Origin of the sequence: Bacteroides rodentium JCM 16496 (genome assembly GCF_000614125.1) — a bacterium.
Classification (GTDB): Bacteria; Bacteroidota; Bacteroidia; order Bacteroidales; family Bacteroidaceae; genus Bacteroides; species Bacteroides rodentium.
Genome location: NZ_BAKJ01000009.1, coordinates 57,672 through 115,342, shown reverse-complemented (window position 1 = coordinate 115,342; position 57,671 = coordinate 57,672). Strand labels below are relative to the sequence as shown.

Sequence of the window (57,671 nt, the reverse complement as noted above, 5' to 3'; positions counted from 1 at the left end):
TCTTCCTTACACAGTTCTCACACTTCATCTGTGCCACCTTAAACACGGCTGTACGGATGTCTTTTGCCATTGCGGCAGATGCACAGAAAAGTACGACTGCCAAAGTCATTAAAAATCTTCTTGTTTTCATTGTTTCGTTATTGATTAAGTAGATAATATTATTCCTTCTTCTGTTCGAAATTGAATCTTATGTCATTCATATTCTCGGTAAATTGAAGCGTACGCCTACATACGCCTTTGCTCCATGCATCGGTCCCCACACCATCGTAGCATCAAAGTTGCTTCCCCAGGGATTGGAAGCGTCGATGATGGGGTTCTTCTGCTTGAAGTTCGTCAGATTCTCGCCACCGACGTATATAGACCAACGGCGGAAATAACGTGTCACCTGGCACTCAACTGCTCGAAGCCGCCATAGCGCCTTTCCCACGACCAGTTGCCGTCTGTCAGTTCGTATGGAGCCGGCATGCGCCCGCCACCGTTCAGTTGCAAAGTTACATCAAACTGCCACAATCCCAAGGGTGTCTGATAAGAAGCCGTCAGCAAGCCTTTGTATTTGCTGGTGAGGGGCTTCTCCATCAGCTCTCCGTTGTAGTTGGTCTTGGCATCCGTCCAACGGTAAGCCGCGGTAAAGGTAAAACCCGGGAAGAACGGATAGCTTGCCTCCACCTGCACTACCTGCGAATAGGAACGACCGTGAAGGTTGTAGAACAGAACGGCATGCGGGTCCGTATCCATGTCTACCACCACCTGCTTGCTGAAATCCGTGTAATAGTATTCCGCATTCAGGTTCAAGGTTTTGCCGAACAAGGGAATATAGGCGGAAGTGCTTGCGCCATAGTTCCAGGCCTCATCCTGGTCAAGACGTTTGGCGATGTCTATCCGGCGGCTGCTTGCCAGCAGGTAGTTATTCTCGGCCAGCACATGGTTCGTGCGGTATCCCTTTCCTGCCGAAAGACGGAAATGTACATACTCGTTGGGATTGTACTTCACATGGAAACGCGGGGTGACGAAATAGCCGTACTCGCTGCTATGGTCGCCGCGAATGCCACCCATCAGCACCAGTTTATCGTCCCAGTTGTAGGTGTACTGCACGTAGGCGCCGGGGACGGCTTCTTTGGTGAATTTCTTCGTCAAAGGCTGTGCGGCGTCATTGTCCAGGCGGTAGTGCTGGTCATAGGAGTCATAGTTGAAGCTCAGTCCGGCAGAAAGGCTTTGACGCTTGGTCAGTTCCGTCTCGAACAGCAGGGAGGCATAAGCGTTGTGCTGGTCCACATCGTAGATTTTCCGTCCGTACAAGGCATCCTGCTTGTGCAGGGAGCCGGAAAGAATCAATGCCAGGTTGGTGTTCTTCTCCTTATTGAATATATAGGCGTTCTTGGTGAAGGCTTCGTAGCGGTCGGTACCTATACTTATCTTATAAGGGTCTGTCAGAGGTGTTTTGCCATGGCCGACTTGCCCGCTGTTGCGGTCTTCCGTAAGCACTTTGATGCCTGCCTGGAAGACGTAGCGGTCGCCCATGTATGCCCAGCGGTTCCAGAGGTTGTACTGCTCCACGCGGGGGATGTCGGCAAAGCCGTCATCGTTGCTGTCGTGAGCTTTGGTCTCATTCTCGTAATGCGCCAGCAAAGAGGTGCTCCAGCGTTTGGAGAGTTTCACCGTGGCATCGGCATTGGCTTCATAGCGGTTGGTGCTGCTGGCAAAGAGATTGGCGGAGAACCAGTCGGCTTCGGGCAACTGGGGTTTCTTGAATTCCACATTGATTTGTCCCGTGATGGCCTCATAGCCGTTCTTCACGGACGAACTGCCCTTGCTCACCTGAATGCTCTGCATCCATGGCCCGGGCACATAGCCCAAGCCGTAGGGGGCGGCAGAGCCGCGGTAGTTGGGGATATTCTCCGTCATCATCTGCACATACGTGCCGGACAAGCCCAGAAGCTTGATTTGCTTGGCACCGGTGGCGGCGTCAGAGTAAGTGACGTCCACCGAGGGATTGGTCACAAAACTCTCTCCCAAGTTACAGCAGGCGGCACGGCTCAACTCGGCGCTGCTTATCATATCTTCGTTCATCACACTGTTGCGCAGCTTCATGGTGCCCAACTTACGGCTGACCACATTCACCTCGCTCAGTTCCACCCCTTCGCGCAAGACAATGTCGAGCGTCTCATTGCGGTTACTGACGTGTATCGTATCGTTCTCAAAACCGATAAAGCTGACTACAAGCATATGCCTGTCATTGGGTTTGGACAAGGAGAAGGTACCGTCCGCCGAAGTGGTGGTGCCTTGAGTGGTTCCCTGCCAGAAGAGGTTGGCACCCGCAATCGGGTCGCCCAAATTATCCTTTACCGTCCCCTTTACCTGCGCCTGCAAGGCGGTGAAAGAGAACAGAAGGATGGCTATCAAGTTGTATTTCATTGCTATTTTTAGTTTAGGATGAAAATAATAAATTAGAGTATTAACTCTTTATTAATGGGGTAACATAGATAGTAATTAAGTTGAGTAACTCAAATTCTCCTCCTCCGGGGAGGAGGAGTACCCGCAGGGGGAGGTGGTAGCGTCACAGACAGAGGTGTTGATTATAATCATCATTGCCTTATGCTCTCTACCACCCCGCCCTACGGGCACCCCTCCTCCCAGGAGGAGGGGAATTGGAGTTAGTACTATTTTATGGGGTTAGTCTATGCTACAAATTACAGACATGTATTATACATGCAACGAAAACTAAATGATAAGCGTAGAATAAAGCGCCAGATAATGACGCGAGCCGACGACATATGGCGGCGCCCCGAAATGCACCTTCGGAGTATAAGCCACTTGCGGCAAAGAGTAATCAAAAAGTGGTAATTGCTCACAATACAGCGTAAGGGGCGGCACAAACGAAGCAGACTCGTGTACATGCTTCACGAAATCCACCTTGTAGTAGACGGCTGTACAACCGGTATCCTTGCACGTTTTTTGTGAACCATGATGTGCATGATGGCATTTGGAACAGCCGGAGGTGCAGCAACTTTGTGTCGTCTCGCATCCGGCACAGCAATACTGAACTACAGAAATCCCCACTCCGCTTATAATGATAAGGGAGGAAAAGAGTACAGCCAGTATGTAACGGAGTTCCTTCATAAGCGCTGCAAAGATAGAAAGTTTTAACCGTTTGCCGGAATTAATTTTTCCTTTTTTATGCGTGCAGTTCGTTAATAAGTTCTATATTTGTCGATAAAGTTTTTTGATTGATATGTTGATTTATAAACGAAATTCAATATGAAAAAGCAAACTGTCAGCCTACTTGTCCTTCTGCTTGCGGCAAGCGGCTTTTTCTTTTCCTGCGGTAACACCGTGAACAAAAACGCATACGCGTTGGAGTTCGACAGTATACAAGTAAACGAAACCGTACATCTCTTCGGAGACACAGCCAAGCCGGCCTGCAACCTCATCCTCAACGTTGCCTACGCCAGCCAGTCATCCGACGTGAGGCTGAAAGACAGTCTGAACACCTTCTTCCTCTCTGCCTGCTTCGGCGACAAGTACATGGCGATGACACCCGAAGAAGCTGTCAAGAAATATACGGAGAAATATGTCGGCGACTACCGCAATGACCTGGAGCCGATGTACAAGAAAGACGAGGAGGACAAACAGGACGAGCAGAGCATAGGAGCCTGGTATTCCTATTATAAAGGAATCGAAAGCCATGTGCAGCTGTGCAATACCTTGATACTGACCTACCGCATAGATTACAATGAATATACCGGCGGCGCACACGGCATCTATATGTCCACCTTCCTCAACCTCGACCTAAAGACCCTAAGCCCCATCCGCCTGGACGACCTCTTTGAAGGCGACTATAAGGAAACGCTGACCGACTTGCTTTGGAAACAGCTGATGGCAGACAACAACGCCAGCACCCGCCAAGAGCTGGAAGACATGGGTTACGCCACCACCGGCGACCTGGAGCCTATCGAGAATTTCTATTTGGACCCAACGGGAATCACCTTCTACTATAATGTATATGAAATTGCCCCATATGTAATGGGAGCAACCAAAATCACATTGCCCTATGAGGACATAGCACCTCTGATGAACGGCGGGTTCATTATATTGAGCAGTGCTATAAAGACTGATGCCAAATAGAGACTGCAATCAATTGTCTATCAACATAAAATTCACAATGGATTTAATACTCAAATATTTCCCGGACCTGACGGAAGAGCAGAAGCGGCAGTTTGCCGCACTCTACGACCTCTATACGGACTGGAACTCTAAGATTAATGTCATTTCACGCAAAGATATCGAGAACTTGTACGAGCACCATGTGCTGCATTCTCTGGGCATAGCAAGGTAATCCGCTTCAAGCCGGGAACACAGATTATGGACCTCGGCACGGGAGGAGGCTTTCCGGGAATCCCGCTTGCCATCCTTTTCCCCGAAGTGCAGTTCCATCTGGTGGACAGCATCGGCAAGAAAGTGCACGTAGCCACCGAAGTTGCCGGCAGCATCGGACTGAAAAACGTCACCTTCCGCCATGCCCGCGCAGAGGAGGAAAAAGGGAAGTTCGACTTTGTGGTGAGCCGTGCCGTGATGCCGCTGACAGACCTACTGAAGATTATCCGCAAAAACATCTCCTCCAAACAGCAGAATGCATTGCCCAACGGACTGATTTGCCTCAAGGGGGGCGAATTGGGAAACGAAACCATGCCCGTCAAGAACAAGACCACGCTGTGGGACTTGAAGGAGTTCTTTGAAGAGGAGTTCTTTGAGACAAAGAAGGTAGTATATGTAGGGGGATGAGAGATAGGACACCTAAAGTAGAGGTTGAGCATCGTAAAGTGAAGGTTTACGGCGCTAAAGTTGAGGTTTAGAAATCTAAATACATAATATGAAAATAAAGAGATTCGAATTTAATATGTTCCCGGAGAACTGTTATGTGCTTTGGGACGAAACCAATGAAGCGGTCGTCATTGACCCGGGCTGTTTTTATGAGGAAGAAAAGCAGGCCTTGAAAGACTTCATCATCAAGAATGGGCTGAATGTGAAACATCTGCTGAATACCCATCTGCATCTGGACCATATCTTCGGCAATCCTTTCATGCTGAAAGAGTTCGGTCTGAAGGCCGAAGCCAACCAGGCCGATGAATTCTGGATTGACGAAGCGCCGAAACAAAGCCGCATGTTCGGCTTCCAACTGCAGGAAGCCCCCGTGCCCCTGGGCACTTATCTGCACGATGGAGACATCATCACCTTCGGCAATACGAAACTGGAAGCCATCCATGTGCCGGGACACTCGCCGGGCAGCTTGGTGTACTATTGCGCGGCAGACCACTGCATGTTTTCGGGGGATGTACTGTTTCAAGGCAGCATCGGTCGCGCCGACCTTGCCGGCGGCAACTTCGACGAACTGATAGAGCATATTTGCAGCCGTCTGTTCATCCTGCCCAACGACACGATTGTCTATCCCGGACACGGAGCACCGACTACCATAGGAATAGAGAAAGCGGAGAATCCGTTCTTCCGGTAAATATACAGCAAACTTTTAAATCATTACAGCCATGAAAAACGACCTATTGGCCTACCGCCACATTGGCATCAGCGAAAAAGATGAGGAGAAGATGCTCCAAAAAATCGGGGTGAAAAGCCTGGACGAGCTGATTGATAAAACCATTCCTGCCAACATCCGCCTGAAAGAACCGCTGGCTCTGCCCAAGACGATGACGGAATATGAATTCGGACAGCACATTGCAGGGCTGGCTGCCAAAAACAAACTTTACACAACCTATATCGGTATGGATGGTACAATACCATCACTCCTGCCGTTATCCAACGAAATGTATTCGAGAACCCCGTCTGGTACACTTCCTATACCCCCTACCAGACCGAAGTCTCACAAGGCCGCCTGGAAGCCTGATGAACTTTCAGACTGCCGTATGCGACCTCACCGGCATGCCCCTTGCCAACTGCTCCCTGCTGGACGAAGCGACTGCCGCAGCCGAAGCTGTGACGATGATGTACGCCCTGCGTCCGCGCGACATGCAAAAATCGGGTGCCAACGTGGTGTTTGTAGACGAAGCCGTCTTCCCGCAGACACTGGCAGTAATGACTACCCGCGCCATTCCCCAGGGCATTGAGCTGCGTACGGGCAAATACCATGAAATGGAATTCACACCGGACATCTTTGCCTGCATACTGCAATACCCCAACGCCACCGGCAACGTCGAAGATTATCACGCCTTCGTGGAAAAGGCCCATGCAGCCAACTGCAAAGTAGCCGTTGCCGCCGACATACTGAGCCTCGCCCTGCTCACCCCTCCGGGAGAATGGGGAGCCGACATCGTCTTCGGAACCACACAACGACTGGGCACACCGATGTTCTATGGAGGCCGTCGGCAGCCTACTTTGCCACCCGCGACGAATACAAGCGCAATATGCCGGGACGCATCATCGGCTGGTCAAAAGACAAATACGGCAAGCTGTGCTACCGCATGGCGCTGCAAACCCGCGAGCAACATATCAAGCGTGAAAAGGCGACTTCCAACATCTGTACCGCGCAGGCACTGCTTGCCACGATGGCTGGCTTCTATGCCGTATATCATGGTCCGGAAGGCATCCGCACCATTGCAGAACGCATCCACAGCATTGCCGTATTCCTGGAAAAGAGTATCAACAGACTGGGTTACAAGCAGGTCAATGCACAATATTTCGACACGCTCCGCTTTGCACTGCCCGACACCATTTCGGCACAGCAGATACGTACCATCGCCTTGAGCAAAGAAGTGAACCTGCGCTATTTCAAGAACGGGGACGTAGGTATGAGCATCGACGAGACTACGGACATCACTGCCGTCAACGTACTGCTCTCCATCTTTGCCATTGCCGCCGGAAGGGATTGGGAGAAGACAAGCGACGTACCCATGGCAAGCAGCATCAGCGCGGAGATGAAACGTCAAAGCACCTATCTGACACACGAAGTATTCAACAAATATCATACGGAAACGGAGATGATGCGCTACATCAAGCGTCTCGACCGCAAGGACATCTCGCTGGCACACTCCATGATTTCCCTCGGCTCGTGCACCATGAAGCTGAATGCCGCCGCAGAGATGCTTCCGCTCAGCCGTCCCGAATTTATGGGTATGCACCCGCTGGTGCCCGAGGACCAGGCTGAAGGTTATCGCGAACTGATAAGCAACCTCAGTGAAGAACTGAAAACCATTACCGGCTTTGCCGGTGTCAGCCTGCAACCCAATTCCGGTGCGGCAGGTGAATATGCAGGACTCCGCGTCATCCGCGCCTATCTGGAGAGCATCGGGCAAGGACACCGCAACAAGGTGCTGATACCGGCATCCGCACACGGCACCAACCCGGCATCCGCCATCCAGGCAGGCTTCACCACCGTGACCTGCGCCTGCGATGCACAAGGCAATGTGGACATGGCCGACTTGCGTGCCAAAGCGGAAGAAAACAAGGAGGACCTCGCCGCCCTGATGATTACCTACCCTTCCACACACGGTATTTTTGAAACGGAAATTGTGGAAATCTGCCACATCATACACGCCTGCGGTGCGCAGGTATATATGGACGGCGCCAACATGAACGCCCAAGTAGGCTTGACGAATCCCGGCTTTATCGGTGCGGACGTCTGCCACTTGAATCTGCACAAGACGTTCGCCTCTCCTCACGGCGGCGGCGGACCGGGCGTAGGCCCCATCTGCGTGGCAGAGCATCTGGTTCCGTTCCTTCCGGGACACAAATTGTTCGGCAATGCCGCCAACCAGGTGTCCGGAGCTCCCTTCGGCAGTGCGGGTATCCTGCCCATCACTTACGGCTACATCCGCATGATGGGAACGGAAGGGCTGACGCGTGCCACGAAGATAGCTATCCTCAGCGCCAACTACCTGGCAGCCTGCCTCAAGGATACATACGGCATCGTTTACCGCGGTGCTACCGGCTTCGTGGGACACGAAATGATATTGGAATGCCGCAAGGTGCACGAAGAGACGGGCATCAGCGAAAACGACATCGCCAAACGTCTGATGGACTACGGCTATCATGCTCCTACCCTCTCCTTCCCGGTACACGGCACGCTGATGATTGAACCGACGGAAAGCGAGAGCCTTGCCGAACTGGATAACTTTGTGCAGGTGATGCTGACCATCTGGGACGAGATTCAGGAAGTGAAGAACGGCGAAGCCGACAAGACGGACAACGTGCTGGTGAATGCCCCGCATCCCGAATACGAAGTGGTAGCCGACACGTGGGAGCACAGCTATACCCGCCAAAAGGCAGCCTACCCGATAGAAAGCGTACGCGAAAACAAATTCTGGGTGAACGTGGCACGCGTGATAATACGTTGGGAGACCGTAAACTGTTACCCACGTGCTATGGATGCTTCGACTGATGAAAAGAAAGCGTAACGGACTATTTTATAGTAAAAAAGAAGAAACCATCAATTCCATCTCCCATGGCATCGGCATTGCATGGGAGTAATTGTAGATACACTATTCCTGATAAAATGCTACCAGGCCCAGAACCTTTGGGCAGCATTCGGTGTATGGCTCTATCTGTTCGGCATGGGCGGTTCATATCTTGCCTCCACACTCTACCACTCCCTGAAACACCATAATCCGTGGAAACGCGCTTGCGGCATTGGGACCATGCGGCCATCTATTGGCACATTGCAGGCAGTTACTCCCCCATCACGCTCATTGCATTGAGAGAGGACGGCGGTTGGGGCTGGGGACTGTTCGGCTTCGTCTGGCTATGCGCCATCATCGGCACTGTTGTCAGCTTCCGCAAGATGGAGGAGCACAGTTACGTGGAAACAGTGTGTTACATCCTGATGGGACTGTCCGTACTGGTAGTATTCAAGCAGCTATTCGCCCTCTCCCCCACAGCCTGCTACTGGATTATTGCCGAAGGAGTATGCTACATCACGGGAGCCGCCTTCTACTCCTTGCGCAAGGCACGGTACATGCACTCGGTTTTCCATTTCTTTGTATTGGGCGGTTCAGCCTGCCACATGGTGGCTGTGTGGGATATACTGATGAAAATGCTGTAAACAAACGGCAAGCGTACAACCGCTAAAAGAAGTTAATAAGTATCTCTTCCCCTTGCTTTTCTCCATAACTTACCCTACGTTTGCAGTGTTGTACATCAGTGCAACACCCATAAGGTTATGATAAAGATAGAGAACACAAGCTACGGATACAAGTCCAATCCACTTATTTTCAATAATATATCTTTGGAAATAGGAAACGGTATATATGGACTTCTGGGAGAAAACGGCGTAGGCAAAACGACGCTGATGCATCTCATCTGCGGACTACTCTTTCCCAAAAACGGAAAGTGCAGCATAGACGGAAGAAACACAGCGGAGAGACAGCCCGAAGGGTTGAACCGTTACTTCTTCCTGCCCGAAGAGTTGCAGATGCCTACCGAAAGCATCGCCAACTTCGCTGCACGCCATTCCGTATTCTATCCGCATTTCAAGCAGGAAGAATTCGAGCTGAACCTGGAAGAGCTGAAAATCAACCGGAAACAAAAACTCTCTTCCGTCTCCTACGGACAACAGAAGAAGGCAATGCTGGCATACGCCTTTGCCCTGCATACTCCATACATCCTGCTCGACGAACCGACAAACGGGCTGGACATCACCTCCCGCCAGGCCTTGAAGCGCATCATCAGCCGCAGCATGGACGATGAAAGCACGCTGCTCATCTCCACCCATCAGGCGCACGACTTCGAGAATCTGCTGGACTATCTCGTCATCCTTGGCAAAGGCGAAATATTACTGAACCGTTCGCTGGACGAAATCAGTAACCGGCTTCTCTTTGCCCGTACGGACATTCTACCGGCAGAAAGCATCTACAGCGAACAAGACTTGGCGGGCCATTTCTCCATTCTCCCCAACGAGGACGGAGAAGAGAACACACCGGACATCGAACTGCTGTATAAAGCGGTGCTGCAACAACCGGAAAAGATAAAGAGCATGTTTCAATGAAAATCCATCATACAAACAGAACTATGAACGCAACTTTTAATCTGAAACGCTTCCTGCTACTGGAACAATATAAAAGGAATGAGACCGGCAGGCACCTGCTTTGGTCGGCAGCCGTCGTATCGTTCATCTGCATCCTGTGCATCCTCTACGACATAAACCGCGGTGGAAGTTACTACGACAAACATATCTCCGCCACCGAATTTTCCCGCTACGTACTATGGTTTATCCTCATTGCCCCCTGCCTGCTGGAAACAAATTTCAGCAAACGCAGCTCCACTCTCGACATACTGCTGCCGGCATCGGCATTCGAGAAGTTCCTGCATATCTGGATAAAATACCTGCTGCTGCTTCCCCTATTCTGCAGTCTGCTGATAGCCTGCCTCAAAGGTCTGCTGTCCTTAAGCGGCAACGAGTTCCTGCAGTATTTCGCAACGCACATCACGATGTACCGGATACACAACACCCAGATACTGACCAATGTAATCCTGCATGCTTCCGCCTTCATCGGATACTTCGCCTTCAGACGGCAAGTCCTGCTGAAAAGTTTCACCATCTTTGTAGGCTCCATTGCCGTCTGCATAGGAATTGTAACCTTTGTAGCCTCCCTCATGCCCGAAGCCAGAGCGGACGGATACTGGATAGACAACATTGTCACATGGCCCCACACCAACTATCCGTTGTCGACCGGTGCACAAGCCATCGTGACTTTCTGCAATTATGCGGCTCCTATCAGTGTGCTGCTCGGTTCATGGGTATCGAGCTACTTCCTGCTCAAAGAAAAACAGCTTTAGCCTATGGACTTCAAGACCAACAAACCGATATACCAGCAGATTGTAGACTTCTGTTTCAGCAAAATTCTCACCCGCGAATGGCGGGCAGAAGAGCGAGTGGTATCCGTGAGGGAGCTCTCCACACAACTGGCAGTGAACTCGCGTACCGTGTTGAAGGCCTATGAATACCTGCAGGCAGAAGACATCATCTACCCGGAACGGGGAATGGGGTTCTACCTCTCCAAAGATGCGGTGAAGAAAGTGATGCGAATACAGAAGAAAGAGTTTTTTGAAAACCAGCTTGCCGACATGTTCCGCAGCATGGAGCTGCTCGGCATCAGTATAGAAGAAATAACAGAACGATATAACAAACTTAAAAAAGACGGTTCATGAAGAGATACGCAAAGACTGCATTATGGATTACCTTCGGACTCCTCTTCGGACTTACGATTGTCAAAGTTTCGACACTGATGTACGAGATTTATTCCTTCATGCATTCCTAACTTTCATCGGACAGACGAGGAAAGTATAAACAACTGATATACAAACTTTAGCATCTTCCCTTAGCGGGAAGAGTGACTTTTACATCCCTATCCAACAGTAACAGACTAATACAAAAGATTATGAAAACCAAACTTTTTTTACTATTGCTTGCCCTCTCCGTACTCAGTACGCAGGCACAGAGCCTCTCCATCAAAGGACGCGTCACGGACGCTTCGCAAGAGGCAGTTATAGCCGCCAATGTGTCATTATGGACCATAGACTCTACTTTGGTGACCGGAGTAACCTCGGATGCACAAGGCAAGTTCGCCCTCCATAAAATCAAGGCAGGCGACTACCGCCTTTCCATCTCCTTCATCGGCTTTCAAAGTGAAAACATACTGCTGAAACTGAATAAAAGCCTCGACCTGGGCGATGTACAGTTGCAGGAAGATGCCGTAAGCCTCCGTGAAGTGACGGTATCCGCCAGCAATGTGCTGCAGCGGGTAGACCGGCAAATCATCCTGCCTTCCGAAAGCCAGCTGAAACGCTCGTTCGGTGCCTACGACCTGCTGAACAATCTCGGCATTGCCCGCCTGCAAGTGGACAATCTGAGCAACAGCATGAGCGTCAGCGGTGGCGGGGCCGTACAAACCCGTATCAACGGCATTAAAGTGACAGACAAGGAGATAGCGGCCGTCAGAGCCAAAGACGTACTGCGTGTGGAGTTCATCGAAGACCCCGGCAAGCAATACGGCGACGATGAGCTGGGCGCCGTGGTCAACATTATCCTGCGCCGCCGCGAAACGGGTGGTGTCGTGAACTTCCAGTTCTCCGATTCTCCCCATACCCTATGGGGAGAAAATTTCCTGAGCGCGAAGTTCAATTACAAGAACTCCGAATGGGGCATCGACTACTTCAACAAGAACGGCAAGTATCACAGCCGCCTCGAATCCCACGAAACCTTCTATCTGGGCGACCGCACCATCGACCGCATCAAGGAAGGCATCGAAGACGAGTCTCCCTCCCTGAGCTTCATCAACAACCTGAATCTGACGTACAATCTGACGAAAGCGGACAAATATGTATTCAATGCCATTTTCCGTAACAACCTCAGCAATGCCCCTTACCAGAATGAGCTGAACAAAATGTGGGCAGTGGGCAACACGGAGTCCATCTATTCGTACGTCAACAACCATACATCCAGTTACTCTCCGGCGCTCGACCTTTACTTCCAGCATACCCTGCCCCATCAGCAGAGCATCCAGGTGAATGTGACGGGAACGCTCATCCATACCAAAAACAACCGGAAATACAAGGAGTACAAGAACGAGAACGCACCGCTGGCGGACATCCAGACATTGGTGGACGGTGACAAGCGCTCCGTCATCGGCGAAGCCATCTATGAAAAGAACTTCAAGGAAGTGAAGCTGAGCGGTGGTGCCCGCCACTATCAGATGCGGACGGAGAATGAATATAAAGGCTCCAATCCCACCACTTCGAAGATGGACCAGTCGCAGACATCCGCTTTCTTCGAGGTGCAGGGCAAGGTAAAGGACTTCAGCTATGCGGGCAGCATAGGCATGACGCGCGCCTGGTTCAAGGAAAGTGAGGAAGACCATGCTTACTATACCTTCACGCCCACCGTACGGTTGAGCTATAATCTGAAGAAAGCGGGATTCCTGCGCTACCGGTTCAACATCAGTCCTGCCATACCGTCGCTCGGCTCGCTGACGGATGTGGAGCAGGCGATGGACACGATACAGATAGTCCGCGGAAACCCGTTGCTGAAAACGTATCAACAGTTCACGAACTCCTTGTCTTACAGCTATTCGAAGAAGCAGTTCAATGCCAATCTGAGCGTACGCCACCAGTATTATGACAATCCCATCATGGAAAGCATCTTCGTGGAAGACGGCAAACTGATACTGAAGGATGAAAACCAGCGGTCGTTCCAAAGCCTGAATGCGGAACTGATGGTCGGCATAAATGGCGCTACACTATTCGGACTGAAAGATTTCCTGACACTTTATGCTTCGGGAGGGTATACGCGCAGTTGGTCGGAAGGCTTGAACTACAGTCATATGTACGATGAATTCTATTACAGTGTGATGGCGCAGATGCAGTACAAAGGTTTCTCGCTGCACGGACAGTTCCGGAAAGTGCAGAACAACTTCTTCGGCGAAACCATCAAGAAGAACGAAAACCAGACAGCATTCATGGCAATGTATACCCGGCAAAACCTTCAGGCGGGAATCGGTGTTATGTTTCCTTTCACCAATAACTATAAGGTGGGAAAAGAAAGAATCAGCAAAGTGGCTCCTTTCCGTTCCGAGACATTCGTCAGGGAGACGGGACAGATGGTCGTGCTGCGCGTGGGCTATACATTCGAGTTCGGACGCAAGCACAAGGCAGGCAACAAGGGGCTGAACAACAGTGATACGGACAGCGGCATCATTAATATGCAGCGATAAGGCGATATATTAAAAGGTACAACAAGATTTTTTCAACATTCTCTTTGGCTATTCTGATTTAAAACACTAATTTCGTGATTATTCATTATCAGTATAACCCATTAATAATGAAAACGAAAAGCGAATATATCCAGATTTTACAGTCACGTGCAGATGAGTTGCGTCAGAAGTTTGGCGTGCATTCCTTGCGCTTATTCGGGTCCGTAGCACGTGGAGAAAACACTGCCAAAAGTGATGTGGATATCTGCGTGGATATGGAACCTAAGTTATATAAATTTATCGAACTGGGTATGTATCTTGAAAATTTGCTTGGCTGCAAAGTTGATGTAGTCAGAATGCATCGCAATATGAACTTAATCTTGAAAGGAGAAATTGAACGTGATGGAATCTTTATCCTCTGACTCCTTCCATTGATACCTACCTGACATCAACGGAAGGAGCAAAGTTTCTTTCTTGAACAATTAAAGCAGTGATGGAAAATAGCTGACTTACCGTATCACCGTCACCACCCCTTCCTTCATCTTCCTTTCCTTCACCGGCATATCCGCAGGCGCATAGCCCAGAGCGGCGCAGCCGAACACTTTGTAATCGGCGGGAATGCCGAGTTCTTCGGTAAGGAAAGCGCGCACTTCGGCATCGTCGCACGTCTGTCCCAACTGGTTTATCCAGCAAGAGCCGATGCCGAGAGACTTAGCGGCAAGGAAGATATTCTCCAGGGCACAAGCGCAATCGGAGGGAGACAGCGGGCTGTCCGCTTTACCGGAAACGATGACTAACGTAGGGGCATGGTAGTAGCAGCAATAAGTATTGCTGTGTCCGCGCTCCTGCCATTGCGGGTTGTCGCTCTTGGCGAAGGCAGACTTTATCTTGTCATTGAGCTGCACCAGCAACTCCGCTTTCTGGATGGCAGTGAAATGCCAATCTTGAAAGTTCATTCCACTCGGGGCACAGACAGCCGCTTCAAGAATCAAATTCAAATCTTCTGCGGACACTTGCTGTTCCGTATAGACGCGGACACTACGACGTGTCCGGATGGTGTTTAATGTTTCGTTCATCTTTGTTTTATTGATAATGAAATAATAAGTAGCGCTTTGAATGGTGAGACCTCATCGCTTCACCAGCCCGATCTTTACATTCAGCTTGAAGTACCAGATGCCGTTCTCGCGTTCCAGGAAACCGTATTTATCTTTCTCTACGGCACCTTTCTCCAAACGCGTGTTCTGATAAAGGAAGTCTGCAAAGACCTGCGGACGGGATTTGTGGTAGCAAAGTACCTGCCCGCTGCCGTCCGTCAGGAAGATGCCTTCGACGGCAGAGTCCGTACCGTTATAAATTTTGGCAGGGCGCATGCCGAGGGCAAGCGCCAGCAAGAACTGCTTCATCTTGAACTCGTAGAAGTGATGCTTGTTTATCAACTCGTCCTTTATCTTCAGCGGATTCATCTCCTTGATGCGTTCCGTCAATTCGCTGATGCGGGTGATACCGTCCAAGTGCATCAAGCGTACCATCTCGGCAAGCATGCGGGGGAAGTGGAGGTCTATCATCAGCAGGTTGCAGCGGAACACGCGGTCGGCAACGTCGGCATACTTCAGCACACCGCCCAGTCGCTCAATCATCATCATACGTTCTGCCACTTCCGTAGGAGATTCCGGCAGGGCATTCACCTTGTTCACCGTGGGCACGGCAAACTTGACACCGCTTTGCTCCAGCTTCAGATTCGCCGTGCGCCCTCCGTCCAGCAACGGATTCATCGGGGTAAGGCGACAACGGACATTGAAGCCCGTTAGCGGAGCTTCGGGATGCCAGAAAGCTACGGAGAAATCGGTACGGTCCTCCGTCTTTGCTTCCAGGTCGAAGATGTTGACAGCATCAAGGAAGGCTTCCAAGCCTTCAGTCACTTCCACTTCCTCACCCGAAACGTTCTTCAGCAGATGCAGGATAAGTGTTGCCGCATCGCCAAAGTCCTCGCGGGGAAAGCGCAGTTCTGCTTTGTCGCCCGGAACAAACTGACCGTTCTTCTCGGTAGTTCCGCTGACGATGCGCACTTCCTGCTCTTCGATATAGTAACGACGCGGTCCGTCATGCTCTTCCCGCTGTATCAAGCCACGGGCCAGTGTTCTGTTCCGTCCGTTCGGGCTTCCGGCGTGCCAAGTGACACGCCGCCATCCGCCAGCAGGCGAAAGAAGGTGTAGAGCTCGCCCAGTTCTCTTTTAGTTGCACTAAATGCCATAAACTTTCTTTTGTTTAAAGGGGGGAAGCCAGCCTTTCATAAAGAGTGATGCCGTTTACACGAAGCAAACAGTCTGTTCCAAAGAACAAAACAACTTGTTCCGTTAAAGGAAACAGTTTGTTTCATTATAGAGAACACTTCGTTTCATTATGGAAAAACAAAGTGTTCCACATAGGCGAAACAAAGTGTTCAAACGCGTTTGAACACTTTGTTCCAAAGTAGGAAACAAACAACTTCCCTATTGAAAGGGGCTCTTATCCCATTTGTTGTATTATTCAAACCTTAATGTTTCTACTTTCTCCAACCGTGCCCGCAACTTCGGCATCATGGACTGGCGAATGCGGAGCGTCATGCGGCAGTCCATATCGTACGACTGTTCCAGGATTTCCGGCTCCTCCTCCTTCACCACCCGCATCACATCGTTCATGAAGGGGTATTCGAAGAGGAAAGTCACCGCCTCATCTACCGTCTTTTCAATGATGGTGGCAGCGGCAATGGCTTCGGCGGCAGCAGCCTTATAGCTACAATCAGTCCGCTCGTACCCAACTTGATACCGCCGAAGTAGCGCACTACGATGACGAGAATATCCGTCAGTTCGTTGGAATTGATTTGTCCCAGAATCGGCTTGCCTGCCGTACCCGATGGCTCGCCGTTGTCGTTGGCACGGAAGTCCTTCCGCTCATGGCCCAACATGTAGGCATAGCACACGTGGCGGGCGTCGTAGTATTTCTTCTGGTAAGTTTCCAGATGCGCCTTCACCTCCTCTACTGTACGCACCGGCAGGGCAATAGCAATGAACTTGCTGCGCTTTTCAGTGTAAATGCCTCGGAAGGGGCAACGATGGTTTTATACGTATCTTCGCTCATGCTGCAAAGATAATGCAAACCGAAGACAGAACTTTCATGCTTGCATGAAAAAGTTATGTTGAGGTGCAGCTTATCTTATGAAAAGATAATGCAAACCGAAGAGAGAACTTTCATGCTTGCATGAAAAAGAAATGAAATTTTGTATATACCTTTGTAATTGTACAACTTGTCATCCGAAGCATGACGAAACTATAAAAGACCGCATTTATGAAAAAGATAGTGATTGCCCTTGATTCCTTTAAAGGCTGCCTCACCTCGGCAGAAGCTGGAAAAGCCGCCGCCGAGGGAGTGCATGCGGCATGTCCCGGATGCCACACCGTTGTTCTTCCGGTGGCCGACGGAGGTGAAGGCATGCTCGATGTCCTGCTGGCAGCCGGCAACGGCAAACGCATCACCGTCCGTGCCCACGACCCGCTGATGAGAGTACGCAATGCCAGCTACGGCATCTCCGGAGACGGCAACACCGCATTCATAGAAATGGCTGCCATCAGCGGACTGCCTCTGGTGCCCGCCGACGAAAGGAATCCTATGAGGACCACCACTTTCGGAACGGGAGAACTGATACGCGATGCGCTGGAACGGGGATGCACACGCTTCGTCATCGGGCTCGGAGGCAGCGCCACGAACGATGCCGGACTGGGAATGCTGCAAGCATTGGGATTCCGCTTCTTCGATAAAGACGGATGCGAAGTAGGAAACACTGAAAAGGGCATTGCCCTATGCGGCGGCCTTTTATCGGGCATCAGCTCCATTGACAGCTCTTTCGCCCATCCCGCACTGAGAAAGGCATGTTTCACGGCAGCATGCGATGTGCGCAATCCATTCTTCGGAGCCCATGGAGCAGCGCATGTATTTGCTCCCCAAAAGGGGGCGGACGAAGATATGGTGAAAGAGCTGGACTCCGCCATGCGGCATCTTTCGGACACGATACTCCGCACTACCGGCAAAGACATCTCCACATATCCCGGTGCCGGTGCGGCAGGCGGTATGGGTGGCGGTCTCCACGCATTTCTGGATGCACGGTTAAAACCCGGGATAGAGCTTCTGCTGGAAACTCTGGACTTTGCAGAAAAGATTAAGGATGCCGACCTCATCATCACCGGAGAAGGAAAATCGGACCGGCAGACTCTTATGGGGAAAGTGCCTTCGGGCATCTTGCAGGAAGCAAGGAGGCAACACATCCCCGTCATACTGCTGGCAGGGGCGATAGAGGACACCAAAATATTGAACGAAGCGGGCTTTCGGGGCGTATTCTCCATTACCCCCTCTCCCATCTCTTTGGAGCAGGCCATGCAACCCGAGTTTGCTCAAGACAATATCCGAAGAACCGTAGAGCAAATCTGCCGCATCATGTCTTAGATTCCTGAAAACGGAACTTCTTGTACCGATAGTACCAGATGCCGACCACGTCGGCAATCAGCCAGCCGATGGGAATGGACACCAGATGCCCGTCACCCCCACCTCGGGCATCGAGGCCAGCCAGTAGGAAAGAACGACACGGGTGCCCAGCGACAGCACGGTCAGCACAACCGACATGCCCGGCATGCGGATGGCCCGATAGTATCCGTACAGCAGAAACAAGATGCCGATGCCACAGTAGAAAGCGCCTTCGATGCGCAGGTATGCCACCCCCACCGCAATAATCTCCGTCTCGTCCGGACGGACAAAGACAAGCATCAGTGGCTCGGCAAACACGAAAACCAGCACGGAGACGAGGAGTGAGAAAACAACCGCTGTGACAAACGCACTGCGAACACCCCGGCGAATGCGGTCGTAACGTCCGGCCCCGAAGTTCTGCGCAATGAAGGTGGAAAAGGCGTTCCCGAATTCCTGCACAGGCATATAGGCAAAAGAATCTATCTTCACCGCTGCCGCAAAAGCCGCCATTACGGCAGTACCAAAGCTATTGACCAGTCCTTGTATCATCAGGATTCCCAGATTCATCACCGACTGCTGAATGCAGGTCAGTGCAGAGAAGGAAGCGATTTCCTGCAGGCAGGCACGGTCGAAGCGCATATCCTCGCGACGCCAACGCAATTCGGGACGGTGTCTATACGTGTAGATAACGATGCCCAGTGCCGCTGCGCCCTGGGCAATGACCGTGGCAATGGCTGCACCTTCGATGCCCCAATCCAGTCGAAAGATAAAAAACAAGTCGAGTGCTATATTCAGAACGACCGAAACCGCCAGAAACCAAAGCGGAGTGACGGAATCGCCCACCGCACGCAACAGGGCCGCATAGAAATTATAGATGAAGGTAAAGACTATACCGCAGAAGATTATCCACAAGTAGCTGCGCATCATGCCGTATATGTCTTGCGGAACCTGCAACAGCCGGAGAATAGGGTCGAGCCAGATGAAAACAGCCACGTTCAGTATCAGTGTCACGATACCTATCAGCACAAACGAACTGAATATGCTGCGGCGCAGGGCCACATGGTTTCCGGCGCCATAATGCAGAGAGAAGACGGTGCCGCTGCCCATTGCCAGCCCCAGCAAGACGGATATAAGGAAAACCATCAGTGTGTATGCCGAACCGACCGCCGCCAACGCCCCTGCGCCAATGCATTGCCCCACGATGAGCGTATCCGCAACGTTGTAGCATTGCTGCAAAAAAGACCCTACCATCATGGGTAGGGTAAAACGTAATAAAGTACCGGTTATGCCTCCTTGGGTGAGGTCTCCTTTCCGTCGCATGTGAATCTTGTTTTTTAAGTATTTCCATTACGGGGGCAAAGATAGTACAAACAAAGGAGTATTGGCAACAAAAAAGACAGAGGAATTATCCTCTGTCTTTCTGACTTTGTTCTTCAGGGCTATTCAGCATCCTGACCATCTGCCTGACATCACGGTTATCAGCCTTACTGTATAATCCGATCTGTTGTCCAGGAACTGTTCCCTTTTCATTTTCCACATGAGGCAATGTTGCCTCGGGGGCACCATGCCCTGCTTTCTTATCCATATTCATACCTATTGAAATTTTATCCTTGTTATGAAAACAAGATAAAAAAGCGATTTGTTCAGCAGTGACACGAGAAATTTAATAATTCCACTTCTTTTCTGCTCATCCTTGCTTCTTATTCAGTTTCAGTTCTGTAACGAAAGCCACTATCAGCCGATTCCACCGACACCCAGCACGCAGGCTCCATAAATCAGAGAGACAGTTTCCCTGTACATCCAATCTCTGTCTGCAGTGAAGTAATCGGGAACCGTCGCATAGCAGATAAGATAACCCAGCAACAACCCCAGTCCCATACCTGCCAACAGACATCCTATTTTCAAGGCAGAGAACGAAAAGCTGCTTCCACGCAATTTAGGCACATCCATCTGAGGGAGCAGTCCCCGCTCATCCATCTTCTCAATCAGCATAATTCTTTCCTTCTTACAAACAAACAGCTCAAACAATTTGTAGACTCCTAAAGTAATGATTGTCATCACCGCAGGCACCATAATAAAATCCATCATATTCGTTTCGTTTTAAATTAGTAATTTCGTTTCTTTGTACCCTTTAGACGCGGCAGTTTATATGAGGTTACAGATTTCCGGAAAAATATTTTTCTTCCGGAAATCTGTAACCTCATAAACAAACCTGCGTCTAACAGACAAAATGAAAGACGACGAGAGACATATCATCCAGCGCATCTTGAGGGGAGAGACTACTCTTTACGAGCATTTTCTCAACGCATACGGCCAACAAGTATTCATGCTGGTGGCCCGCATCGTCTCCAATCAGGAAGATGCCGAAGAACTGACCCAAGATGTCTTTCTGAAAGCCTTCCAGCATCTCTCGTCTTTCAAAGGCACCAGTTCTTTTTCGACATGGATTTATTCGATTGCATATAATACGGCTATCTCGAGTGCACGGAAAAAGAAATTTGATACCTTTGTCATGGATGATGCACTGCTTGCCAACATATCCGATACACAAGTCGATGAAGCCTTGAATGACGAAGGAGAAGAGCAAATTGCCAGATTGAACAGAGCTATGGAGCAACTCAATTCCGAAGAACGGGCACTGATAAGCCTATTCTATTATGAAGAAAAATCATTGAATGAGGTAGCTCTCATCCTGGGACTGACGGAAAGCAACGCAAAAGTGAAGCTGCACCGTATACGTAAAAAGATTTATGTATTGATGAAACAAGAAAAAGTATGAATGAAGAACTGAAAGATAAAGGATTAAAAAAGGCGGTAAGGGAACAGACTACCTTCCGTCTGCCGTCCAATTTTGCCTACCTCACCATGCAGAAGGTAGAAGAAGCCATACGTCTGCGCGAGAAGAAATCAGAAAGAAGGACCCTGCTTGCAACCATCGCCGCTGCCATCTTCCTGATAGGCACCAGTGGGGCAGGATTGGTTCTGTACTTCGGAAACAGCATCCGGGAAGCCTTTATCCCCACCACCGTCCTACAGCCAGAAAGCATCCGGATACCTTGCTTCTATCTCCTGCTGATTCTGGCAATTCCGCTTTTTATCCTATTTGACCAGTGGATGAGAAAACAGTATTTCAAACATCATTCCTAAGGATTCCAAAGTTCTGAACGAAAAACGAGGGTGTCAAAACGGTATTCACCACAGATTACACAGATTTGCACAGATAAGCATCTTTGATTATCAGTAGATTAAGTTCATTCTGTGTTAATCCGTGTAATCTGTGGTGAATACCGTTTTGACACCCCCGTTTCAGTTTATATCAATTCATTTAGTCCAGTTTATGAATCACCAATCCCGAACGCAACTTCGGCTCAAACCAAGTTGTCTTGGGAGGCATGATATTACCCGTATCGGCAATGTCCATCAGTTGCTTCATGGAAACGGGATAGAGGCCAATGCCACTTTCATCTCACCGCTGTCCACCCGCTTCTTCAACTCTCCCAGGCCACGGATACCGCCTACAAAGTCGATACGCTTGTCGGAACGGAGGTCTTTGATGCCGAGCACTTCATCCAGTATCAGATTAGAGGAGATAGTTACATCCAGTACGCCAATGGGGTCGTTATCATTATAAGTACCCGGTTTGGCAGTGAGGCTGTACCACTTTCCGTCCAGATAGAGGGAGAAGTTATGCAGTCCGGACGGCTTATAGATGTCCGCACCTTTCTTCTCTACGATGAAATTCTTACCCACAGCAGCCAGGAACTCTTCGGGAGTCATACCGTTCAAGTCCTTCACCACCCGGTTATAGTCAATAATAGTCAACTGGTTGGCCGGGAAGCACACAGCCATGAAGTAGTTGTACTCTTCATCTCCACGGTGATTGGGGTTTTGCTTGGCTTTCTCCGCACCCACCAAAGCGGCAGCGGCACTGCGATGATGCCCATCGGCAATGTAGAGGGCGGGCATCTTGGCAAACTCCTGGGTTATGGCATCAATGTCCTCCTGCTTGTCTATAATCCAGAAGGTATGACCGAAACCATCACCCGGAGCGATAAAGTCGTATACCGGTTTCCCCGCTGTATAACGGGAAATGACGGCATCCAGCGCAGCGTTATCGGGATAGGCAAAGAATACGGGCTCAATGTTGGCATTGTTCACGCGGACATGCTTCATACGGTCCTCCTCTTTATCACGACGAGTCAACTCGTGCTTCTTGATAACACCGTTCATATAATCGGGAACGTATGCACCGACAACAAGACCGTACTGTGTCTTGCCGTTCATGGTCTGGGCATAGACATAATAGTTTTCTTTATCGTCCTGCACCAGCCAGCCTTTCTCCTGGAACATACGGAAGTTCTCTGCAGCTTTCTGATAAACACGTTCGTCATGCTCATCCGTGCCGACGGGAAAATCTATTTCCGGCTTGATGATATGATATAGGGATTTTTCATTACCTTCCGCTTCTGCACGCGCTTCTGCAGAATTCAATACGTCATAAGGACGGGACGCTACTTGTTCCACCAAATCCTGAGGGGGGCGAATCCCTTTAAAGGGTTTAATTATAGCCATAAGAGAGTGTTTTATATGGATTATTGAGGTTTCTTTTTCACAAAATATCTTATCAGATAAATAGCACTACTTAATATCAGTACAACAGATACGCCCTCGCAAAAGCCGAGGGCGAAATCTGACAATTCATTTCTGAATATACTACTTAATGAAAATATACCAGCACCTATTGCTAAATAAAGAACTGAACATTTATAGGTAGTCTTACTATTCATCTCATTTCTTGTTTACGCGGAACTTCTCACAACCGTCTTTCAGGAAGCCTACAATCTGCTTGGCAGCGGCAATACCTGCGTTGATATTGGCCTCGGCAGTCTGGGCACCCATCTTTTTCGGTGTAGAGAAATAACGTCCGGCAAACTTGGCTGCAAACGTTTCATTGGCAGCAGGCATAATGTCGGTCATGTATTTCAAGTCGGAACGCTCTTCCATCAGCTGGATAAGCTCGGCTTCATTGATGACCTCCTTACGGGCTGTGTTCACCAGCAGTCCGCCTTTCGGCATCTTGTTCACCAATGCATAATTGATGGAATTCTTCGTTTCGGCAGTGGCAGGAATATGCAGGGATACGACGTCGCAAGTAGAGTAAAGCTCTTCGGCAGAACCCACAGCCTTCACTCCATCTTTCTCGATTACTTCTTTCGGGCAGAAAGCGTCGAACGCATAAATCTCCATACCGAAGCCTTTGGCAATACGGGCTACGTTGCGACCCACGTTACCATAAGCGTGGATACCCAGTTTCTTGCCCATCAGTTCCGTACCGGAAGTACCGTTATACATATTACGGACAGCCATCACCATCAAGCCGAAAGCCAACTCGGCCACAGCATTGGAGTTCTGTCCCGGAGTATTCATTACACATACATTGTGGGCAGTAGCTGCTTCCAGGTCCACATTGTCATAACCGGCACCGGCACGCACCACAATCTTCAGTTCCTTGGCGGCATCCAGCACTTCGGCATCAATGATGTCACTGCGGATAATGATAGCGTTGGCATCTCTCACAGCCTCCAGCAGCTTGGCTTTTTCACCATATTTTTCCAGCAGCACGAGTTCGTAACCTGCTGCTTCTATTTCTTTACGGATACCGTCTACTGCCACTTTGGCAAACGGTTTGTCTGTTGCAACTAATACTTTCATAATTTCATGATATTAAAAAGACTCACCACAGATGACACAGATTATCACAGAGTTTAATCATAAAAACAATCTGTGCAAATCTGCGTAATCTGTGGTGAAAAACAATATTATTAATGAAGTTTCTCAAATTCCTGCATGCAGTCAATCAAAGCCTGCACACTTTCCTTCGGCATGGCATTGTAGCAGGATGCACGGAATCCACCTACAGAACGGTGTCCCTTGATACCTACCATACCTCTTTCGGTAGCGAACTTCAAGAAGTCAGCTTCCAATTCCTTGTATTCGGGAGCCATCACAAAGCAGATGTTCATGCGTGAACGGTCTTCTTTGGCAGCCGTACCCACAAACATCTTGTTACGGTCTATTTCGGCATACAGCATATCGGCCTTTTCGATGGCACGGCGTTCCATTTCCTTCACGCCACCCTCTGCCTTAATCCAGCGCAATGTCTGCAGGGCTGCATAGATGGGGACAACGGGAGGAGTATTGAACATGGAGCCGCTATCCACATGCGTCTGATAGTTCAGCATGGTCGGAATATAGCGGGATACCTTACCCAGAGCGTCATTCTTCACGATGACGAATGTAACACCGGAAGGAGCCAGATTCTTCTGCGCACCACCATAGATACAGATATATTTGGACACGTCGATAGGACGGGAGAAAATATCAGAAGACATATCGGCCACCATCGGAACGTTTACGTCCAAATCCTCTTTCAGTTCCGTACCGTAGATTGTATTGTTGGTAGTGATGTGGAAATAGTCAGCATCAGCAGGCACTGTATAGTCCTTCGGAATATAAGTATAAGTAGATTCAGCGGAAGAAGCGACTTCAACTACTTCACCGAATGCCTTAGCTTCTTTCATGGCTTTTTTGGCCCATACACCCGTATTCAGGTAAGCAGCTTTCTTTTCAAGGAAGTTGAAGGGTACCATGCAGAATTCCAAACTGGCACCACCGCCCAAGAACAGTACCGAATATCCTTCGGGGATATTGAGCAATTCTTTGAATAATGCCACAGCTTCGTCCACAACGGGTTGGAAGTCTTTGGCACGGTGGCTGATTTCCATCAGTGAGAGGCCTGAGCCATTGAAATCAAGAATAGCCTGTGCCGTATTCTCAATCACCTCACGAGGAAGGATAGAAGGTCCTGCATTGAAATTATGCTTTTTCATTTGAAGTTTGTTTTGGTTATACAATTTCGTTCATTAATGTCTTTAGACTTTGCGAAATTACGGAAATATTTCTTCAAAACAAACCTTTCCTGATGAAATTCTATTTTTAAGCCGCATTTAGCTTACTTTTTAATGGTTTATACAAGATATATGCACCATTTTGTTATCCTTACTTATCAAGAATAATACTTTTGGAGAAACTAAAAGCAAGGCGGTTTTATTACTTCATATTCAAAAGAATAAGCGCAAATAAAATGAATATTTATAAGATAAATCACTTTGCTTCCTCTATAATTGTTTTCATTCCCTTGATTTTTTCACCGCGTACCAGCGTCAGCAATTGTTTCATTTTACTGCGGCGCACGGCTACAAAGGCATAGTGTTCCTTTACGTCCACCTGCCCGACATCTTCACGTGCCATCCCTCCTTTTTTATACAAGAAGCCGACTATATCTATCTTGTTCAGCTTATCCTTTTTCCCTTTACCTATATATAAGGTAGCCCATCGGGGCTTGGCCGGTTTTGGAAGCGTCTCCGGAAACTCGTACGTTTCGATGTCTTCAGAAATGTACTCGGGTACCCGCTCCTCGGCATGCAGGACAAGATATGCATTTCCCGATGCCTCCCAGCGAGCGGTACGTCCATTACGGTGTGTATAGGCTTCCTCGTTTACGGGAGGATGGTAATGCACCACATTCTCAATACCCGGAATATCCAGTCCGCGGGCGGCAAGGTCTGTAGATATCAGTACGGCGCAGCTACCGTTGCGGAATTTGTAAAGCGCACGTTCGCGGTCGGGCTGCTCCATACCGCCATGGAACATGTCGCAAGGGAACTTCCTGGCTTGCAGGTACCCGGCAACACGCTCCACGCTTTCACGATAATTGCAAAATACCAAGGTGGAATGATAGCCGAGGGTACAAAGCAGATTATAGAGGGTTTCCAGTTTGTCCTTCTCCGGAGAAACAACCTTGTGCAGCCGCAGACGCGGAGCAAGAGCTTCCGGAGCAAGAAAATCAAGCTTCATGAGCCGGGAGCCGGAAGACGGGGAATCACCTCCTACTCCGGCAAATTGCGGTATTTCCTCTGCATCGGTAGCCGAGAGAAGCACACGCTTTTTCAGTGAGGGAAGCTGTCCGATAACCTCCGCCATCTCGTCATGGAAACCGAACTCAAGGCACTTGTCGAATTCATCTATCACCAGAGTGACGACAGTGGCGGCATTGAAATTCTCTTTCCTCAGATGGTCGTTCATACGTCCCGGAGTACCGATAATGACGGCGGGATGAATGCCTTTCATTGTCCGGTGTTCTTCCATGGCAGGGCGTCCGCCATAGCAGCTCATAGCTTTGAAGGGAGTTCCCATGGACTTGAACACAGTTTCTATCTGCAAAGCCAGTTCGCGTGAAGGTACCAGTACAAGAGCCTGCACACCCTGTATCTCCGCTTTCAAAGTCTGTACCAGCGGAAGGAGAAAAGCCAGAGTCTTACCTGAACCGGTGGGCGAAAGAAGCACCAAATCTTTGGCTGACTGATAGGCTTCCTTAGCAGCCTCCTGCATCGGAGTAAGTTCCTGTATCTTCAAATTATGAAGTATATCCGAAAGTTCCATGAATATCTCTTTTTTTAATCAATATGCAAAGATACGGATAAGAAGTCAGTTTCCATCAAAACGAAAACAGCTTTTAAGAAAGCTACCTAAATCATGACATGCCCGTCATACTAAAAAGGGAGCCTCTCCTCCAACGGACAGTCTCCCTTTTTTTCTTGTTATATCAGTAAGCTTACCAGGCCCAGTCTGCCTTGTTGTAAGCCTTCTCCACTTCGTCTTCGATTACATCCGGCAGGTTGCAGAAGAAATCGATACCGGTTTCCTGCTCCAATTTGTCGATGCTCACGGCATATACCTGGAAATCGTCGGCCGTAGGTTTCTGCGGCAGGAGTTCGGAATGCGGTACCAGGAAGGCGATGGCATGATAGGTATCACCCTTCTCCGCAAGGATGGCCATGTAGTAATAGGCCGGGACTGCCAGTCCGTGGATAGTGAAGCCCTCAGCATCAGTCGATGGATATTTACCGTCACCACCTTTCACACTGCCTGTAAAGTTGGTCAGCAACTTATCCGTAGTGGCACCTTTCACCACATACACCTTATCGTAAGTGTCTTGCTGCGTGGAACGTCCCCACTTCTGTATTTGCTGCTCCAAGTTCATCCAATATTTTTGGTTCATAGAAGCTATTTGTGGAGAGATGTTGGTGTAATAGAAGGTCTGTTCGTTAGCCTCCTTACAATATACACGGTCCTCGCTGGCACAGATATGCCCTTTGTCAAATCCATCGTTTTTGTGGTTAGCTTCTTCCACACCACCCATAGTAGCAAAATCATATGTCGAATCCCATCCCCAAGCATCGGTACGCTTTACATTGTCCAACGAAGTGACCTTGTCGAAATAGAAAGCTACCCAAGAAGAATGGCGCAACTTGGCATTCCACAACGTAGCGAGATTCATAATATGCTGTCCAGCATAGTCCACATAGTGCTCGCGATAAATACCATCAACTTCGTTGATAGCAGGCATCTCAAGCTCCATAGCAGCAGGATAGTCTTTTAAAAAAGCGTAGTTGCAGTTTTTATTAGGACCATCGGAAGTTTGATTGGTAAGTACATATTCTATGCCGACATTATTTCCTTCTACATAAGCCACACGAAACTTCATGTATTTATATTCGGCAAATTCACCATAACGCGCCCAATAACATTTTCCCGGCATTACAATTGCCTCATGGCTCCACGTACCATCAACCGAGGCCTCTACCATAACATCCAAGCGAACGGCATCGACCGGAAGAAAACCGAACCTATCACCATAAAAAACATTTCCTTTCAAATAAAAAGGAATATCTGTTCCTTCAGGTTTAAACACGTTAAATCCTAAAGCTGCATTTTCATAGCCTTTCAGTACATAAGTCTCCGCATCTTGCTGAGTAGTTTCTATATATCCGTTAGCAGGTACAATATCCGTATCACAAGCTCCTAGTACAAAAGCTACTGAACAGATATAAAACAAAAGTTTTAATGATTTCATCATAATGTATGTTTAAAGAAAAAAGAGAGGATGACAAAGCTCTACTCATAGAGACAGCCTGTCATCCTCGCATAATGTTATTCAATGTTATTCGGCATCTTGTTCTTTAATCAAGATGTTTTTGAATTCCCAAGTAGGAGCACTTTCTTCAGTAGAAGTATACTTGAAAGCGATGCGCACAATATTTCCTACATACTCTGAAAGGTCAATCACACCAGATTCCACAAAGTTCCAATCAGTACCCGCCGGACGATTGGCAAGTTGGATTTCCTTCCAAGTAGCCTTTGTAACATCATCCTTATAGTCAGTAGAAATCATCACGAACGTATGGTCTGCCACCGTATATCCTACACCCAGTTTATTGACGGCCTCTTCAAAGCTCATCACCGGAGCGACACCCTTACGGAAGTCGAACGCAGGAGATACCAACCAGCTCTCTGAAGCGTTGCACTTACTGTTGGCATAAGCACCGCCTTTCCAGCCATACGTGTTATCCAGAGTCCAGATGTAACTCATACCGCCTCCCAATATTACGTCTTGTGCCGTGAATCCACCATCACTTCCACCGGTCAAGGGGTCATCAATATATACACTTATCTTAGCAGTAATGCCATCAACATCTTTGTTGAAGGTAGTAACCTGTTGAACAAATTCAGGTGTTACCATCCAAGCACCTGACATCTTCGTGAATTCTTTCACAGCAAACGCATCGGCACTCTTCTTGTAAACCACAGCAGCACGTTCAGCTTCGATAGCATACGGATATTTTTCATTCAGATAGAGCGGCAACACTTGTTCAGGCTCACTAATGGAAGAAGCACCAATAGAAGCGTAAACAGCAGGTTCTACCACAGCTACCTTAGCAGCATCACTGGCATAAGCCGCCCAATTTTCTCCGTCAAAACGGTAAAGGTCTGAACGATTTGCCGATACGGTCGCACGAGTCATAGCCAAAACCTTGGTTGCGGCAGAAGCTACATAATCAGTAGATACCCATACAGTTAACTCCTCTGCCTTGCCAAAACGGAAAGCCTCATCAATGGTAACATAGGGCAACGCTGCATTTTCTGCAATCTCAATGGCTGGAGAAACGATAAAGGACTCAGAAGCATAATTAACTTTGTTCACAAAAGCAGAAGCCTTAAAACCGTAAGCATCGGTGTTTTGCCAAATGCGATCCAAGCCACCAATATTTACATCATAAATAGTGAAGCCGCCCATGTCACCACACAAACTGTTGTTATAATAGGTAAATCCTTCTACTTTAGAAGCAGCATAACTACCAAAACTGTAACTTCCATTGTAGTAGTTCAACTTCACAGACTTTTCTTTCAGCACATTGGTAATGGTGAACAAATCAGAACCACCGGCAGATGTTACTGTCCAGTCGTATCCTTCTTCACCCACTTCTGTGGTTACGTTGAAAGAATCATAATTGCCACTCATATAGAAGTATTGTCCTAATACGTTCTTAATATTGAATCCTGCTTCCGTAGCTTCCAAAGTCACAACAAAATCAACAGCATCTGAGGCAGCAATCTTACTATCGGAAACGACAATAGGTTTCGGATACATATAACCGTAATTCTTACCATCAGCCAAACGACCAAATGGATAGAACTGCCCATCAGCACCCTGAGCTACAATCACATACTCACCTGCACCATTGAAAGCACTCTTCTTTGCGACTTTAATAAAATCACCTGCATCATCCTTGGCATAAAGGCAAACATCCAAATAAGGAACGGACAAAACCTTAGCGTTCTTCAATTCCCAAGTAGCTGCGCCCGCATCTGTACTGGTATATTTGAAACCAATGGAAATAGTTTGGCCTTTATAAGCAGAAAGGTCAATAGGGCCCATATTTACAAAATCCCAACTGACACCAGCCGAACGGGTAGGAATCATTTCCACTTGAGTCCAAGTAGGTTCTGCGGGAGTGTTTCCTCCTCCACCGATACTCGGTTCAGTCTCAGAATAAGCGTAATCGACAACCACCATGTCGCCTACCTCTGCACTGGACACTTTCTCCTTCAAGATAGCAGGAATCTTGCCCAAAGTAGTCGGAGACAAGAATGAAGCTTTCACTTTGTCGCCCCATATACCCTCGTAATCTTCCGATTCCAAAGCGTAAGAAGAAACAGAAGTAAAGTCTTTCAAATAGTTGGACGGTGCCTGATACTGGTTATAAGTCACTGTGAACTTAGACTTAAGATCCGCATTAGGGTATTTGGCAGCTAAAAAGGCCGGTATATAATCTTCTGCAGAAGCTTCTGCTGTAAAGTATTTGTCCTTTCCCACTGCTTCCAAAGCTTCCACGCCTGTATTGCCTTCTGGGTCTTTTGCTAAAGCGATTTCCAAATTACTGGCATTACCGGCTATAGTAGCATAATCGGAAGAAGAAAGTGTCATTGCGACATTTTTTACATCCTCATAACCGACATTAATGTCGAACTTATCGTTATAATCGTCATTGCAGGCAGCCAATAATGCCAGCAACGCAAACGAAGTCAATATATTTTTCTTCATAACTCTCATTTTAATAATCTTCGTAATTAGAAACTAACTTTCAAGCGGAGGCTGTATGTACGGCCATGATTATAAAATACGTACACATTTTCGTCTGTGGCAAGCTTGCCTTTAGGATTCCAAGCCTTTCCGATATACTGATAGTTCAACAAGTTATTTACATTACCAGAGAATATAGCATCCAGTCCACCAATCTTAAATTTCCAAGAAGCATTCAAGTCTATCTGGCTTGCTGCCGGAATCTTCCAAGGATCATCCAATACATTTTCCTTATTAGTACTAAGTAATGAACCGTCCACTGCATAATAAGAATAGTTACGACCATAGTAAGTCCAATCGGCACCTACACGAATGTCTTTGTTCACATTTACATTCAAGCCGAGAGCTGCCGTAGTTTGTGCCGAACCTCCTACACGCACACCATCCATATTGATGATAGCCCATGCGTGGTCAGGTCCCATCAAGTCTGTCACATTTCCATTCTTGTCAAGAGGTTGACCACCTTGTTCTGAATAGAAATATCCTTTGGCATTGCTTGCCCACTTCCAGTCACCGTAAGAGAACATACCGGTAAGTTCCATCCAACGAGTAGGCTTAAATTTCACATCTAACTCAGCCCCCATATGAATAGCGTCTACACCTGCCATATTGATATTAGCGCGTGTATAACCCAAGTCTGTTCCAGAAGTCATTGTCTTATCCATCCATTTGGTATAATAGAGGTTAAGATTAGCTGTCAGCATACGGCTGCGATACCCATAACCCAATTCAGCCGAGAATACTTTTTCATTCACCGCATCAGGATTAATAGCATTGCTACTAGTAGCAGTCATAAACGCACCATAAGAGAATTTGGGCGCACGGCTGATAAATCCAGTATTGAAGAATACGTTATGATTCTCTGTCAGATTGTAGTTAGCACCTCCTTTGACTGTAAAACCAAGGAAATTTACCGTCTCAGATTTTTCGTGTGCCTTGTCATAATAGAATCGGTCTACACGCCAATAACCGGTATTTGAAAGCGAACCTGCCACAAATGTAGAAAGTTTATTTTTATTATATTCCAATTGGAAGAAAGCACCTTCTGACAATACATGCCCATCATAGTCACGATAAACCACATCCCCTACTCCTAATTTCTCATATTTCCACATAGGATCAGCAGCTGCAATATTATTTTCAGCTTTCACCTTTACACGGTCTACATTATCCATATAATACTCACCGCCAAAAAGGTCGGAAATCACATTGGTATGAGTACCTTTATAGTAACGGAAGTCCACACCACCATAGAAATCCAAGTTCTCATTAAACTTAGTCGTATAGGTAGAAAGCAAACCATACCATTCATGCTCATTTTTCGACTCAGACATAACCATAGCGGAACCATACTCACTGGCAGCATTGTAATCCTCAATAGCCGCATAATCGAAAGTTCCATCCGGGCGGCGGAAAGTAGTATTCAGGCTACCTTTGTAAGCACCATTCCATGAAGAATAGCTATAAGGAGAAAATTCGCTATTTCCTTGTCCGCTATAACCGCCACCACGACCGATTGAAACATAGGCAGATGTAGAAAGCGATGATTTACGATTAATCTCCCATTGATGATTCAAACTGATTTGAGGCTTATGATAGAAGTTATGATTAGCATTATAAGCCTCTCCATTCTTACGATAACCAAATGAAGGGTTGTATTTATTATTGTCAATGCCGTATGTTTGTTCGGCCATCTTCCAATCGGCAATAGTCAAACCAGCTCCACGGTCACGTTGGTCATGATGTTGCGGAGCACCGGTAGCCATAAGTTGCAATTGATGGTTGTCATTGATACGCTTGGCCACATTCACAAACCAGTTATAGCCTTCATATTTTGTTCCTTGAATATATCCATCACCCCAATTTCTGGCACCGAGTATCGTCAAAGCCCAACCATTTTTAGTCAATCCGGTAGACAAAGAGAATTGAACTTTATTCATACCGTCATTACCCATAGCATATGAAATATTTCCGCCTTTCTTTGATTCAAGCCCTTTCGTTACAATATTTATAGTACCGCCCACTGAAGGCGCTGACACCTTGCTTGCACCCAATCCGCGCTGTGTCTGCATAGTACGAGTCACATCAGAAAGCCCCTGCCAGTTACTCCAATAGATGCCACCCCATTCCATATCGTTTACAGGCACACCATTTACCATGACAGCCACGTTTTCTTGGCCGAAACCACGCATATATATTTCAGAATCACCATAGCCACCTCCCTGCTTGTTGGCATGTACACCCGGAGTGGATTTCAGGATTTCAGGAAACTCCTGAGTTCCCAACTTTTCTTCTATAAACACCGGATCAACTGTAGAAAGAGCTACCGGAGTCTTACGGGCAACCGCCACTGACGATGTAATCACTACGTCCTTCAGCATCACCGCATCCGGCTCCATCTGGATAGCACCCAAATCCACAGAAGCGCCCTTTTGCGTAATCTTCTTCTTCTGGTCCTTATAACCCACATACTTGAATAGCAATGTCGCATTCGAGGCAACGCTTTGCTTGAAGTAGCCATCAATGTCGGTCACCGATCCTTGTGTAGTACCTTCCACCATGACGGCGGCACCCACTAACGGTTCACCCGTTTCTGAATCAACAAGCTGACCTCTCACTGTAGTCTGAGCAAATGCAGCGGCACTGAATACCGACAACACTGCAACCAACAGGAATTGAATTAGATGTTTTCTCATAATTCTGTTTTTTGTTAATAGATAGTGTTAATTAAACATTAATTTATGTTTTAAGTCGCAAATATAACTAATAAAAATGAGACTCGTGTTATATTAATGTTACATTTTTTGAGGTTACAAAGGTTTTTTTGAGATATTTTCAAACAAAAAAAAGCCCTGCATTCCACAGCAGGGCTTTCATATTGTCAACAAGTAAAAGAATACACTTTCAAATTCGCACTAAAATCAGTCATTCATGAGCTTTCTATAACGTACACGGGTGGGTTCTTCTTTTCCAAGACGTTTCTGTTTATTTTCCTCATATTCGGAATAAGAGCCCTCAAAGAAGAACACATTGGAATCTCCTTCAAAAGCAAGGATGTGCGTACAGATACGGTCAAGGAACCAACGGTCGTGACTGATGACCACGGCACATCCGGCAAAGTCTTCCAAACCTTCTTCAAGGGCGCGAAGCGTGTTCACATCGATGTCGTTGGTAGGCTCATCGAGAAGAAGCACATTACCTTCTTCCTTCAGGCAGAGCGCCAGGTGCAGGCGGTTGCGCTCACCACCGGAAAGCACTCCGCAGAGTTTTTCCTGGTCGGCGCCGGAGAAGTTGAAACGGGACAGATAGGCGCGTGCATTGATGTCGCGTCCACCCATGCGGATTAGGTCGTTTCCGCCGGAAATGACCTGATATACGCTCTTGTTGGGGTCAATATCCTTGTGCTGCTGGTCCACGTAGGCCACCTTTACGGTCTCCCCTACCTCAAACTCGCCCTTGTCTGCCTTTTCCAGCCCCATAATAAGACGGAAAAGCGTGGTCTTACCGGCACCGTTAGGCCCGATGATGCCCACGATTCCGTTGGGCGGAAGCATGAAGTTGAGGTCATCGAACAGCAGTTTGTCGCCGAACGCCTTTGCCACATGCTTGGCCTCAATCACTTTATTCCCCAGACGGGGACCGTTCGGAATAAAGATTTCCAGCTTCTCTTCCTTCTCCTTCACGTCCTCGTTCAGCAATTTGTCGTAGGAGTTCAGACGCGCCTTTCCCTTTGCCTGGCGGGCCTTGGGAGCCATACGCACCCACTCCAGCTCGCGTTCCAGCGTCTTGCGGCGCTTGCTGGCGGTCTTTTCCTCCTGCTCCATACGCTTGGTCTTCTGTTCCAGCCAGCTGGAGTAGTTACCCTTCCAGGGAATGCCTTCACCACGGTCCAGCTCAAGAATCCAGCCTGCCACGTGGTCGAGGAAGTAGCGATCGTGCGTTACGGCAATCACCGTACCTTCGTACTGCTGCAAGTGTTGTTCCAACCAATCGATGGATTCGGCATCGAGGTGGTTGGTAGGCTCGTCAAGGAGGAGCACATCGGGCTTCTGCAACAGCAGTCGGCAGAGGGCCACACGGCGGCGTTCACCACCGGAAAGATGTTCCACGGACTGGTCTTCGGGCGGACAACGGAGAGCATCCATGGCGCGTTCCAGCTTGCTGTCGAGATTCCAGGCATCGGTCGCGTCGATGATGTCCTGCAATTCGGCCTGGCGGGAGAAGAGCTTGTCCATCTTGTCCTGGTCCTCATAATATTCGGGCAAGCCGAACTTCTGGTTGATTTCCTCGTATTCTGCCAGCGCGTCCACAATGGGCTGCACGCCTTCCATAACAATTTCCTTTACAGTCTTAGTGGGGTCGAGGTACGGTTCCTGAGCCAGATACCCCACGGAATATCCCGGCGAGAACACCACTTCGCCCTGATAGGACTTATCCAATCCGGCGATAATCTTCAGCAGGGTCGATTTACCCGAACCGTTCAGACCGATGATACCGATTTTTGCCCCGTAGAAAAATGAGAGGTAAATGTTCTTCAGTACCTGCTTGTTGTTCTGCTGAATGGTTTTATTCAGCCCAACCATAGAAAAGATAATCTTTTTATCGTCTACTGTTGCCATGTATTTAATGATTAATGTTCAGTGATTAATGATTAATATCAAGGATTAATGGGGACAAAGATAAGAAAAAAGATGATATTATTTTGCAATATCCAAAAAAGTATTTATCTTTGCACCCGCTTAACAGCAATGAAGGATTGAATCGCTAGCTCAGCAGGTAGAGCACAACACTTTTAATGTTGGGGTCTTGGGTTCGAGCCCCAAGCGGTTCACTAAAGGAGATTACATAGTAGTCTCCTTTTTTTGTTGTATATCAGCTTACTTTTATTCCCATACAGACCATATTACAGGTAATAGATTAACAAAAATAAATTTGCGAACTTTAGTGGGCAAATCGAAGCAAGGGCATTTCAAGTTGAAATATTAATAATCAAATACTAGCATAATTCAAAACGAATGCGTACTGTTGAACCCAAGATAAAAGTGTCTGCCACCTCCCCTTTTCAGGCAGAATGCGGCAACTTGTCATCTGCGTCTGAAAAATTATCAAAAAGAAAGCTGCTGCAGAGTTTTCGGACAGTCTCCCCCTCAAAAAAAGATACGAAAAGAAAAGGTGAGGCATCCAAACATGGGTACAGTGGGTACAGTGGTCCTTCTGCCTCACACACACACGCCTGCGTATATATATAAACGCGTACATTACTTATATACATGCGTGTGTGTGTGAGGCAGAAGGACCACTGTACCACTGTACCCATCAACCTCACCTTTACGCCGCTAAACCTCTACTTTACGCGGCTAAACCTCTACTTTACGCGGCTAAACCTCAACTTTACGCGGCTAAACCTCAACTTTATTCACGTCATTTCACCTCTTCCAGATAAAGCACACGGCTTGAATAGTCGTTCTGCTTGTGGTAGTCCACCTTATGTGTGTAAGGAATCTCCAGTCCGTTCGCCATGAGATAGGCACCGCTGAAAGTCTTTCCTTCGTAGTTCAAGGGAACATTATCTATACGGTTCAGCTCATGCACCCGATATTGCTTGTCGGCACAGAGCCCTGCCATCTTCACACGCGGCAGGTGCTGGTTGCAGAAGTGTTCTGTTTTCCACCAGTAGAAGACAGCCTTATCCTTCTCCGGAGCCACGTACATCAGCGAAGCCGCTCCCTGCTTGTCATAAGGAGAAAGCAGGCGGTAGATGTCGCCCAACTGCACCACGGGACGGATGGTCTTGTACTCGGCAATGGCATTCTTGCAAAGCGCCTTTTCTTCTTCCGTCATGTTCTTGGGCTGGATTTCCATGCCCAGGCGGCCACTCATGGCAACGTCTATCCGATATTTCAGAGGAATGGTGCGGAATGTCTGATGATTGGGAGCAGCACTGATGTGCGATGCCATGGCGATGGCAGGGAAGAAATAGGAAGTTCCCCACTGCATGTAGACACGCTGAAGGGCATCGGTATTGTCGCTCACCCAGAACTCGTCGAAGTAAGGCAGCACTCCATAGTTGGCACGACCACCGCCACTGGCGCATGCTGGATGGTGAGGTCGGGATATTTGGCACGGATGCGCTGGCACACCTTTTCAAAGCCACGGTGATACTCGATGTACAGGTGGCTTTGATTGTCCTTAGTCAAGTATTGGGAGCCATGGTTCATAACAGACATATTGGCATCCCACTTGATGTAATCTATCTCAGGATAAGCCACCATCAAGTCGTCCACCACTTTAAAGATAAAGTCCTGCACGGCAGGGTTGGCAAGGTCGAGCACCACTTGCGTGCCGCCGCGTCCCAGCACGAGGTCGCGTTCGGGAGCTTTGAGCACCCAGTCGGGATGCTGTTCGTAGAGTTCGCTGGTGGTGTTCGCCATCTCCGGTTCAATCCAGATGCCGAACTTGATGCCGTGCTTCTTGGCATCACTCAGCAGCCCCTTGACACCGTTAGGCAGCTTGTTCTTGTCCACCACCCAGTCGCCGAGCGATGAGCTGTCGTTCTTACGGGGATACTTGTCGCCGAACCAGCCGTCGTCCATCACGAACAACTCGCCGCCCATGGAGCGATGTCCGCCATCATTTGGTCCATACCTTGCTGGTTGATGTCGAAGTACACGCCTTCCCAACTATTCAAAAGAATCTTGCGGGGGGTAGTGCCGTGCGCCAGCTTGTGCAGGCGTGCCCAGCGATGGAAGTTACGGCTGCCGCCACTCAATCCTTCATTACTATAAGTCAGGGCAAGTTCGGGAGTACGGAAAAGCTCGTCCTTCTTCAAGGAATAAGTAGAGTTCTCTTCGTTGATTCCGGCAAAGAAATGGTGGTATTCATCATCGTGCGTCTCAATGCGAAGCTTGTAGTTGCCGCTGTAACAGAGGGCTGCGCCAATCACGTTACCCGTGTTCTCCTGCGGACGGCCGTCAAGGGAGAACATCACTTCGGCATGGTCGGTATGGGAATTGCGCACACCATCCTTATTCTTGATGACCTTCATGCCCGGAGTGAGAGGTTCCTGCGTCAAAGCCCCTTCATTGGCCCAGGAGCCGGAGAGATGGGACAGCCACACATCGCCACGGCGGATGCAGATAGCCGGAGGCAAACTGGTTGAGCACCACCGGCTTCTTCTCCTGATGGGAGATTTCAGTCCAGGATTCTATCACGTCGGCATCCTGCCAGGCACGGTAACAGACGTTGACGAAGAAGGGATACACCTTGTCCTTCAGCGCCACGACGGTCGTCACGGCATTCCCTTCCTTCCCGGTAGTCACGTTCAGCACTTCGAGCTGGAGGGTCATGTTACCGTCGGCATGCTTCACAGCGAGGGCCGTCTCCACGGGAGCGTTCAATCCATATTCGGGATAGGCCGTATGGGCCGCTTCTGTCGTGGCAATATTCTGCAAGTCGGCTTCAGAAAGTCTGTTACCATAATACAAGTGTCTCAGTGTACCGCCTTCAGGAGCCGAAAGCACCAAAGAGGTTTTCGGAGTGGATACACATACGTTTTGAGCCAACATGCTGCCAGTCAGCAGCAGTGCTCCAAGTAGGAAATTTGTTCGTTTCTTGAAATTCATGCTTTTCTTGTTTAGATTCTATATTCATTTAGCAGTGCGCAAATGTAGGCGTTTCCCCGAAGATAAAATAGTATCATTTTATCATATCCTTATACAAATTCTATTTCCGGCTGACAATTGTCCCCGTGGCCTGGTTGGCAGGCATCACCAGCACTTCCGCAATCTGGATATGCTCGGGGACGGCAGCGGCGAAATAGACCACTTCGGCTATATCGTCGCCGGTCAGCGGGCGTATACCTTTATATACATTATCGGCCGCCTCCCGGTTGCCACGGAAACGGACGACGGAGAAATTGGTTTCCACCAACCCGGGCTTGATGTTCGTCACGCGTACCGGGGTATCCACCAGGTCGATGCGGAGCCCGTCGGAAAGGGCCTTGACGGCGGCCTTGCAGGCACAGTACACACTGCCGCCCGGATAGGCGTAATCTCCGGCAATGGACCCCATGTTGATGACGTGGCCACGGCCACGCTCCACCATACCGGGAACCACGAGGCGGGTCATGGCAAGCAAGGCTTTCACGTTAGTGTCGATGACGATGTCCCATTCATCCAGGTTGCCTTCATGTTCCTTGTCCACACCGATGACGAGTCCGGCATTGTTCACCAGTATGTCTATCGCCTTCCATTCCTCCGGAAGGGATTCGAGGGCGGCACGGGCAGCCTGCCGGTCGCGGACATCGAAAGGAAGCAGATACACATCGGCTCCATATTTCTCCCACAATTCTTTCTTTACAGCATTCAGTTTCTCCACATTACGGCCATTGAGTATAAGCCGGTAACCGTTCATGGCAAATTTACGCGCGCAGCCTTCCCCTATTCCCGAGGAGGCTCCGGTGATGAGTACTATTTTCTTTTCCATCATGCAATAGTTTTTTTAATATCAATACTGCCAGCAAAGGTATTACTTATTATTTTAACTTCATAGGAATAATGAATTTTAGAGTAAGGCGAAAAATCCCGATAAATTATGTAACTTTGCACTCGCTTTTTTGAAAGTCTGAGAAACTGTTTTTATTTTATTTCAGCTTTCTTCTGAGATTTGTTTAATTCGTTTGGATAAAGTAAAAGACGCTTATGCAAAAGTCCGATTGCATCATCGGTGTGGAGCACGTATCGAAATTCTTCGGAGACAAGGCCGTGCTGAATGATGTGAATTTGTCTGTCCGTAAGGGCGAGTTTGTAACAATATTGGGACCGTCCGGCTGCGGAAAGACAACACTGTTGCGCCTCATTGCAGGCTTTCAGACAGCCTCGGAAGGAGTAATCACCATTGCCGGAAAGGACATCACACAGACACCGCCGCACAAGCGTCCGGTGAACACCGTGTTCCAGAAGTACGCCCTCTTCCCCCACCTCAACGTGTTCAACAACATTGCCTTCGGGCTGAAGCTGAAGAAGCTGCCCGGTGCCACCATCGAGAAGAAGGTGAAGCAAGCCCTGCGCATGGTGGGCATGACGGACTATGAGGACCGCGACGTGGACTCCCTCTCCGGCGGGCAGCAACAGCGCGTAGCCATTGCCCGAGCCATCGTCAACGAACCCGAAGTGCTGCTGCTGGACGAGCCCCTTGCCGCCCTGGACCTCAAGATGCGCAAGGACATGCAGATGGAACTGAAGGAGATGCACCAGAAGCTGGGCATCACTTTCGTCTACGTCACCCACGACCAGGAAGAGGCACTGACCTTGAGTGATACCATCGTCGTGATGAGCGAAGGACGCATCCAGCAGATAGGCGTGCCGACGGACATCTACAACGAGCCCATCAACTCCTTCGTAGCAGACTTCATCGGCGAAAGCAACATCTTGAACGGAGTCATGATAAAGGATAAAGCCGTCACCTTCTGCGGACACGAATTTGAATGCGTGGACACGGGATTTGGCGAGCAGATGCAGGTGGACGTAGTGATTCGCCCCGAAGACATCTACATCTTCGACGTATCCGACGCCGCACAGCTGACGGGCACCGTAACCAGCTGCATCTTCAAAGGTGTGCACTACGAAATGCTGGTGCAGACGCGCGAAGGCTACGAGCTGATGGTGCAGGACTACCATGCCTTCGAGGCAGGACGCGAAGTGGGCCTGCTGGTGAAGCCCTTCGACATCCACGTGATGAAGAAGGAACGCACCTGCAACACCTTCGAAGGAAAGCTGGTGGACGAGACACATGTAGAGTTCCTGGGCTGCAACTTCGAGTGCCTGCCGTGCAAGGCATCGAACCGGGCAGCAACGTACAGGTGGAAGTGGACTTCCAGCACGTCATCCTCGAGGACAACGAAGAGGACGGTCGTCTGACGGGTGAAGTGAAATTCATCCTCTACAAAGGAAACCATTACCACCTGACCGTGTTTACGGACTGGGACGAAGACATCTTTGTAGACACCAACGACGTGTGGGACGACGGCGACCGCGTAGGTATCACCATCGCCCCTCAAAATATACGGATTGTTCAATCTCTTAATAAGGAAGGAAGTGCTCAATAAGTTATCCCATTTCTTTATGCGCCGGCGCAACTGGACGGTACCCTACGCGCTGTTTCTGCTTGTATTTGTCATAGTACCGCTACTGCTCATCGTGCTCTACGCCTTTACGGACGACGGAGGAGCGTTTACGCTGGCCAACTTCCGTAAGTTCATGATGCACCCCGAAGCGATGAACACGTTTGTCTACTCCATCGGAATAGCCGTCATCACCACGCTGGTCTGCCTGCTGCTGGGCTATCCGGCGGCGTATATCCTGAGCCAGAAGCAATTCAACACCTCACGCACCATGGTGGTGCTGTTCATCCTCCCCATGTGGGTGAATATCTTGATACGTACGCTTGCCACAGTAGCACTGTTCGACTTCCTGAACCTGCCGCTGGGCGAAGGCGCCCTTGTGTTCGGTATGGTCTACAATTTCCTGCCGTTCATGATATACCCCATTTACAACACCCTTCAGAAGATGGACCACAATCTGATTGAGGCCGCGCAGGACTTGGGAGCCTCCCCTACCCGCGTATTCGGCAAGGTGATTCTGCCGCTCTCCATGCCGGGAGTGATGAGTGGTATAGTGATGGTATTCATGCCTACGGTATCTACCTTTGCCATTGCCGAGTTGCTGACGATGAACAACATCAAGCTGTTCGGCACCACGGTGCAAGAGAATATTTACAACGGAATGTGGAACTACGGTGCCGCCCTCTCGCTCATCATGCTGCTGCTGATAGGCATCACCATCCTCTTTACCAACGAGGAGGACGGGGCATCGAATGAAAGCGGAGGTGTGATATGATGACACGAATCTTGACCCGCGGCTACTTGTGGCTGCTGCTGGCGTTGCTCTACTCGCCTATCCTGATAATTATGATATTCTCCTTCACGGAGGCAAAGGTGCTGGGCAACTGGACGGGGTTCTCCACCAAGCTGTACAGCTCGCTGTTCACGGGCGGGATGCACCACTCGCTGATGAATGCCATCTGGAACACATTTGCCATTGCCCTGCTTGCCGCCACCGCCAGTACGGCGCTGGGCAGCATTGCAGCTATCGGCATCTTCAATCTGCGCTCGCGCACACGGCAGGTAATGAACTTCGCCAATGCCATCCCGATGATGAATGCAGACATTATCACCGGTGTGTCGCTGTTCCTGCTGTTCGTCAGCTTCGGCATATCGCAAGGATTCACCACGGTGGTACTGGCACACATCACCTTCTGCACGCCCTACGTGGTGCTCAGCGTGATGCCCCGGCTCAAGAAGATGAACCAGAACGTCTACGAGGCGGCACTCGACCTGGGCGCCACACCGTTCCAGGCACTGCGCAAGGTGATTCTTCCGGAGATATTTCCGGGTATGATAAGCGGATTCATCCTTGCTTTCACGCTCTCCATCGACGACTTTGCCGTGACCATCTTCACCATCGGCAACCAGGGGCTGGAAACGCTCTCCACCTACATCTACGCCGATGCGCGCAAGGGTGGGCTGACGCCGGAACTGCGGCCACTCTCCACCATCATCTTCGTGACGGTGCTGGTGCTGCTGATTGTAATCAACAAACGGGCCGAACGGACGAAAAACGATTGATGTGAGTGATGAGTTATAAGTTATCAACTGTCAAGAACAAGATGATGAAAAGGATAATAAACATACTGATTCTACTGTGCTGTATCGCCTCCCTCTCCTCTTGTGGCAACTCTACAGAAGAGCGCAGCCGTGTACTGAAGATATACAACTGGGCGGACTACATCGACGAAGATGTGCTTGCCGAATTCCCCGACTGGTACAAGCAGCAGACGGGCGAAGACCTCCGTATCATCTACCAGGTATTCGATATCAACGAAATCATGCTCACCAAAATTGAGCGCGGGCACGAGGACTTCGACGTCGTATGCCCCTCGGAGTACATCATCGAGCGCATGCTCCGCAAAGACCTCCTGCTACCCATCGACCGCAACTTCGGCCGCACGCCTGACTACATCCCCAACGTGTCGCCCTACATCCGCCACGAGCTGAACAAGACCTCGCAACCGGAACGCCAGACCGAGGACTATGCCGTGCCCTACATGTGGGGTACCGCCGGCATCCTCTTCAACAAAAAGTTCATTACCACCGAAGAGGCCGGCACATGGGACATCCTCTGGGACCCCAAGAACCGCGGCAAAATACTGATGAAGGACAGCTACCGCGATGCCTACGGCACTGCCATCATCTACGCCCACGCCCGGGAGCTGGCCGACAGCACCGTCACCGTAGAGCAACTGATGAACGACAACTCCCCGCAGGCCATCGCCCTGGCCGAGCAACGCCTCAAGGAGATGAAACCCAACATTGCCGGCTGGGAAGCCGACTTCGGCAAGGAAATGATGACCAAGAACAAGGCGTGGATTAACTTCACCTGGAGCGGCGACGCCGTCTGGGCCATCGAGGAGGCCGATGCCGTGGGTGTGGAACTGGACTACACCGTCCCCCGCGAAGGCAGCAACATCTGGTACGACGGCTGGGTAATCCCCCGCTACGCCCGCAACGTGAAGGCGGCAAGCTATTTCATCAACTACCTCTGCCAGCCTTCCGTGGCACTGCGCAACATGGATGCCATCGGCTACGTCAGCGCCGTGGCCACACCGGAAATCATGGAGGCCAAGACCGACACCACGCTCGACGTGCACTCCGACCTCGGCTACTTCTTCGGCCCCCTGCCCGGAGCCGACAGCCTGCAGATAGACCCGGTCCAGTACCCCGACCGCCGCGTAGTGGAGCGCTGCGCCATGATACGCGACTTCGGCGACCGCACGGAACTGGTGCTCGAGATGTGGAGCCGCGTGAAAGGCGACAATCTCAACACGGGCATCGTGCTGCTCATCTTCGCCGTCTTCGGCCTGCTCTTCATCTGGCTGGTATATGCCAAGATACGCAAGTACAAGCAGAAACGCCGCCACCGCCTCCGCAGAAAGCGGAAAAGGGGATGAATAATACATTGTTTACCTAAAAAACTGTCAACGTGCAAGGAACAAAGAATCTGACACAAGGCTCCATCAACCGCCAGCTCTTTACGCTGGCCATGCCCATCATGGCCACCTCGTTCATCCAGATGGCCTACAGCCTGACGGACATGGCATGGGTAGGACGTCTGGGCAGTGAGTCCGTAGCTGCAGTTGGCGCGGTAGGCATACTGACGTGGATGTCCGGCTCCATCGCCTTGCTGAACAAGGTGGGCGCCGAAGTCAGCGTAGGCCAGTCCATCGGTGCACGCAGCGAAGAGGACGCACGCAGCTTTGCTTCGCACAACATTACGATTGCCCTGCTCATCTCCCTTTGCTGGGGAGGGGTATTGTTTTTTTTCGCCCGCCCCATCCTGGACATCTTCGAACTGGCACGGCACATCACGGACAACGCCGTGACCTACCTGCGCATCGTGTCGACAGGACTGCCGTTCATCTTTCTTTCCGCCGCCTTCACGGGCATCTACAACGCGGCAGGGCGAAGCAAGATTCCGTTCTACATCAGCGGGACGGGACTGATAATGAACATCGTCCTCGACCCTCTGTTCATCTTCGGCTTCGGTTGGGGAACGGTGGGCGCGGCACTTGCCACATGGCTTTCCGAAGCTACCGTATTCGGCATCTTCGTCTACAAGCTCCGGGGGAAAAACGCCGTGCTCGGAGGTTTCTCCTTTATCGTCCCGCTGAAAAAGAAGTACACCCGGCGCATCTTCAAGCTCGGGTTGCCCGTGGCTACGCTGAACACGCTATTTGCCTTCGTCAACATGTTCCTCTCGCGCACCGCCTCGGAGCAGGGAGGACACATCGGACTAATGGCATTCACCACCGGCGGACAAATCGAGGCCATCACCTGGAACACTTCGCAAGGATTCTCCACGGGGCTGAGCACGTTCATCGCCCAGAACTATGCCGCCGGGCAGAAGTCGCGCGTGAAGCAGGCATGGCGCACCACCCTATGGATGACGGGCGTATTCGGAAGCCTCTGCTCGCTGCTTTTCATCTTCTTCGGCAGCGAGGTGTTCTCCATCTTCGTGCCCGAGGCCGAAGCCTACCGTGTGGGCGGCGACTACCTCCGCATCGACGGCTATTCGCAAATGTTCATGATGATGGAAATCACCATGCAAGGCGTGTTCTACGGACTGGGACGGACAGTGCCGCCTGCCATTGTCAGCATCGGATGCAATTACATGCGCATTCCGGTGGCGTTACTGCTGGTGCACATGGGTATGGGAGTGGATGCCATCTGGTGGGCGGTGAGCGGAACGACCGTTGCCAAAGGCATCATCCTGACCGCCTGGTTCGTCCACATTAAAAGGAAAATTCTCTAAAAAAGGACACAACCAACGAACTTTAGGAAGCCAAATATGGTTATTAATACATAAATTTGTAACATCAAAGATAAAATCAACCTTTAAAAGAAAAGAGTTATGAAGAAAATGAAATTTACAGTATTGCTTTTGTGCAGCGCATTGCTGCTGGGCAGTTGCGGCACAATGAACAACAAGGCCAAAGGTGGAATAATAGGTGGTGGTTCCGGCGCTGCAGCAGGTGCCATTATCGGCGGGCTGATAGGTAAAGGCAAGGGGGCAGCCATCGGTGCTGCGGTAGGTGCTGCAGTAGGTACGGGTGCCGGTGTTGCCATCGGACACAAGATGGACAAGAAGGCTGCCGAAGCCGCCAAGATTGAAGGCGCCCAAGTGGAGCAGGTGACGGATGCCAACGGCTTGCCGGCTGTCAAAGTATCCTTTGCGGCAGGTATTCTGTTCGGCTTCAACTCTGCCGCACTGAGCAACGAGGCAAAGGCTTCCCTGCGCGAACTTGCACAGATTCTGAAGGAAGACCCTACAACGGATATCGCCATCATCGGCCATACCGACAAGGTGGTACTTACGAAGCCAACATGAAAGTTTCCAAGAACCGCGCCTATGCCGTAGAGAACTATTTGCAGGATTGCGGTGTGTCTCCATCCCAGTTCAAGAAAGTGGAAGGCGTGGGATACAACGAATACGACGAATCCAAGACTGCGACCAGAACCGGCGCGTAGAGGTATATATGTATGCCAGCGAACAGATGATTAAGAATGCGGAGGCGGCTAATTAAATGATAATTTAGCGGGTTCACCACAGATTACACAGATTTGCACAGATAAGCATCTTTGATTATCAGTAGATTAAGCTCATTCTGTGTTAATCCGTGTAATCTGTGGTGCATTTTGACACATTTACATCTGTGTTGTCTGCGGTGAACCCATAAATTCCAATCCTCTCTCCATGAAACTCCCGAAGCCTTTGCGGTTTCTCCGCAACATCATATTATTCTTCTTTATTTCCACTATCCTGGCGGTAGTGGCTTATCGTTTTGTACCCGTCTACATCACGCCACTGATGGTTATCCGCAGCGTGCAGCAGGTCTTCAAAGGTGAAAGTCCGCGCTGGCACCACACTTGGGTATCTTCCGACAAGATATCCCCTCACCTGCCTATGGCCGTCATTGCCTCGGAAGACAACCGGTTTGCCACACACAACGGATTCGATTTCATCGAGATACAGAAAGCGATAAAGGAGAATGAAACAAGAAAACGGAAACGGGGCGCAAGCACCATCAGCCAGCAGACGGCAAAGAATGTATTCCTATGGCCCCAGTCTTCCTGGGTACGCAAAGGACTGGAAGTCTACTTCACCGTACTGATAGAATTCTTCTGGTCCAAAGAACGTATCATGGAGGTCTATCTTAACTCCATCGAAATGGGGAAAGGCATCTATGGTGCACAAGCCGCCGCCCGATACAAGTTCAAGACCACCGCCGCCAAGCTCTCTGCCGGACAGTGCGCACTGATAGCGGCAACATTGCCCAACCCCATACGCTTCGACTCAGCACACCCCTCCCCTTACATAAAGAAAAGGCAAGGACAGATTCTACGATTGATGAAACTGGTACCCAAATTCCAGCTAAATGAGAAGCGGGTAACAAAATAAAAAGAGTACATAAGCACTTTCATAATGTCATAATATCAGGCGCGGATTACGCGGATTTCACGGATTTAGTTTATAAAATCCGCGTTATTCCGCGTAATCCGCGCCTCAAAGAAAGTATGAAGAGAGTTCTGACACCCTCCTTTAATTTTTAATTCTTAATTTTTAATTAATACGCGTGTCCTCCCTCTTCCATCTCCTTCGCATCAATCTTGCGATTGTCGATGCTGCGCCAAGCGTAGAAGATGTAGGCAAGAACGAAAGGAACAAGGATAGAGACATAAGCCATAACCTTCAGTGTGAACTGGCTCGAGCAACTGTTTGCCAACGTCAGCGAGCTTTGCAGGTCGTGGGTAGAAGGATAATAGGCCGTATTGTTATAGCCTGCCACAAGCAGCAGTGCCAATACCGTAAGCACCGTCCCTGCACCGGCAAACCAGATGCCCTTGTCGAATGCCGGCTTCCACAGCGTGCGGATAATGCCCCAGAGCACAGCCACCACACCCGCCAGGAACACAAGCAGCACTACCGGCATCTGCAGGAAGTTCGTCAGATACTTGTAGGGTTCCATAAACACCTCTCCCGTTTCCGGACGTACAGCATAGCCGTCGGCAAGCAGCGTGCGGATGACGAAGGCCAGGAAGAATACCAGGAACAACACCGTATTTCCCCAGAGTGCCCGGCGGCAGCGTCTCACCAAATCATCCTCATTGATATTATTAATAAAATAAAGCGCTCCCAAGATACGTGCCAGGAAGAACACAGCCAAACCAAGCACCACATTCCACGGATTAAGTAGCGCATCCAACCCATGCCAGCCGTTAGCCCATTGGCTGATAACCGGCATTGCCGCATCTGCGATATTCCCTTTATTGATATAGAAGTCAGACCCCGTGAAGAACGTAGCAACCGCCCCACCCAGCAATACCGGACCTACTACTCCGTTTATCACCAGGAATGTGCGATACGTTGTCTTGCCCAGCAGATTTCCCGCCTTCGACTGGAACTCGTAGCTGACAGCCTGCAACACGAAGCTGAACAGAATAATCATCCACAACCAATAGGCCCCTCCGAAACTGGTGCTATAGAACAACGGAAACGAAGCAAAGAACGCGCCTCCAAACGTGACGAGCGTTGTAAACGTGAACTCCCACTTCCGTCCCGTAGAATTAATCATTATCTTCTTCTGCTCCTCCGTCTTCCCCAGACAGAACAGAAGCGAATTACCTCCCTGCACGAACAGCAGGAATACCAGCAGTGCTCCCAGCAAGGAGACTACAAACCACCAATAGTGTTGAAGAAATATGTAAGCATTCATTGTGAGTTATGAGTTATTAGTTATTAGTGATTGATAATCAACCATCAATCATCAATTATCAATTGTCAATTGTCAATTGTCAATTGTCAATTGTTCCGGTCCTTTGCGGATTGCCTTCAGCATAATTCCCACCTCGGCAATCAGCATGACAGTGAAAAGCACCAGGAAAATAAAGAACGTGGTCTGCACGGAGCCTACATCCAGCCTGGAGATGGCGGCACTCGTGGGCAGCATGTCCTGGATGGCCCACGGCTGGCGACCACACTCGGCAACCACCCATCCGGCTTGTCCGGCCAGATAGCCCAGCGGAATGGTGAGCATAGCCACCCAATGCATCCACGGCATCTGCGACAGGTCTTTCTTATAGGCCAGAAACAGCACCACAATAAAGAAGAGGATGAAGTATCCACCCAGCATCACCATCACACGGAACATGTAGAACGTCAGCGGCACATTGGGCACCAGCTCGTTCACGTCCTTGATATAACCGTAACCGAAATAGGCTACATTCTCCTTCAGCACCCGGGCAGCCACCTCTGCATCCGCCTCATTGCCCGCAGCCTTGGCTGCACGATAGGCGGCAAACGCACTGATGGCCGTTTTTCCTTTTTCTATTTTCTCTTCTGCCGAAAGCGCCACGCTGCCGTCCTTCAACGGATAACCGCCTTTCAGCAGGTCATTGATGCCGGGAACAAAAGCATCCGTCTTGCGCTCGGCAAGCAACGACAGCATCTTGGGGATTTCCACACGGAAGAGGAACGGGTCTACCCCATCCTGCGGCGTCTGCTTGGCAGGATTCAGCAGACCGAAGGCTACCAGCCCCGCACCCTGCTGCCCTTCATAATATCCTTCCATGGCGGCAAGCTTCATCGGCTGCTTTTGCGCCACCTGATAGCCCGAGCCATCGCCCGTCCAGGCAGAGAGCACGGCGGCGCACAGACCTACCCATGCGGCAATCCTGACACTGGCCAGCGCAAATTTCTTCTCGCGCTTCTTCACAGATACCAGCAGCTTACGCCCACTACAAACACGGCAGCCAGCACCCAGCCGGACAGCACACTATGGAAGAACTTGTTGACAGCCATCGGCGAAGTGGCCACAGCCCAGAAGTCCACCATCTCGTTGCGTGCCGTATCGGGATTGAATTCCATGCCCACGGGATTCTGCATCCACGCATTGGCAACCAGAATCCACCAGGCGGAAATCGTGGCGCCCAGCCCCGTGAGCCAGGTGGATGCCAGGTGAAAACGCTTGCTCACCTTATCCCAGCCGAAGAACATGACGGCGATAAACGTTGCTTCCATAAAGAAAGCCAAAATACCCTCGATGGCAAGCGGCGCACCGAAGATGTCGCCCACAAACCAGCTGTAATTACTCCAATTCGTACCGAATTCAAATTCCAGAATGATGCCGGTTGCCACACCAATGGCAAAGTTGATACCGAAAATCTTCATCCAGAACTTGGCGGTACGTTTCCAGAACGTGTCACCCGTGCGGTAGTAAGCCGTCTCCATGATGCCCATAATTACCGCCAAGCCCAGTGTCAGCGGCACAAAAATCCAGTGATAGATGGCGGTCAAGGCAAATTGGGCTCTCGACCAGTCAATCAGGGAAGTGTCAATGTGTTCAAGCATAAGAATCAAGTTATGAGTTATAAGTTATGAGTTATTGAGTTATGAGTTATTGAGTTATGAGTTATTGAGTTATGGGGGAATCTGTTCGAAAACTCTGTGGCTCTGTGTTCCCCCCCCCCGTCTTCAGCCTCCCAGGCTTCGCCGGACAAGCTCACTGCTGACGTAGTCTTCCTTGTCATCGCCCACTGCGGGCGAATCGAGAAACCGGGGGAAGAAGAAGAGACGGAGAATGAAGAACATGATGAAAAGCTTCACGAGGATGATGAGCCACAAGGTGCGCCCCAACGTCATGCTCCGGAAGCCGTCCTGGTAGAAGTGCCAGATATTTATCACTGTTTGCCGCATACTGATAAATTTATAATGATTACAAATATAAACTTCTTTTATATACTAAACAAACAAAAAGGAAGAAAAGTTGCAAGTGTATTCTTACATCAGGGGCAATAAGTAAATGACGAAAATTAGTTTATAGTAGAATAGAAATGATTTGCGAAAAATACGGAGTAACTTAGTTCTCCTCCTCCGGGGAGGAGGGGAATGAAGATACTATTACGATATAAACTAAATTTCAACAGATACTTAGTACTGTTATGACTGATTCCCACCTTCTCCCTATCCGCTCCCTACCTGCTCCCTATTTGCTCCCTATTTGGTCCGTCTATATATACACGGAGCAGATAGGGGGAAAACAGGAAGCAGGCAGGCAGAAAACCGGCAAACAGAATAAAATGAAGCCTGTGCATACCTCTAAGAAGGGGATATGAAAGCGGTTGATTCCACCAACGGGTTCTTATTTTTTTCATATCGGTCAGATGTCGGCCTCTTCACACACTTCCAATTCCGCTCCACGGAACACGAGTTTCACCAGATGCAACCGGGTGCCGGCACAAAGCCGCTTCACAATTTTATCGGTGCTGTACTTGCGCAACTGTTCGTCAGCCTCACGGCTCTTGGCAGCTAATTCTTCGTCCGTGGCGGTTGGCTTCACGTATTTCAGCTCAAGGATGTAGCTATGGGGAATCTCCGGGTAACGCATCTTGTCGGGCAGGAGCAGGAAGTCGCTGTAGCCATAGCTAAGCTCTATCTCAGGCTCCACAAGGTAAAGGCTGTTCATGGCAAGATATGCTTTGAAAAAGCCTTGCAGGTTGTGCTCGCCTAAAATACTGTCGCGCACGGAGGAATTTTCTTTGTAAGCGGTGGCAACAAGACTAATAAACGGCTGCCAATTACCATCGAAAGAAAGGGCAAACAGCTCGTTTTGCAAGGAGACGCTATCCACTTTGGAAGTACGGTCGAAGTAATCGCGCATAAAAGCCCAATACTGCTCTTTCACACAATTATTCGGAATGACCATCTTCAGCCAAGGCCCCAGGCTGCTGCTCATCGTAAGCAGTCCGTAATAATAGAGCAAACTCCGGAAATTGTCATCTTCTGTCACATACTCGGCGGGAAAGTAAGTTTTCAGTTTCATGTGGATGTAGCCCGTAGCGGCTATCTCCTCTATCACGCTCATACGGTTCTCCCGCTGGTTTCCACGGTCTATGTCAGCCAACATCTTCAGCTTTTTGTAATCCGTGCGAATGTTCTTATCGACCATCTCCTTGGGAGAACGGTTGTAAAGAACCCAGCTGCGAAGATAATAGTAAACCATATCACAGTTGAACATACGCGACTGGTTCAGACACTCTTCGGCAAAACAATAGTTGTTGTACCACGGCTTCTAGTCTTATCCACATAATAAGAATTCTCGTTCCTCAGTTGTTCGAAGCGGGCTACACCGTAGGGCAATCCTTTCACTATTTCCATAATGCTGCATTTTAGGGGTTCTACCGTTGCAAAGTGCGGCAAGTGCTTTTCCCCTTCCCCATTCATCGGTACAAAAAAGATTTTGGGCGAGGAAAACACAGCCAACATCTATCCCATTTGCCACACTTCATCCTACCCGCTACATTTGCAGACAGAAAAACCATAGAACAATGAAGATATGATGAACGTAAGAAGATTGACAGTGATAACGCTATGCCTGACCAGCTGCATGGGGGCATCCGCCCAAAGCAATGCTCCCGCGCAGATGTCCGGCAGCTACGGACAGCCTGCCGACAGCCTGCCTGCCCAATGGGACCTCCAGGCCTGCATCGACTATGCCCTGCAACAGAACATCACCATCCGCAAGAACCGCCTCAGCGCGGAAAGTGCCCAGGTAGATGTAAAAACCGCCCGGGCCGCCCTCTTCCCCAGCCTTTCGGCCAGTGTGGGCCAGCGTGTCGTGAATCGCCCGAAGAGCGAGACAAACACCATCATCGACGGCGACAACATCACCAGCAGCCAGAGCAAGACTTCGTACAACGGCAGCTACGGCATCGACGCCAACTGGACCCTCTACAACGGCGGGAAGCGCCTTAACACCATCAAGCAGCAACAGCTGAACAACCGCATTGCCGAACTTAGCGTAGCACAGAGCGAGAACAGCATCGAAGAAAGCATCGCACAGACCTACGTGCAGATACTCTACGCCGCCGAAGCCGTGAAAGTGAACGAATCGACCCTGGAAGTGAGCCGGGCCGAATGCGAACGTGCCCGCCAGCTGCTCGAAGCAGGAAGTATCGCCAAGAGCGACCTGGCACAACTGGAAGCGCAGGTAAGCACCGACAAGTACCAACTGGTGACCGCACAAGCCACCCTGCAAGACTACAAACTGCAACTGAAACAACTCCTGGAACTGGACGGCGAATCCGAGATGAACCTCTACATCCCCGCCCTCGGCACGGAAAACGTACTGGCACCCCTGCCCACCAAGACGGACGTTTACCGCTCCGCCCTCGTGCTCCGTCCGGAAATAGAAGCCGGCAAACTGAATATACAGACATCCGACCTCGACATCAAAATAGCCCGCGCCGGCTATCTGCCACACTGAGCCTCAGCGCCGGCATCGGAACCAGCCATGCCAACGGCAGCGACTTCACCTTCAGCGAGCAAGTCAAGCAGAACTGGAACAACTCGCTGGGCTTCACCGTAAGCGTGCCCATCTTCAGCAACCGGCAGACCAAGAGTGCCGTAGAGAAAGCCAAGATTCAGAAGCAGACCAGCGAACTGGACCTGCTGGACGACCAGAAAACGCTGTACAAAACCATCGAAACCCTCTGGCTCGATGCCAACAGCGCCCAGCAGCGCTACGCCGCCGCCACGGAGAAACTGAAAAGTACGCAGACCAGCTATGAACTGATTCAGGAGCAGTTCAACCTGGGCATGAAGAATACCGTAGAACTGCTGACTGAGAAAAACAATCTGCTCAGCGCACAGCAGGAGACACTGCAAGCCAAATACATGGCGATACTGAACATGCAACTGCTGAAATTCTATCAAGGAGAAAAAATCGAATTATAATACCTTATATATATATGAACAAAAAAAGAATCATCCTCATTGCCGTAGCTGCCGTAGTCATAGTGGGCGGCGGCGTATGGCTCTTCGGTGGTGCCAAGGCCAAGCACAAGGTGACCTACGCCACAGCAACCATCCATAAAGGCGAGATTTCCGAATCCGTAACCGCCACGGGAACCATCGAACCGGTGACGGAAGTGGAAGTGGGTACCCAGGTGAGCGGTATCATTGACAAGATTCATGTAGACTACAATTCCGTAGTAACCAAAGGCCAGCTCATTGCCGAGATGGACCGCGTGACCCTGCAAAGCGAACTTGCCTCGCAACGCGCCGCCTACAATGGTGCAAAGGCCGAATACGAGTACCAGAAGAAACTCTACGAACGCAACAAGACGCTGAACGAAAAGCAACTCATTGCCGTCACGGACTATGAGCAATCCGTCTATAACTACGAGAAGGCCCGCAGCAACTACGAAAGCAGCCAGGCATCACTGGCAAAGGCTGAACGCAACCTCTCCTACGCCACCATCACCTCGCCCATCGACGGTGTGGTCATCAGCCGCGACGTGGAAGAGGGACAGACCGTGGCTTCCGGCTTCGAGACACCGACACTGTTCACCATCGCTGCCGACCTGACGCAGATGCAGGTTGTGGCCGACGTGGACGAAGCAGACATAGGCGGTGTGGAAGAGGGACAGCGCGCCACGTTTACCGTAGACGCCTACCCGAATGACGTGTTCGAAGGGGTAGTCACGCAAATTCGTCTGGGAGATGCCAGCTCAAGCAGCACGTCGAGCACCGGTACCAGCACGGTTGTGACCTACGAAGTAGTCATCTCCGCCCACAACCCGGACCTGAAACTGAAACCACGCCTGACAGCCAACGTCACCATCTTCACCCTCGACCGCAAAGACGTGCTGTGCGCTCCCGCCCGTGCCCTGCGTTTCAACCCCGAAAAACCGCTTATCGGCGACAATGATATCGTGAAGGATTGCGAAGGGGAACATAAACTCTGGACCCGCGAAGGCAACACCTTTACCGCCCATCCGGTGAAGATAGGTATCTCCAACGGAGTCAACACGGAAATTATCAGCGGCATTAGCGAGGGTACCGTAGTGGTGACCGAAGCCACCATCGGCAGCATGCCCGGCAGCGGCGCTCCGGACATGAGCCAGGAAGCTCCCGGCGGTGAGAAGAGTCCGTTCATGCCCGGCCTCCGGGGAGTAAGAAGAAAAAATAATAATTTAATGTTTCGAGGAGAAAACAGAGGCACAACAACACAGATACTTTCCAGGGAAGTAACTCAAATTCCCCTCCTCCTGGGAGGAGGGGTGCCCGAAGGGCGGGGTGGTAGAGAACATAAAACTATGTATGACAGAGAATAAATCTTCTGTGTATCGCTACCACCTCCCCCTTCGGGTACTCCTCCTCCCCGGAGGAGGAGAATTGAGATAGTATCAGTTATAAAATAAAATTTGTGCAAGCTGTGGTGAAACCCAACTAACAAAATAAGAAAAATAATTATGAGTAAAGCAGTCATTGAACTTCAAAATATCAAACGCAACTTCCAGGTGGGGGACGAAACCGTGCATGCCCTGCGAGGCGTCTCGTTCACCATCCGCGAAGGCGAGTTTGTCACCATCATGGGTACATCGGGCTCCGGAAAGTCTACTTTGCTGAATACCCTCGGCTGCCTGGACACGCCCACCAGCGGCGAATACCTGTTGGACGGCATCTCCGTACGCACCATGAGCAAGCCTCAACGCGCCGTACTGCGCAACCGTAAAATCGGCTTCGTATTCCAGAGCTACAACCTGCTGCCCAAAACCACTGCCGTGGAGAATGTGGAGCTACCGCTGATGTACAACTCCTCCGTCTCGGCTTCCGAAAGGCGGAGACGTGCCATCGAAGCCCTGCAAGCCGTGGGGCTGGGCGACCGACTGGAACATAAGTCCAATCAGATGTCCGGCGGTCAGATGCAACGCGTAGCCATCGCCCGCGCCTGGTGAACAATCCCGCCGTTATCCTGGCAGACGAAGCTACGGGTAACCTGGACACCCGCACCTCTTTCGAGATTCTGGTACTGTTCCAAAAGCTGCATGCCGAAGGACGCACCATTATCTTCGTCACCCACAACCCCGAAATAGCCCAGTACAGCAGCCGCAACATCGTGCTGCGCGACGGGCAAATCAAGGACGACACCATCAACACCCAAATCCAGAATGCAGCCGAAGCCCTGGCAGCATTGCCTAAGCAGGAGGAGGAATGAGGGATAAGGGATTAAGGATTAGGGATTAATTTTAAACTTTCCATTAAAACGATATGAACGGAACAAACCTTTTCAAAATAGCCTTGCGAGCCTTGAACAACAACAAGCTGCGCGCATTCCTCACCATGCTGGGCATCATCATCGGCGTGGCATCCGTCATCACGATGCTTGCCATCGGACAAGGTTCGAAGAAAAGCATCCAGGCGCAAATCTCCGAGATGGGCTCCAACATGATTATGATTCACCCCGGTGCCGACATGCGCGGCGGTGTCCGCCAAGACCCCAGCGCCATGCAGACCTTGAAGCTGACCGACTACGAAGCCCTGCGAAACGAAACCAACTTTCTGGCTGCCGTCAGCCCCAACGTATCTTCCAGCGGACAACTCATCGCGGGCAACAACAACTACCCCTCCTCCGTGAGCGGCGTGGGTACGGACTATCTCGAAATCCGGCAGCTCAGCGTGGAGAACGGCGAGATGTTTACCGAAGCCGACATACAGACCTCCGCCAAGGTGTGCGTCATCGGAAAGACCATCCAAGACAACCTCTTCCCCGGTGGAGAGGACCCCGTGGGGCGCATTATCCGCTTCAACCAAGTGCCCTTCCGCGTGGTGGGCGTGCTGAAGTCCAAAGGCTACAACTCCATGGGCATGGACCAGGACGACGTAGTGCTTGCCCCTTACAGCACCGTGATGAAACGCCTGCTGGCACAGACCTACCTTAGCGGCATCTTCGCCTCCGCCCTCACCGAGGACATGACGGACAATGCCACCGACGAAATCACCGAGATACTGCGCCGTAACCACAAGCTGAAGGAGAGTGACGACGACGACTTCACCATCCGCAGCCAGCAGGAACTCAGCACCATGCTGAACTCCACCACCGACCTGATGACCACGCTGCTTGCCTGCATCGCCGGCATCTCGCTCGTAGTGGGCGGCATCGGCATTATGAACATCATGTACGTATCGGTGACGGAGCGCACGCGCGAAATCGGTCTGCGCATGAGTGTAGGTGCCCGCGGTGTCGACATCTTGAGCCAGTTCCTCATCGAAGCCATCCTTATCAGCATCACCGGAGGCATCATCGGCGTCATCATCGGATGCGGAGCCAGCTGGATAGTGAAAAGCGTTGCCCACTGGCCCATCTTCATCCAGCCGTGGAGCGTATTCCTCTCCTTCGCCGTATGTACCGTCACCGGAGTGTTCTTCGGTTGGTATCCTGCCAAGAAAGCTGCGGACCTCGACCCGATAGAAGCCATACGCTACGAATAACCTATCTCCCTCTTGCCAGAAGTTATCAAAACACATCCTAAGTATTAAAGAAAAACTTTCTAAGTATTAAGAAAAAACTTTCTGCCAATAAAGAGAAAAGTTATGCCGAATTAAGGATAATCTCTATCCCAAGCTTTGGGATAGACATCCGCAAGCTTGGGATACATATCCGCAACCTGGAAACGCTTATCCGCAACCTGCGAACAGAGATTTGCTTCGCAGGCAGCGGATATTTCCAATATCCATTAAAATCCGTATCTTTGTATCATGATGAAACAACAGCTCCCTAACCCACGCCGCCGCGGCATCGAAACCCTGATACACATCATTGTCTGGGGTATCGTCATCGGCTTCCCCTTTCTGATGATGACACGCAGCGGTTTCAACATCAGCCTCGCGGACTATCTGCGCCACGGTAGCAGCAGCACCCTCTCGTTCTTCCTTGTATTCTACATCAACTACTGCCTCCTCATTCCCCGCTACTTGTTCGAGGGACGCATCCGGCAATATCTCCTGCTGAACACACTGCTCATCATCTGCATTACCACCGGCGCCCACCTTTGGCAAGAATACACATTCCAGAACCATCTGCGCAGCGATGATGACGGTCAGCACATGGGTCCTCCCAAATGGATATTCATCTTGCGCGACGTCTCGACCATGATTCTCACTGCCGGCCTTAGCGCTGCCATCAAGCTAAGCCGCCGCTGGACGCAGATGGACGCCGCCCGCCGGGAAGCCGAGAAAAGCCGCACGGAAGCCGAGTTGAAGAACCTGCGTAACCAGCTCAACCCGCACTTCCTGCTCAATACGCTGAACAACATCTACGCCCTCATCGCCTTCGATGCCGACAAAGCACAAACTGCCGTGCAGGAACTGAGCCGGCTGCTGCGCCATGTGCTGTATGACAATCAGCAGAACTTCGTCACCCTGGACAAGGAGATGGACTTCATCCGCAACTACATCGAACTAATGCGCATCCGCCTCTCCGCCAACGTC

33 protein-coding genes, 1 tRNA gene and 16 pseudogenes (2 of these 50 cut by a window edge) are annotated in these 57,671 nt (G+C 50.0%); 26 read left to right on the top strand and 24 right to left on the bottom strand.

The window, feature by feature from the left end:
- The 3 genes and pseudogenes from JCM16496_RS06185 to JCM16496_RS06175 form a co-directional block, all read right to left on the bottom strand.
- Nucleotides 1-130: the 5' end (the start) of a heavy-metal-associated domain-containing protein gene (locus tag JCM16496_RS06185; protein WP_025833062.1), read on the bottom strand. The gene continues 182 nt to the left of window position 1, outside the view; 130 of the gene's 312 nt are visible here — the first part of the coding sequence; its start codon is at nucleotides 128-130; its stop codon lies off the left edge, out of view.
- 66 nt (nucleotides 131-196) lie between these two features.
- Nucleotides 197-2,412 (bottom strand): annotated as a pseudogene (locus tag JCM16496_RS06180) (TonB-dependent receptor).
- Nucleotides 2,413-2,718: 306 nt separating this feature from the next.
- Nucleotides 2,719-3,117 (bottom strand): hypothetical protein, encoded by a 399-nt coding sequence (locus tag JCM16496_RS06175; protein ID WP_025833060.1) that lies wholly within the window; start codon nucleotides 3,115-3,117, stop codon nucleotides 2,719-2,721.
- Nucleotides 3,118-3,255: 138 nt separating this feature from the next.
- On the opposite strand from JCM16496_RS06175, the gene JCM16496_RS06170 reads away from it, so the two are divergent.
- The 10 genes and pseudogenes from JCM16496_RS06170 (at nucleotide 3,256) to JCM16496_RS06120 (ending at nucleotide 14,110) form a co-directional block, all read left to right on the top strand.
- The gene (locus JCM16496_RS06170; protein WP_025833059.1) at nucleotides 3,256-4,122 is read left to right on the top strand and encodes a DUF3298 and DUF4163 domain-containing protein; all 867 of its coding nucleotides are present in this window, start codon (nucleotides 3,256-3,258) and stop codon (nucleotides 4,120-4,122) included.
- A gap of 37 nt (nucleotides 4,123-4,159) precedes the next feature.
- Nucleotides 4,160-4,779, top strand: a pseudogene (gene rsmG / locus JCM16496_RS06165) (16S rRNA (guanine(527)-N(7))-methyltransferase RsmG).
- Nucleotides 4,780-4,867: 88 nt separating this feature from the next.
- A complete protein-coding gene (locus tag JCM16496_RS06160) occupies nucleotides 4,868-5,506 on the top strand; it encodes an MBL fold metallo-hydrolase (RefSeq protein ID WP_025833051.1) in 639 nt (212 codons plus the stop codon).
- 31 nt (nucleotides 5,507-5,537) lie between these two features.
- Nucleotides 5,538-8,383: pseudogene (gene gcvP / locus JCM16496_RS06155) on the top strand (aminomethyl-transferring glycine dehydrogenase).
- A pseudogene (gene trhA / locus JCM16496_RS06150) lies at nucleotides 8,383-9,043 on the top strand (PAQR family membrane homeostasis protein TrhA). Before gcvP ends, trhA begins: the two co-directional pseudogenes overlap by 1 nt.
- A gap of 117 nt (nucleotides 9,044-9,160) precedes the next feature.
- The gene (locus JCM16496_RS06145; RefSeq protein WP_025833049.1) at nucleotides 9,161-9,985 is read left to right on the top strand and encodes an ATP-binding cassette domain-containing protein; all 825 of its coding nucleotides are present in this window, start codon (nucleotides 9,161-9,163) and stop codon (nucleotides 9,983-9,985) included.
- Nucleotides 9,982-10,776, top strand: coding sequence for a hypothetical protein (locus JCM16496_RS06140; protein ID WP_128809473.1), 795 nt, complete (start codon nucleotides 9,982-9,984; stop codon nucleotides 10,774-10,776). Before JCM16496_RS06145 ends, JCM16496_RS06140 begins: the two co-directional genes overlap by 4 nt.
- 3 nt (nucleotides 10,777-10,779) lie before the next feature.
- Nucleotides 10,780-11,148, top strand: a complete 369-nt coding sequence (locus tag JCM16496_RS06135) for a GntR family transcriptional regulator (protein ID WP_025833040.1) — start codon at nucleotides 10,780-10,782, stop codon at nucleotides 11,146-11,148.
- Nucleotides 11,149-11,378: 230 nt separating this feature from the next.
- Complete coding sequence (locus tag JCM16496_RS06125) at nucleotides 11,379-13,709, top strand: TonB-dependent receptor (RefSeq protein WP_025833039.1); 2,331 nt, start codon at nucleotides 11,379-11,381, stop codon at nucleotides 13,707-13,709.
- Nucleotides 13,710-13,816: 107 nt separating this feature from the next.
- The gene (locus JCM16496_RS06120) at nucleotides 13,817-14,110 is read left to right on the top strand and encodes a nucleotidyltransferase family protein (protein WP_025833038.1); all 294 of its coding nucleotides are present in this window, start codon (nucleotides 13,817-13,819) and stop codon (nucleotides 14,108-14,110) included.
- Nucleotides 14,111-14,197: 87 nt separating this feature from the next.
- On the opposite strand, the gene JCM16496_RS06115 is transcribed toward JCM16496_RS06120, so the two are convergent.
- From JCM16496_RS06115 to JCM16496_RS06105, 3 genes and pseudogenes are all read right to left on the bottom strand, one after another.
- Nucleotides 14,198-14,764: a nitroreductase family protein gene (locus JCM16496_RS06115; RefSeq protein ID WP_025833037.1), complete on the bottom strand. Its 567-nt coding sequence runs from the start codon at nucleotides 14,762-14,764 to the stop codon at nucleotides 14,198-14,200.
- Nucleotides 14,765-14,815: 51 nt separating this feature from the next.
- A pseudogene (locus JCM16496_RS06110) lies at nucleotides 14,816-15,939 on the bottom strand (HpaII family restriction endonuclease).
- 271 nt (nucleotides 15,940-16,210) lie between these two features.
- A pseudogene (locus tag JCM16496_RS06105) lies at nucleotides 16,211-16,805 on the bottom strand (IMPACT family protein).
- 207 nt (nucleotides 16,806-17,012) lie between these two features.
- Between JCM16496_RS06105 and JCM16496_RS06100 the strand changes: the two are divergent.
- Nucleotides 17,013-18,164, top strand: a complete 1,152-nt coding sequence (locus tag JCM16496_RS06100; RefSeq protein WP_025833036.1) for a glycerate kinase family protein — start codon at nucleotides 17,013-17,015, stop codon at nucleotides 18,162-18,164.
- Here the strand turns inward: JCM16496_RS06100 and JCM16496_RS06095 are convergent.
- From JCM16496_RS06095 to JCM16496_RS06085, 3 genes and pseudogenes are all read right to left on the bottom strand, one after another.
- Nucleotides 18,154-19,502 (bottom strand): annotated as a pseudogene (locus JCM16496_RS06095) (MATE family efflux transporter). The gene JCM16496_RS06100 and the pseudogene JCM16496_RS06095 overlap by 11 nt on opposite strands.
- An 85-nt stretch (nucleotides 19,503-19,587) precedes the next feature.
- On the bottom strand, nucleotides 19,588-19,767 hold the full coding sequence (locus tag JCM16496_RS06090; RefSeq protein ID WP_439644520.1) for a hypothetical protein: 180 nt from the start codon (nucleotides 19,765-19,767) through the stop codon (nucleotides 19,588-19,590).
- A 102-nt stretch (nucleotides 19,768-19,869) separates the two neighbouring features.
- Nucleotides 19,870-20,270, bottom strand: a pseudogene (locus JCM16496_RS06085) (DUF6249 domain-containing protein).
- 142 nt (nucleotides 20,271-20,412) lie between these two features.
- Here JCM16496_RS06085 and JCM16496_RS06080 point away from each other — a divergent pair.
- Together JCM16496_RS06080 and JCM16496_RS06075 are read left to right on the top strand one after the other, a co-directional pair.
- A complete protein-coding gene (locus tag JCM16496_RS06080) occupies nucleotides 20,413-20,961 on the top strand; it encodes an RNA polymerase sigma factor (RefSeq protein WP_025833034.1) in 549 nt (182 codons plus the stop codon).
- Nucleotides 20,958-21,329: a hypothetical protein gene (locus JCM16496_RS06075; protein ID WP_025833033.1), complete on the top strand. Its 372-nt coding sequence runs from the start codon at nucleotides 20,958-20,960 to the stop codon at nucleotides 21,327-21,329. The genes JCM16496_RS06080 and JCM16496_RS06075 overlap by 4 nt, the downstream gene beginning before the upstream one ends.
- A gap of 178 nt (nucleotides 21,330-21,507) precedes the next feature.
- Here the strand turns inward: JCM16496_RS06075 and JCM16496_RS06070 are convergent.
- From JCM16496_RS06070 to ettA, 8 genes and pseudogenes are all read right to left on the bottom strand, one after another.
- Nucleotides 21,508-22,754: pseudogene (locus JCM16496_RS06070) on the bottom strand (DUF1015 domain-containing protein).
- A gap of 216 nt (nucleotides 22,755-22,970) precedes the next feature.
- Nucleotides 22,971-23,894, bottom strand: a complete 924-nt coding sequence (locus tag JCM16496_RS06065; protein ID WP_025833032.1) for an NAD(P)-dependent oxidoreductase — start codon at nucleotides 23,892-23,894, stop codon at nucleotides 22,971-22,973.
- A gap of 110 nt (nucleotides 23,895-24,004) precedes the next feature.
- Nucleotides 24,005-25,072 (bottom strand): 3-phosphoserine/phosphohydroxythreonine transaminase, encoded by a 1,068-nt coding sequence (serC, locus tag JCM16496_RS06060; RefSeq protein ID WP_005828105.1) that lies wholly within the window; start codon nucleotides 25,070-25,072, stop codon nucleotides 24,005-24,007.
- 274 nt (nucleotides 25,073-25,346) lie between these two features.
- Complete coding sequence (locus JCM16496_RS06055; protein ID WP_025833030.1) at nucleotides 25,347-26,684, bottom strand: DEAD/DEAH box helicase; 1,338 nt, start codon at nucleotides 26,682-26,684, stop codon at nucleotides 25,347-25,349.
- 172 nt (nucleotides 26,685-26,856) lie between these two features.
- The gene (locus tag JCM16496_RS06050; protein WP_128809472.1) at nucleotides 26,857-28,161 is read right to left on the bottom strand and encodes a DNA/RNA non-specific endonuclease; all 1,305 of its coding nucleotides are present in this window, start codon (nucleotides 28,159-28,161) and stop codon (nucleotides 26,857-26,859) included.
- Between the two features lie 84 nt (nucleotides 28,162-28,245).
- The gene (locus JCM16496_RS06045) at nucleotides 28,246-30,687 is read right to left on the bottom strand and encodes a choice-of-anchor J domain-containing protein (RefSeq protein ID WP_128809471.1); all 2,442 of its coding nucleotides are present in this window, start codon (nucleotides 30,685-30,687) and stop codon (nucleotides 28,246-28,248) included.
- Between the two features lie 26 nt (nucleotides 30,688-30,713).
- A complete protein-coding gene (locus JCM16496_RS06040; protein WP_025833024.1) occupies nucleotides 30,714-33,422 on the bottom strand; it encodes a TonB-dependent receptor in 2,709 nt (902 codons plus the stop codon).
- 225 nt (nucleotides 33,423-33,647) lie between these two features.
- Nucleotides 33,648-35,345 (bottom strand): energy-dependent translational throttle protein EttA, encoded by a 1,698-nt coding sequence (gene ettA, locus JCM16496_RS06035; RefSeq protein ID WP_005828098.1) that lies wholly within the window; start codon nucleotides 35,343-35,345, stop codon nucleotides 33,648-33,650.
- 139 nt (nucleotides 35,346-35,484) lie between these two features.
- On the opposite strand from ettA, the gene JCM16496_RS06030 reads away from it, so the two are divergent.
- Nucleotides 35,485-35,557, top strand: a tRNA-Lys gene (locus JCM16496_RS06030).
- A 590-nt stretch (nucleotides 35,558-36,147) separates the two neighbouring features.
- On the opposite strand, the pseudogene JCM16496_RS21470 reads toward JCM16496_RS06030, so the two are convergent.
- Nucleotides 36,148-38,348 (bottom strand): annotated as a pseudogene (locus tag JCM16496_RS21470) (alpha-galactosidase).
- 100 nt (nucleotides 38,349-38,448) lie between these two features.
- Nucleotides 38,449-39,210: an SDR family oxidoreductase gene (locus tag JCM16496_RS06005; RefSeq protein WP_025833016.1), complete on the bottom strand. Its 762-nt coding sequence runs from the start codon at nucleotides 39,208-39,210 to the stop codon at nucleotides 38,449-38,451.
- 215 nt (nucleotides 39,211-39,425) lie between these two features.
- On the opposite strand from JCM16496_RS06005, the pseudogene JCM16496_RS06000 reads away from it, so the two are divergent.
- The 7 genes and pseudogenes from JCM16496_RS06000 to mtgA all read left to right on the top strand — a co-directional run bounded on the left by JCM16496_RS06000 (nucleotide 39,426) and on the right by mtgA (nucleotide 46,799).
- Nucleotides 39,426-40,831 (top strand): annotated as a pseudogene (locus tag JCM16496_RS06000) (polyamine ABC transporter ATP-binding protein).
- A gap of 16 nt (nucleotides 40,832-40,847) precedes the next feature.
- Nucleotides 40,848-41,621: an ABC transporter permease gene (locus tag JCM16496_RS05995; protein ID WP_005828083.1), complete on the top strand. Its 774-nt coding sequence runs from the start codon at nucleotides 40,848-40,850 to the stop codon at nucleotides 41,619-41,621.
- On the top strand, nucleotides 41,618-42,409 hold the full coding sequence (locus JCM16496_RS05990) for an ABC transporter permease (protein ID WP_005828082.1): 792 nt from the start codon (nucleotides 41,618-41,620) through the stop codon (nucleotides 42,407-42,409). Before JCM16496_RS05995 ends, JCM16496_RS05990 begins: the two co-directional genes overlap by 4 nt.
- Nucleotides 42,410-42,417: 8 nt before the next feature.
- Complete coding sequence (locus JCM16496_RS05985; RefSeq protein WP_128809470.1) at nucleotides 42,418-43,791, top strand: ABC transporter substrate-binding protein; 1,374 nt, start codon at nucleotides 42,418-42,420, stop codon at nucleotides 43,789-43,791.
- Nucleotides 43,792-43,823: 32 nt separating this feature from the next.
- Entirely contained in the window at nucleotides 43,824-45,152 is a 1,329-nt protein-coding gene (locus JCM16496_RS05980; RefSeq protein ID WP_025833014.1) for an MATE family efflux transporter, read from the top strand.
- A 99-nt stretch (nucleotides 45,153-45,251) separates the two neighbouring features.
- A pseudogene (locus JCM16496_RS05975) lies at nucleotides 45,252-45,924 on the top strand (OmpA family protein).
- A 170-nt stretch (nucleotides 45,925-46,094) separates the two neighbouring features.
- Complete coding sequence (gene mtgA / locus JCM16496_RS05970) at nucleotides 46,095-46,799, top strand: monofunctional biosynthetic peptidoglycan transglycosylase (RefSeq protein ID WP_025833013.1); 705 nt, start codon at nucleotides 46,095-46,097, stop codon at nucleotides 46,797-46,799.
- Nucleotides 46,800-46,965: 166 nt separating this feature from the next.
- Here mtgA and JCM16496_RS05965 read toward each other — a convergent pair whose 3' ends face one another.
- The 5 genes and pseudogenes from JCM16496_RS05965 to JCM16496_RS24580 form a co-directional block, all read right to left on the bottom strand.
- On the bottom strand, nucleotides 46,966-48,114 hold the full coding sequence (locus tag JCM16496_RS05965) for a cytochrome d ubiquinol oxidase subunit II (protein WP_025833011.1): 1,149 nt from the start codon (nucleotides 48,112-48,114) through the stop codon (nucleotides 46,966-46,968).
- A gap of 72 nt (nucleotides 48,115-48,186) precedes the next feature.
- Nucleotides 48,187-49,748, bottom strand: a pseudogene (locus JCM16496_RS05960) (cytochrome ubiquinol oxidase subunit I).
- Between the two features lie 123 nt (nucleotides 49,749-49,871).
- Nucleotides 49,872-50,093, bottom strand: a complete 222-nt coding sequence (locus JCM16496_RS21465) for a DUF4492 domain-containing protein (RefSeq protein ID WP_128809469.1) — start codon at nucleotides 50,091-50,093, stop codon at nucleotides 49,872-49,874.
- 463 nt (nucleotides 50,094-50,556) lie between these two features.
- Entirely contained in the window at nucleotides 50,557-51,414 is an 858-nt protein-coding gene (locus JCM16496_RS05945) for a PD-(D/E)XK nuclease domain-containing protein (protein WP_128809468.1), read from the bottom strand.
- An 11-nt stretch (nucleotides 51,415-51,425) separates the two neighbouring features.
- Nucleotides 51,426-51,554 (bottom strand): hypothetical protein, encoded by a 129-nt coding sequence (locus tag JCM16496_RS24580; protein WP_262482759.1) that lies wholly within the window; start codon nucleotides 51,552-51,554, stop codon nucleotides 51,426-51,428.
- A 178-nt stretch (nucleotides 51,555-51,732) separates the two neighbouring features.
- Between JCM16496_RS24580 and JCM16496_RS05940 the strand changes: the two are divergent.
- The 5 genes and pseudogenes from JCM16496_RS05940 to JCM16496_RS05920 form a co-directional block, all read left to right on the top strand.
- Nucleotides 51,733-53,132 (top strand): annotated as a pseudogene (locus JCM16496_RS05940) (TolC family protein).
- Nucleotides 53,133-53,146: 14 nt separating this feature from the next.
- Nucleotides 53,147-54,369, top strand: a pseudogene (locus tag JCM16496_RS05935) (efflux RND transporter periplasmic adaptor subunit).
- 283 nt (nucleotides 54,370-54,652) lie between these two features.
- A pseudogene (locus JCM16496_RS05930) lies at nucleotides 54,653-55,398 on the top strand (ABC transporter ATP-binding protein).
- Between the two features lie 53 nt (nucleotides 55,399-55,451).
- Nucleotides 55,452-56,672 (top strand): ABC transporter permease, encoded by a 1,221-nt coding sequence (locus JCM16496_RS05925; protein ID WP_005836280.1) that lies wholly within the window; start codon nucleotides 55,452-55,454, stop codon nucleotides 56,670-56,672.
- Nucleotides 56,673-56,939: 267 nt separating this feature from the next.
- Nucleotides 56,940-57,671: the 5' portion of a sensor histidine kinase gene (locus JCM16496_RS05920; protein WP_128809467.1), read on the top strand. The gene runs 336 nt beyond the window's last position; the window shows 732 of its 1,068 coding nt (coding positions 1-732); the start codon lies at nucleotides 56,940-56,942; the stop codon falls past the right edge of the window.

Bases quoted from the DNA above. Each gene is read 5' to 3' on its own strand.
- JCM16496_RS21465 (WP_128809469.1), bottom strand. From the start codon at position 50,093: ATGCGGCAAACAGTGATAAATATCTGGCACTTCTACCAGGACGGCTTC.
- JCM16496_RS06135 (WP_025833040.1), top strand. From the start codon at position 10,780: ATGGACTTCAAGACCAACAAACCGATATACCAGCAGATTGTAGACTTC.
- JCM16496_RS06115 (WP_025833037.1), bottom strand. From the start codon at position 14,764: ATGAACGAAACATTAAACACCATCCGGACACGTCGTAGTGTCCGCGTC.
- JCM16496_RS05995 (WP_005828083.1), top strand. From the start codon at position 40,848: ATGCGCCGGCGCAACTGGACGGTACCCTACGCGCTGTTTCTGCTTGTA.
- JCM16496_RS05985 (WP_128809470.1), top strand. From the start codon at position 42,418: ATGAGTTATAAGTTATCAACTGTCAAGAACAAGATGATGAAAAGGATA.
- JCM16496_RS05925 (WP_005836280.1), top strand. From the start codon at position 55,452: ATGAACGGAACAAACCTTTTCAAAATAGCCTTGCGAGCCTTGAACAAC.
- JCM16496_RS06005 (WP_025833016.1), bottom strand. From the start codon at position 39,210: ATGGAAAAGAAAATAGTACTCATCACCGGAGCCTCCTCGGGAATAGGG.
- mtgA (WP_025833013.1), top strand. From the start codon at position 46,095: ATGAAACTCCCGAAGCCTTTGCGGTTTCTCCGCAACATCATATTATTC.
- JCM16496_RS06090 (WP_439644520.1), bottom strand. From the start codon at position 19,767: ATGGATAAGAAAGCAGGGCATGGTGCCCCCGAGGCAACATTGCCTCAT.
- JCM16496_RS06125 (WP_025833039.1), top strand. From the start codon at position 11,379: ATGAAAACCAAACTTTTTTTACTATTGCTTGCCCTCTCCGTACTCAGT.
- JCM16496_RS06050 (WP_128809472.1), bottom strand. From the start codon at position 28,161: ATGATGAAATCATTAAAACTTTTGTTTTATATCTGTTCAGTAGCTTTT.
- JCM16496_RS06140 (WP_128809473.1), top strand. From the start codon at position 9,982: ATGAAAATCCATCATACAAACAGAACTATGAACGCAACTTTTAATCTG.
- JCM16496_RS06065 (WP_025833032.1), bottom strand. From the start codon at position 23,894: ATGAAAGTATTAGTTGCAACAGACAAACCGTTTGCCAAAGTGGCAGTA.
- JCM16496_RS06040 (WP_025833024.1), bottom strand. From the start codon at position 33,422: ATGAGAAAACATCTAATTCAATTCCTGTTGGTTGCAGTGTTGTCGGTA.
- JCM16496_RS06045 (WP_128809471.1), bottom strand. From the start codon at position 30,687: ATGAAGAAAAATATATTGACTTCGTTTGCGTTGCTGGCATTATTGGCT.
- JCM16496_RS05990 (WP_005828082.1), top strand. From the start codon at position 41,618: ATGATGACACGAATCTTGACCCGCGGCTACTTGTGGCTGCTGCTGGCG.
- JCM16496_RS06075 (WP_025833033.1), top strand. From the start codon at position 20,958: ATGAATGAAGAACTGAAAGATAAAGGATTAAAAAAGGCGGTAAGGGAA.
- JCM16496_RS06175 (WP_025833060.1), bottom strand. From the start codon at position 3,117: ATGAAGGAACTCCGTTACATACTGGCTGTACTCTTTTCCTCCCTTATC.
- JCM16496_RS05965 (WP_025833011.1), bottom strand. From the start codon at position 48,114: ATGAATGCTTACATATTTCTTCAACACTATTGGTGGTTTGTAGTCTCC.
- serC (WP_005828105.1), bottom strand. From the start codon at position 25,072: ATGAAAAAGCATAATTTCAATGCAGGACCTTCTATCCTTCCTCGTGAG.
- JCM16496_RS06170 (WP_025833059.1), top strand. From the start codon at position 3,256: ATGAAAAAGCAAACTGTCAGCCTACTTGTCCTTCTGCTTGCGGCAAGC.
- JCM16496_RS06160 (WP_025833051.1), top strand. From the start codon at position 4,868: ATGAAAATAAAGAGATTCGAATTTAATATGTTCCCGGAGAACTGTTAT.
- JCM16496_RS06080 (WP_025833034.1), top strand. From the start codon at position 20,413: ATGAAAGACGACGAGAGACATATCATCCAGCGCATCTTGAGGGGAGAG.
- JCM16496_RS06100 (WP_025833036.1), top strand. From the start codon at position 17,013: ATGAAAAAGATAGTGATTGCCCTTGATTCCTTTAAAGGCTGCCTCACC.
- JCM16496_RS06055 (WP_025833030.1), bottom strand. From the start codon at position 26,684: ATGGAACTTTCGGATATACTTCATAATTTGAAGATACAGGAACTTACT.
- ettA (WP_005828098.1), bottom strand. From the start codon at position 35,345: ATGGCAACAGTAGACGATAAAAAGATTATCTTTTCTATGGTTGGGCTG.
- JCM16496_RS06145 (WP_025833049.1), top strand. From the start codon at position 9,161: ATGATAAAGATAGAGAACACAAGCTACGGATACAAGTCCAATCCACTT.
- JCM16496_RS05945 (WP_128809468.1), bottom strand. From the start codon at position 51,414: ATGTTCAACTGTGATATGGTTTACTATTATCTTCGCAGCTGGGTTCTT.
- JCM16496_RS06120 (WP_025833038.1), top strand. From the start codon at position 13,817: ATGAAAACGAAAAGCGAATATATCCAGATTTTACAGTCACGTGCAGAT.
- JCM16496_RS24580 (WP_262482759.1), bottom strand. From the start codon at position 51,554: ATGGAAATAGTGAAAGGATTGCCCTACGGTGTAGCCCGCTTCGAACAA.